Source organism: Tessaracoccus luoxuelianae, assembly GCF_055326245.1.
Map to the genome: position 1 here is coordinate 115,344 of NZ_JBUZNO010000005.1, position 57,671 is coordinate 173,014.

Sequence of the window (57,671 nt, forward strand, 5' to 3'; positions counted from 1 at the left end):
GGAGGCCACCCCGACGGCGGCGCCGCTCACCGCGGCAGAGGCGGAGTCGCTCCAGTCCCTGATGGAGACGACGGTGACCTCGGGCACGGGCCGGTCGCTGCAGGGAGTCATGACGGGCGCGAAGACGGGCACGGCCCAGTGGGGCACGGCTGGGGCGCTCCAGACGAGCGCGTGGATGATCGCCTACAACGACAGGTACGCGGTGGCGTCGTTCGTCGAAGTGGGGGATTCGGGTGGCACCACGGCCGCTCCACTGATCATCTCGTTGTTCCGCTGAGCGTCACCCCTCGTTCACCTGGTGTTCTCCGTCGGCCTTTAGCGTCGCGGCATGACTTCTTCAGCATCGTTGCGCCGCGCCGTGCGTCTCTCGCTCGCCGCCGTCGTGGCCGGGGCCTGCGTCCTGGTCCCCTCCGTCGCCCCCGCCGCCCCGCCGTCGGGGATCACCCTCGACGTGCTCGGCACCTACGCCTCCGGCGGAAAGTGGGACGAGTCGGCCGCCGAAATCGTGGCGTTCGACAAGCTGACCGCCCGCCTGTTCGTGGTCAACGCCGAAGCGGGCACCGTCGACGTGCTTGATGCCTCTGATCCGTCGAACCCGGTGAAGGTTGGGGAGCTGGACACCCCGGGGGCGAACAGTGTCGCGGTGAGCCACGGGCTGGTGGCTGTCGCGGAGGCCGCCGACGAGAAGCATCTGCCGGGCTCGGTGGTCTTCTTCGACGCCCGCACCCTGGTGCAGACCGGCGAGGTCGCGGCCGGCTCGCTGCCCGACATGGTGACGTTCACGCCTAACGGCAAGACGGTGCTGGTGGCCAACGAGGGCGAGCCCGAGGGCTATCTCGACGAGCGACTCGACGATGAGAACAATCTGCTGGAAGCCCAGGTTGACCCGGAGGGGTCAGTGACGGTCATCGACGTGACCCGTGGCGCAGCCCGGGCCACTGCTCGCACGGCGGACTTCTCCGCCTTCACCAAGGAGGCCCTCGTCGCCGAGGGCGTGCGGATTACCGGGCCCCGCGCCACCGCCGCACAGGACCTGGAGCCGGAGTACATCGCCGTCGACAAGTCGGGTCACACCGCCTACGTCACGCTGCAGGAGAACAACGCGATGGCGACCGTGGACATCCGGACCGCCACTGTGACGGACATCGTCCCGCTGGGGCTCAAGGACCACTCCGTGGCCGGTTCTGGGCTCGACGCGTCGGACATGGACGACGCCATCAACATCGCGCCGTGGCCGGTCAAGGGCCTCTACATGCCCGACGCCATCGCTGCGTACACCGCGCAGGGCAAGACCTTCACCATCACGGCCAACGAGGGCGACGCTCGCGAGTACGACGGGTGGGAGGACGAGGCTCGGATCAAGAGCCTTGCGCTGGATCCGACCGCCTTCCCCGACGCCGCCACCCTGCAGGAGGACGAGAACCTCGGCCGCCTTGCCGTCGTCACCGATTCGCCCAACATCGACGGCGTCTACTCCGAGCTGTGGAGCTACGGCGCCCGCTCGATCACCATCCGCGACGCCTCCGGCGCCCTGGTGTGGGATTCGGGCGATGCCCTGGAGCAGATGATGGCCGATTTCGACCCGGGCACCTTCAACGGGGACGTGGACGACGACGGGGTCCTGGGCCTCGACAACCGCTCGGACGCCAAGGGTCCCGAGCCGGAGGGCGTCACCACTGGGCGGATCGGTGGCCGCACGTATGCGTTCGTCGGTCTGGAGCGGGCGAGCGCGATCGTGGTGTTCGACGTCACCAACCCGACCGCCCCCGTCGCTCAGGGCGTGTACCGCAACGCGGGTGACTTCGGCCCCGAGGGCCTGTTGTTCATCCCGGCCTCGGACAGCCCGACGCACTCCCCGCTGCTGGTCGTCGGCAACGAGGTGAGCGGCACGACCACCGTGTGGCAGATCTCCTGACGTCGTCGCGCGCTCGGCCCTTCCCGCGGGGTTGAGCCGGGCGCGCGCGCGAAGCGCCGCGACCGCGTCGAAACCACCCTGCGCCCGCTGCGGAGTCACGCACCAGCGTCGGGCGGGTGGTCCAGGCGCTTGAGTCCGACTACGCACCCGATGATCCCGGCCAGGAACAGGGCCTTCAGCCAGGTGATGCCCTCCGCACCGATGGCAACCGAATACGCGACCGTCAGCACCGTTCCGACGCTGGTCCACACCGCGTACGCCGTCCCAGTCGGGATGTGGCGCATGGCGAAGGCCAGCCCGACGACCGAGGCAACCGTGGCCACCAGGAACACGACAACGGGAACCGGGCGGGTGAAGCCCTCGCTGGCGGACAGGGCGTTGGCCCACACCGCCTCGAGGACGGCGCTGGCCAGAAGCATGGGCCAGGCCCATCGCGCGGTCATGCCAGCACCTTCAAGCCGACGACGCACGTGACGATGCCCACCAGCAGCAGGATCTTGGCGAGGCTCACCGGCTCGACGCGGGTGAACATCGCCCACGCAACTGTCAGCGAGGCGCCGGTGGCGGTCCACACTGCGTACGCGGTGCCGGTGGGAAGCGTGTTGAGCGCGAACCCGAGCCCGACGAGGCTGAGGACGGCCGTCACCGCGAAGATCAGGGTGGGGGTGGGACGGCGCAAGCCGTCGGAGCGGCCGAGGGCGGTTGCCCAGACTGCCTCGAGGACGCCGGAGGCCAGCAGAATGACCCAGTCCATGGACGAATCCTTTCAAGGAATGGCCAGTCTTGTCGTCACCGGGTACTGATCCGTCGTCCGGGGCGGGTCGCCGCGGCCCACGCTAGCACCCAGCGCGGAGACGCCGCCCCATGCGGCCCCCCGCGCCTGCGCTCGGTCTCGACGCCTGCCCTAGTTCTCGACGCCTGCGCTAGATCTCGGCGCCGGGACGGCGCCTGCGCTAGATCTGGCCGCCTGCGCTACAGCTCAGGCGGCGGAAACGAAGGCAGGCGCATGACGGGCACCTGCGCTAGAGGGCAGGCGTCCGCACGGAGGGCAGGCGTCCGCACGGAGGGCAGGCGTCCGCACCGAGGGCAGGCGTCCGCACCGAGGGCAGGCGCCTGCATGAGCGGGTAGGCTAGGAATAGTTGATCTCTCAATCTTTGCGAGGAACCCATGGACATCGACCGGCTCGAATTCGGCATCGACACGTTCGGCGACGTCACCGCCGGCCCCGACGGTGCCCTCCTCCCCCACGATCAGGTGATCCGCAACCTCATCGACGAGGCCGTCCTGGCCGACGAGGTGGGCCTCGACGTCATTGGCATCGGCGAGCACCACCGCGACGACTTCGCCGTCTCAGCCCCCGACATGGTGCTGGCGGGCATCGCCACCCGCACGACCCACCTGAAGCTGGCCACCGCCGTCACCGTCCTCTCCTCTGACGACCCCGTCCGCGTCTTCGAGCGCTTCGCCACCCTCGACGCCCTGAGCGGCGGCCGCGCCGAACTCATCGCCGGCCGTGGCTCGTTCATCGAGTCCTTCCCGCTGTTCGGCTACGACCTCGCCGACTACGAGGCCCTCTTCGAGGAGAAGCTGGCCATGCTCGCTCAGCTCATCCATGGCGGGCGGCAGACCTGGTCGGGTCAGCTCACGCAGAGCCTCGACGACGTGGAACTGTTCCCGCGCCTCGCCACCGCACCGCTCACCACCTGGGTGGCCGTCGGCGGCAGCCCGCAGTCCGTGCTGCGTGCGGCCAACTACGGCCTGCCGCTCATGCTGGCCATCATCGGCGGCTCCGTGGACCGGTTCGCGCCGTTCGCCGACCTGCACCGCCGCGCCCTCGACGAGTTGGGCAAGGAGCCGCAGCCTGTGGGCTGGCACTCCTACGGACACCTCGCCGCCACCGACGATCAGGCCCGCGAGCGCATGTTCAAGCCCTGGCTGGAGCAGACCTCGAAGATCGGGCGCGAGCGCGGGTGGGGCCGGATGACCCGCGCCCACTTCGACGACGAGGCGGAGCACGGCGCCATGGCCGTCGGCTCACCCGAGACGGTGGCGGCCAAGGTCGCCCACGGCTTCCGTACGCTCGGCGCGCAGCGGTTCCAGCTCAAGGTGTCCACCGGGCGCCTGTCCCACGAGGCCATCATGGACACCATCGGCCTGTACGGCACCGAGCTGGTGCCACTGGTGAAGGACATGCTCGCCGGAAGCTGACGGAGCCCGCTGGTAGCGTCGGCGCCATGACCAACCGCGTGAGCACCCCGCTGGACATGGTCGCCGACGCCTACGTCGACACCATCGTCACCCTCAGCCCCATCACCGCCACCGGAATCGGCGCGCCCGGCCACGATCACCAGCTCGACGACTTCTCCCCCGCCGGCCTGGCCGCGCGGGCCGAGGCCACCCGGGCGGCGCTGCGCCTCGCGGAGGCCACGGAGGCCGTCGACGACGTGGACGCCGTGACCGCCGCCGCGATGCGCGAACGCCTCGGGCTGGACCTCGAGCTGTTCGAGGCCGGGGAGGACTACGCCCAGCTCAACAACATCGCCTCCCCGCTCCAGCACATCCGTGACGTCTTCGACCTCATGCCCACCGCCACCACCGACGACTGGGAGATCATCGCCGCGCGCATGGGCGCGGTGCCCGCAGCCGTCGACGGGTACATCGAGTCGCTGCGCCTCGCCGTCGACCAGGGCCCCGCGCCGGCGCTCCGGCAGATGGAGATGGGCATCAGACAGGCCGACGAGCTCGCCGGGGACGGCTCCTTCTGGACCTCCCTGGCGGCCTCCCCGGACGCGTCCGGGCCGCTCGCCGACACGCTGAGCCACAACGCGGACCAGGCCCGCGGCGCCTACGCCCGGCTCGCGGAGAGCCTGCGCGAGCTCGCCCCCCGCGCGCCGCGGGCCGACGCCGTCGGCCGGGAACGCTACGGTCGGCTGTCGCGGCAGTTCCTGGGCGCCACCATCGACCTGGACGAGACCTACGAGTGGGGTCGCGAGGAACTGGCCCGCATCGTCGCGGAGCAGGACGAGGTGGCGCATCAGCTCTACGGTGACGGCACCACCGCCGACGAGGCCATGCGTCTCCTCGACGAGGACGTCACCAGACAGCTCCACGGCACCGACGCCCTCCAGCGCTGGATGCAGCAGACGTCCGACGCGGCCGTCGAGGCCCTGGCCGGAACGCACTTCGACATCGCGGACCCGATCCGCAGGCTGGAGTGCTGCATCGCCCCCACGCAGCACGGCGGCATCTACTACACCGGCCCCACGGACGACTTCTCGCGGCCGGGGCGGATGTGGTGGTCGGTTCCCCCGGGCGTCGAGAGCTTCGGCACCTGGCGCGAGAAGACGACGGTTTACCACGAGGGCGTGCCGGGGCATCACCTTCAGATCGCGCAGGCCGTCTACCGCGCCGGCGAGCTCAACAGGTGGCGCAGGATGATCTGCTGGGTGTCCGGCCACGGCGAGGGCTGGGCCCTGTACGCGGAGCGGCTGATGGAACAGCTCGGCTTCCTCGACGACCCGGGAGACCGGATGGGGATGCTCGACGCCCAGCGGATGCGGGCCGCCCGCGTTGTCCTCGACATCGGCGTCCACCTCGGCAAGCCGGCCCCCGAGGAGTGGGGCGGCGGCACCTGGGACGCGGACAAGGCGTGGCCGTTCCTCAAGGCCAACGTGAACATGGCCGAGGAGTTCGTGCGCTTCGAGTTGGAGCGGTACCTGGGCTGGGCAGGGCAGGCCCCGGCGTACAAGGTGGGGCAGCGGCTGTGGGAGCAGGCCCGCGACGAGGCGGCGGCGCGTGACGGGGCGTCGTTCGACCTGCGAAAGTTCCATAGCCGGGCTCTGGACCTCGGGTCCGTCGGCCTGGACGTGCTGCGGGAGGCGCTGAAAGCTCAGCGCTGACCCGCGGCGCCCGTGAGGAACTCGCGCCACCCGTCGGCCGAGGCCAGGGGGACGCTGATGCCCAGCTCCCGCTGGACGGCGCGGACCGCGGACCTGGTCTGCTCGTCGTAGCGGCCCGACGCCTCGACGTCGCGGCCGAACAGATGCCGCAGCACGCCCTGCACCAGCTCCACCTGGGTCCGCGACCCCTCCCGGAACGACGCGGCCTCGTAGCCGTTGATCCCGTTGTCGATGTGGATGTGGTTGTGGTGCTGCGCGTTGTAGCGGTAGGTCAGCGTGTAGGTGAAGCGGGACGCGACGGAGGCGGCGAGCCGCCAGTAGCCGGGGAGCTCGGCGGGGTCCTCGCCCCAGAGGTCGTAGCGGCAGGACACGCGGCCGCCCTCGTGCACCAGCTCGGCGAAGTCGAAGGCGCGGCCGGCGGCGTGCCAGGAGTCGCACCTGTCGACGAAGGCGCCGTACGTGGATACCTCCCGGAGGGGCCCTAGGCCGCTGACCGAGACCCACTCCGCGGCCCATTCCTCGAGACGCTCGATGAACCGGGGGTCGGCGCGGAACGCCTGCGGGGTGCCGGTGATTTCGTAGCTCAGCGGTGCGCCGCCGAGCGAGGAGAAGGACGTCAGTGAGTCGGGTGTGCGGCACCCGCCGAGGCCGCCGACGTCAGGGATGGGCAGCGACACGGGACCTGAGCAGGCCGCCGCCGGGAGTGCGGCGGCTCCGAGGAGGAAGGCACGGCGTCGCATGCCTTCGATGGTATGCGCGCCTGGCTCGGGTCGGCGTCGGGGTGGGGGTCACCACCCGTTCGAACGGGGCCCCGCGCTACCGGCGGGGCCGTCGCTTAGACAGCGGATGAGGGCACGTCGAGGGTCGACGCCCAGGCGCGCACCGCGCCGAGATCCAGGTTGTCCTGCATCGGCTTCTGCATCGTGTGCAGAAACCATCTCCTCCACCAGCTCACACGCTCGGGAACGAACCGCCCGGCGAACGACTCGCTCGCCTCCGCGCCCAGCCGTTGCGCCATCGAAGCGTTGTAGGCCAGCGACTCGACGCGTTTGGCCGGATCCGCGGCGTTGAGGCAGGCGTTGAACACCGCGACACTCACCTCCCGCAGCGCGCCCTCCTCCGCCGCGACCCACGCCGTCGCCTCCTGATACCAGCTGCCCGCATTGATCCCGCTGCCGAGCACCACCAGCGCCGCGCCGTCGACGGAGGGGCGAGACTTCAGGTCCGCGACGAGGACCTGATGCCCGGTGGATCTCAGGACCGAGCCGACGGCCTCGGCGATGTCGCGTGCGGTGCCCCCGCGGGTCGCGTACGCAACCAGAACCTTGCCCATGGCGCACACGCTAGCCAACGGGGTCCGCCCCGTAGCTCCCGGGGTGGACTAATAAGTCCAAATGTCCGGTGCTAATTGCGGCTTCGGCACTCAGTCGAAGATCGGGTCCGTGGTTCGGGTGCGCTTCAGCTCGAAGAAGCCGGGGTAAGCGGTGACCTTCACGAAGCCGTCGAACAGGTTGCCCGCCTCCTCGCCCTTCGGCGCAGGGGAGATCACGGGCCCGAACAGGCTCATCCCGTTGACGCGGAGCACCGGGGTGCCCACCTCGTCGCCCACCGGATCCATGCCCTCGTGGTGCGAACGGCGGAGGTCGTCGTCGACGGCTTCGGTCTGCGCGATGTCCAGGATGTTGGCATCGGCGCCGACGGCGGCCAGCGCGGCCGCGACGGTCTCCGGCCCCTGCTTCTCACCGCCGGGGTGGAAGCGGGTGCCGAGTTCGGTGTAGAACTCGCGCAGCATGTCCGAGCCGTGGCGCTGCTCGACGAGGAGCGCGGCGCGGGCCGGCATCCAGGCGCGGTCCATGTGCCGACGGTACGCCGGGGGCAGGTCGCGGCGGTGATTGAGGACGGCCAGGCTCATGACGTGGAAGGTGACCTTCACGTCGCGGACCTTCTCCACCTCGAGCATCCAACGCGAGGTCATCCAGGCCCAGGGGCAGATGGGATCGAACCAGAAGTCAACGTCAGTGGTCATGGGCCCATCTCATCACAGTCCGACCCAGGGGCGGGATGGAGACGGCTCAGGCGGATTCCGGCGTCGCATCGAGGGACGCGGGCGATCAGGGATCCCGCGCGGGGGCGCTGAGGCAGGACTACAGTCGGATGCAGGAGCGGACACCGATGTCCGCGGGCTCGAGGAGGTAGTCATGGCCGTCATCACCGTGTCGCGTCAGCTCGGCAGCCAGGGAGGCCGCATCGCGCAGGAACTGGCCCATCAGTTGGGCTACGACTTCGTGGACAAATCGACCATCAACAAGGTCATCCGTCAATACGGCGTCACCCGGCTCGATGCGATCTACGACCACAAGCCCAAGATCTGGGAGCTGTTCAAAGAGGACAGCGCCACGACCATCCAGATGATGAACGAGACCATCGCGGCCTTCGCGGCCCGCGGCAACGTGGTGATCCTGGGCCGGGGCGGATTCCGGGTGCTCCAGGGCATGGCGGACGTGGTGAACGTGCTCGTCAAGGCGCCGGACTCGGTGCGCGCGGGCCGGGTCGCCAAGCGCACGAGCATCGAGCCCGACGAGGCGGCCCGCCTGATCAAGGCCGACGACGAGATCCGCGCCCGGTTCGTTCGTCTGTTCTACAACGTCGACTGGTCTGACGAGTCCAACTTCGACCTCGTCATCGACAGCGACTCCATGTCCGAGCGGGCCGCCATCGCTCAGATCGCGGCGGCAGCAGCCGCCCTCCCGGCCCTCACCGGAGGAGAACGCGCTGCCGCCACCATTCAGGTGGACCCGGTTCTGGCGACGACCGCGGAGGCGGCGTTGTCGCGCAGACCGTCCGGGTCCGATCAGGCTGCCCCCGAGTCCTGAGGCTGATGGTCGCCGCCCAGGCTCCGCTGGGCGAACGCATCCAGCGTCAGGCGGCGGCCCGGACGGCGGCCTCGTCGGCCAACTCGTCCTTGTGCCTGGAGCGCGACACCCACTTGTCGACGATGGCCGCCAGGGCGCCGTCGCCGGTGACGTTCGTGGCGGTGCCGAAGGAGTCGATGGCGATGTAGGCCGCGATCATGAGGCCCACCTGCGCCTCGGTGAACCCGAGCATCGTCGAGAGCAGGCCCGCCGCGGTCATGATCGCGCCGCCGGGCACCCCTGGCGCCGCCACCATCATGACGCCCAACATCATCACGAACCCGATCATCACGCCCACGTTGATCTCGATCCCTGCGAGCATCATCACGGCCAGCGCAAAGCAGGTGATCTTGATGGTGGATCCCGCGAGATGGATGGTGGCGTTGAGCGGGATGGCGAAGGCCGCCACCGGCTGCGACACGCCCATCTTGATCGCCTGGCGCAGCGTGACGGGGATGGTGGCGGCCGAGGACGAGGTGCCGAGCGCCGTGGCGTAGGCCGGCAGCATGGTGACCAGCATCTTGAGCGGATTCCGCCCGGTGATGATCCCCGCGACGGTGTACAGCGCCAGCAGCATCACCCAGGTCAGGATGAACACGAACACCACCACACCCAGGAAGGTGGCGATGACCGTGTACACCTGGCCGCCCTGCGTCATGTTGAGGAAGATGCCGAAGATGTAGAACGGCAGCAGGGGGATGAGGATCTTCTGGATGACCATGTTGATCACCTCGCGGAACTCCTCGAACCCGCGCTGCAGCGCGCCGCCCTCGATCATCGTCAGCGCGACGCCCACGATGAACGCCAACACCAGCGCCGACATGACGCCGAACAGGGGCGGAATCTCCAGCGCGAAGTAGGGGGCGAGCAGCGCCTCGTCGGGGTTGGTGAGCGACGGCGCCCCGCCTTCGGGCAGCACCCGCGGGAGGACGAGCAGTGACGCGCCCAGCCCGATGAGGCCGGCGCTCAGCGTCGACGCGTAGGCCAGGGCGGCGGTCACCGCCAGCCACCGGCCGGCGCCGCGACCCAGCTGGGCGATGGCCGGGGCGATGAGTCCGAGGATGATCAGGGGGATGGCGAAGCCGAGGAACTGGCCGAAGACGCCGTTGAAGGTGACGAAGACGCGCGTCAGCCAGTCGGGGAAGAAGTTCCCGAACAACACGCCCAACGTGATGGCGACGACGATCCGGGGCAGAAGACCGAACGTGAACTTCTTCTTCTGGGCGACGGCTGCAGTGCTCATGCGCGCAAACCTAACCCAGCATCCCTCCACGGGCTACCCGAGGCCCCGCTAACGCAGGAGCCCGCGCGCCACATTCAGGGCCATCGGCAGGTATCCGCCCCCGAACAGGACCACGTGAACCAGCAGCATGTGCAGTTGGTGCAGGGGAATCCGCTGGCGCATGCCCTCCGCCGGCGGGCTGACCTCGCGGTAGCCGTCAAGGATGTCGGAGATCTGCCCGTTCCCGAACAACGCCAACTCCGCCAGGTCCGTCTCTGCGTGTCCTCCGTTGGCACAGGGGTCGATGAGCGTCCCCACCCCGTCGGCCGTCCACACCACGTTGCCGGCCCACAGGTCGCCATGGATGCGCGCCACCTCCCCACAGAGCGCGGGTTGCGGCGAGTCGAACCGCCCCGTCGCCACGGCGTCGCACGCCCGGTGAAGCAGCCGGTTGTCCTCGGCTTCAAGCCCGGCGGCCATCGCGACGTAGGGCCTGAGCCGCCCCTCGGCGTAGTACTCGCCGAACGACCGCCAGGTGGGCACTGCGTCGGCAGGTTCGCCGTCGCCAGATCCGCCGGCTCCAGACCCGGTGGCGCCTCGCCCCACCACCTGGCGCCGGCGGCGTGGGTCAAGGCAAGCCGGCGGCCGAACTCGGCCGCGTGTGCGCGCGTCGGCGTCCCTTCGTCCAGCAGCACCGTCTCCAGCCAGGTCTCCCCCGAGCCGGCGAGTTCGGCGACGGCGGCGCCCCCTCCGGGGGTCGCCTCGGACAGCCAGCGCAGGCTGGCCACCTCGGTGGCGATCGCCCGCCCGGTGCCCGCCTTCCGGAACGTCTTCATCCGAGGCGTGCAACCCAGGCGGCGAGCACGTCCTCGAGCCTTCCGTGGAGGCGCAGGGTGGCGAGGTCGTCGCCGCGGGTGGCGCCGTCGTTGACGATGACGACGTCGTGGCCCCGCTGGGCGGCACGGCGCACGAACCGGAGGCCGCTCATCACCGACAGGCTGGACCCGAGGACGAGCAGCGTCGCGGCCTCGTCGAGCAGCGCCATCGCCTCCCCCACGACGGTGCGGTCCGCATTCTCCCCGAAGAAGACCACGTCGGGTTTCAGCATGCCGCCGCAGAGTGGGCAGTCCGGGTAGAAGAAGTCGTCCGTTCGATCCACTTCGGCGTCCCCGTCGGGGGCGGTGCGGCTGTCGACGGCGAGCGCGTCGAGGCGCTCGGCGAAGCGCGGGTTGAGCGCGAGGAGTTGCTCCTGCATGCCGTCCCGGTCAATCAGGGTGCGGCAGGCGAGGCAGACCACCCGTTCGAGTGCGCCGTGCAGGTCCAGCACCGGCCGCGACCCCGCCGCCTGGTGCAGCCCGTCGACGTTCTGCGTGACCACGCCGGTGAGCGGGGTCAACTCGCCCAGGTCAGCCAGCGCGTGGTGCGCCGCGTTCGGGCGCGCCTGGGCGAACCATCGCCAGCCCACCGTGCTGCGCGCCCAGTAGCGCCGACGGCTGAGGTCCGAGCCCACGAACTCCTGGTAGGTCATCGGCGAGCGGGGCACCGCGTCGCGGCCGCGGTAGTCGGGCAGGCCGGAGGCGGTCGACATGCCGGCGCCGGTGAGGACCATGGTGGGGCGCCCCCGGAAGAGGTCCGCCGCCGCGGCGAGGTCGTCGTCGTGGGAGCGCAGCCCGAAACCGCCCGTGCCGGGCCCCCACGAGGGGGTCGACGGCAGCGCGACGGCGTCCGCGGCGGTGCGAAACCAGCCGCCGACGTCCGGAATCGGGGCACTGTTCATCGGTCTCCTTCCGGACCAAGCCTAGGCCTCTCCAGAGTGGTGCCTGGGGGTCGGTCTACCATCCCCGAACCCCCAGTGAGCAGACACTCATTCGCGGGCGGGGCTGCGGGCACCCTGCGGGTGCCGCCCACCACCGTAGAATCGCCGACGAAACCTGGTGAGAGGGGAACCCATGGCCGGCGGCCTTGCAGCACTACTCGACGACGTGGCGGCCATCGCCCGCGCGGCGGCGGCCTCCGTCGACGACATCGCGGCCGCGGCCGGCAAGGCGTCCACCAAGGCGGTGGGCGTGGTGGTCGACGATGCGGCGGTCACCCCCCGCTATGTCGACGGCTTCACCCCGGACCGCGAACTGCCGGTGATCTGGAAGATCGCCAAGGGATCGATCCGCAACAAGCTGTTGTTCATCCTGCCCGCAATCCTGCTGCTGAGCCAGTTCCTGCCGTGGGCACTGACCCCGCTACTCATGGTGGGCGGCCTCTACCTCTCCTACGAGGGCGCCGAGAAGATCTGGGAGGCGGTCAGCGGCCACTCCAAGGTGAAGGAGGCACCGGTCGCGATCAAGGGCGAGAACCACGAGGACAAGATGGTGGGTGGCGCCATCCGGACCGACTTCATCCTGTCCGCGGAGATCATGGTCATCTCCCTCAACGAGATCGCCGGCGAGGGCTTCTGGATGCGGGCGATCACGCTCGTGGTGGTGGCCTTCGGCATCACCGCGTTGGTCTACGGCGTCGTGGCGCTGATCGTGAAGATGGACGACGTCGGCCTCAGGCTGGCCGCCAACCCGCCCACCAGCCGGCTGGGCGAGGGCTTGGTCAAGGCGATGCCGATCGTCATGAGGGTGCTGTCCACTGTGGGGATCGCGGCGATGCTGTGGGTGGGTGGACACATCCTTCTGGTCGGCATCAACGACCTGGGCTGGCCCGTCATCTACGACTTCGTGCACCACTGGGAGGTGTTGGCGGCCGAGGCGGCGGGCGGCTTCGTCGGCTGGTTGGTCAACACGCTCGCGTCTGCGATCCTCGGCCTCGTGGCCGGCGGGATCGTCGTGGCGATCATGCACCTGATCCCGCGGAAGAAGAAGGTCGCGGCGCACTGACCCTCGCCTCCTGCAGCCTGCTCTCCGGGCAGCGTGGTCTGGTACAGGATGCCCGGGTGCGCGACGGCAGGGCGGGCCTGGGTCGGGTCAGCCCAGGCGGGACGCCAGCTGGGTGATCCCCGGGTTGGGCATCACAGCGCAAGCCCGCCCTGCCGTCCCGCATCCTCGCTGTCGGGCTCAGGCGCTCCGCGGCAGCGGGCCACGCGCGGCGGCTGGCTCAACCGTTTTTTTGGGGGGGCTCTACCCACGACGTAGCCCAACCAGCGTTCGGCGTGGCGGGTCAGCGGTTGGGGCGACCGCCTCCTCCACCCATCCCGCTTCCGGTCGAGGTGCCGGCGGTCACGACCACCGACTGCCCATCCACCGCGACGGTGTACTCCTGGCCGCTGCTGATGCCCTCACCGGAGTAGACGACGTTGGAGAAGTCCTTCTCAGCGGTGAACTCACCAACCATCTCGGAGCCCGAGAGGATCTGGACGGTGGAGCCCGCGGAGCCGGAAACCGTCGCCTGCACCCACCCCTGCGCCGACTCCGCGTCCGGGGTCTCGGCCATCCCGGAGGAGCCGACCGCCAGCAGCGTGCCGCCGCTGATCGTGAACGTGCCGTTGACGTCCAGCGCGCCGTTGCCGTCGTTCAGCGGCCCGTGCACGATGACCGTACCGCCGGTGATCTCGGCGTCTCCGTTGGAGTCGAACCCGTCCCCACCTGCGTCGATGGTGAGCGTTCCGCCGCTGACCAGCGCCGACCCGTCGATGACCCCCATCCCTCCCCCGCCTGGGCCGCCGCCCATCTGCCGGTCCGTGGAGGCGGTGTCGGTGGACGTGGTGGTGTCGGCGGCGGAGACGTTGAGGCCGTCATCCTCCGCGGTCACGTCGATGGTGCCGCCGGTGATCGCGATGTACTGCGCCTCGAGGCCCTCGTAGGACCTGGCCAACGTGACCTCGCCGTCGCCGATGACGAGGCTGAGCTCGGCGTGGATGCCGTCGTCGCCCGCCTCCACCGTGACGGTGCCCCCGGAGATGATCACGTCCGTGGCGGCGTCGAAGCCGTCGGACCCGGAGGTGAGCGCCAGGGTGCCGCCCGAGATGTCGATGAAGCCGGATTCTACCTCGGTGTCATTGGTGGACTTCAGCGCGTCACCACCCGCCTCGACCGTGACGGCGCCGCCCGTGATGGCGAGGTGGTCCTTGCCGCGGATGCCGTCGTCGGCCGCGGTGACCTGGATGCTGCCGCCGACGATGGCCAGGCCGTCGGCAGTGGCGATCCCGTCGAGGCTCCGCCCGGTGACCGTGAGGGAGCCGTCGCCGCCGATGGTCAGGTCCGCCTTGGAATAGAGGGCCGCGGTGGGCGCCTCGTCGGAGGTGCCGGCGTAGCTGGCCGCGTCGGTGAGCGTGCTGCTCGTGCCGTCGGCGAGCACCACCACCGCCTCGCCGGCATCGGCGATGGTGATCGCCGGCCCCGTGTCCGAGGTGATCTCGGCGTCGGAGAGGACGAGCTTCACCTCGTCGTCGGAGGCCGAGTTGACCACCACCTGGCCGTCGAGCGAGCCGGTGAGCACGTAGGTGCCGCCGGCGGTGATGGTGACGGTGTTGCCGTCGATGGTGACGCCCTCGCCGTCGACGGTCGCGGTGCTGCCGCTCAGCGTGATGGTGGTGGCCGACGATGCGTCCCACGTCACGTCGGCGGCGTCCGGCGTGGCGTTGGCGGCCCGGGTGGCGTCCACAGTGAGGGCCGCGCCGTCGACGGTGGTCGCGGTGGTGGTCGTGGTGGTGGCGGAGGTCGTCCCGGCGGCGGCCGTGCTCCCGACGCCGGTGGCGCCGCAGCCCACGAGCAGGGCGCCGACGGCGAGGGAGGACAGGGAGGCGAGGAGTCGCTTGGGGGTCATGGTCATATCTCCTGTGGTGCTTGGTGGGTGTCGGGTTGGGTCGGGTGACGGGGGTGTGACTGGTTGTCAGGTTGCGTTTCTTAGGCTTCGAGGCTCGTCGCTGCGCTCCTCACACCTCAGCCAGCAGAAGGGTGAGCGACCACTTCCCGGGTCACTCGGCGGCGGCCCCACTCCGCTGGCTGAGGTGCCGCGCAGCGGCCTCGAAGCCTACGAAACGTAGGCTGACAAGGTCACGTGTGTTGGGCTTCGAGGGTCGTCGCTGCGCTCCTCACACCTCAGCCGGCGGTGGAGGGTGGTCAGGCGGCGGCGAGTTCGGTGTGGGTCATGAGGCGGTGCCAACGGTTGTGGGGCAACTCGGGGCGGAGCGTCGCCAACCCCGTGGCGTACTTCGACATGGACACGGGCCGGTGCCCGCGACCCCACAGCACCCGGTCCGCCACCGACGCCCCGGCACTGGACTTCGTCTCGACGATCACCAGGCCGTCGGCCGATCGCTCGTGGCCGGTCTGTCGGTCGGACCACGTCAGGTGCGTGTCGAGCGTGGCGCGGGCGGCGCCGTCGGGCATGAGGAACGTGGACCGGGTGTAGGTGACGTCCAGGACGGGCTCCAGTTCCTCGTCGAGCCGGATCCGGTCCCCCCCGAGGGCCTCGGCGACGAACTCGCGGGCGCCTCCGTCGAGGTGGCGGATCGGCTGCTCCCACGCCACCCGGCGCTTGACCGTGCAGCCGCCGCGGCGGGTCTTGACCTCGAGGAACTGCTGGTCCGTGTCCACATATCGGCGGGTGCGCACCTTGAAGCGGTGACGGCGCCTGTGGGCCGTGCCGAGGAAGCAGTCGAGACCCGCGGTGTCGAAGTAGGTGGAGAGGTAGCCGAATCGACGGCGCCCGTCGATCTCGAGGACCCGGGCCTCACGCGGGAGACCGAGGACGAACGCGTCGGCCTCGGCTGAGGTGAGCACGTACTTGCGGTCCACCCGGGTGAGCAGGGCAGCGGTCCGGTTGAGCTCGTCGAGGGAGACCGGTTCGCGGGCGGCGAGGCCGCGGAGCGGGAGTGTCGCGGCGGTCATCGTGCGTCCGCCCAGGCGACGCGGCGCGTGACGGACGGGGTGGTGGAGCGGTAGCGGACGTCGACGGTGGTGGTGTCGTTGACCAGGTCCAGCCGCTGGACGCTGAGGTGCTTGACGGTGCCGCCGAGGCGGTCCTGCAGGTAGCCGATCAGCGTCGCCTCGTCGGTGATGGCGCGGTCCACCACCACCACCTCACGCTTGTGGCCGCGCAGCAGCATCCCGTGGTCCGCGACGAACATGCCGGCGAGGACCACCGCCATCAGACTGAGCGCCATCACGGGCTCGGCCCCGAGGCCGCTGAGCAGGCCGAGCGCCAGGGCGCTGAAGTAGTAGGCGATCTCGTGCTGGGCCAGCTCGTCGGAGCGGAGCCGGATGATCGACAGCACGCCGAAGAGCCCGAGGCCCAGGCCGGCGCCCACCGCGGTGGAGAGCAGGACGGAGCTGACCGCCATGATGCCGATGTTGACGCCGAGGTAGGCCACGACGAGGTCGCGGCGGCCATGGCGGGGGAAGTACAGGCCGAGCGTCAGGATCAGGATGCCGACGATGTTGGCGAGGTACAGGATGGCGGTGGTGGACACAGGGGTTCTCCTCGGTGGCGGTTTCGGTGATGTACCTATTCCGCCAGCCGAGACTGTGGGGTTACTGTGGGCGCCCTGCGCCGCCGCTATGAGTCCGCTCAGCCGTCAGAGCGGGAGGCCCCGGGAACGGAAAAGGTTCGAGGGGTCGTAGAGGCTCTTGACCGACGCCAGCCGTTCGAAGTTCTCCCCGTGTGCACGCCTGACCGCCGACGGGTCGGTGAGGTCGTCGAAGTTGAGGTAGGAGCCCGCGCTCGAGAAGGGCTGCAGGGCCTTCGTCGCGTCGCGCGCCCAACCGATGTTGGCTCGGTCGTCGGCGGGGTCGTCCCAGTTGGATTCCAGCCCGATCATGTACGGCGAGGTCCGGTTGGCGATCGGCGTGCCGTCCGAGGGCACCACCGCGATCGCGCCACCGTTGATCCAGATGTCCAGTGACGTCAGGGGCGAGGGCCGCCGGGCAGCCAGGTCGAGGATCACCTCAGAGGCGTCAGGGGTGAGATCCACCAGGTGCGACGAGCGCCAGTAGTAGCGCCGGCCGCGCGGATAGTCCTCGTCGAAGAACTTCTGCGCCTCCACCCAGGGCACGACGCCGCTCATGTCGGTGAGGACGGTGCCGAGGTCGCGCAGCGGCGCGCAGACGCGCTCCCCATCGTCGACGTCCCCGATGTAGGGGCCGGCGATCCCGACGAACGGCTGTCCCCACAGCTCGCGGGGGAACGGTTCCGCCTCCGGGAAACTCCAACACACAGCGATGGAGCCGAACTCGTCCGGTGCGGACCCCACGAACTCGCGCAGGTTGGCCAGCACCTTCTTCCCCTCGCTCAGCGGGTAGGTCAGGAACGGCAGGTACACGTCAGGGCCGACGGGGTGCGCCTCGTACTCGAGGGCCGTCACCACGCCGAGGTCCCACCCGCCGCCGCAGAGGGCCCAGTACAACTCCGAGTGCTCCTCGATGGACGCGTGGACCAGGCGACCGTCGGCCGTCACGACGTCGGCGCCGGTCACGTTGTCGCAGCTCAGGCCGTGCTTGCGGCGCATCCAGCCGTAGCCGCCACCCAACGTCAGCCCCGCGACCCCTGTCTCGGACACCACGCCCAGCGGCACCGCCAGCCCGTGCTTCTGGGTGGCCGCGTCGACGTCGCCGATCTGCGCCCCGCCCTCGGCGCGCACCAACCGCTGGACGGGGTCCACCCTCACGGCCCGCATCCGCCCCAGATCGATCACCAGGCCGCCGTCGATGACTGAGGAGCCGGCCACGTGGTGGCCTCCGCTGCGCACGGAGATCCCCAGGTCGTGAGACCTGGCGAACCTGACCGCCTCGACGACGTCGTCCGTCCCTTGGCAGCTCACGATGGCCGCGGGCCTCTTGTCGATGGTGCCGTTCCACACGCGGCGTGCGGTGTCGTACTGGTCGTCCGCGGCTGAGAGCACCGAGCCGTGGACGCCGGCCGCGAGCTGAAGGAGAGCGTCCCTGTCCATCTCCGGAGTGTGCCTGCTCGCCCGCCGAAATCCGACGCTGACGAGGGCGATCACTGGCGGCGCACGCCTCACCAGCGACGACGCTGCGGCGTTCGGCTCGCCGCACCCCTTTATGGGCGGTCCCGGCCGGTCTCGGCCCCTTGGAGTCTGGCCGCGATGACGGCGGCCTCAGTGCGCGAGCCGACGCCGAGCTTGCGCAAGATGGCGGACACATGGACGCTGGCAGTCTTGTCGCTGATGAACAGGCGCCTCCCGATCTCGCGGTTGGTGAGGCCCTCAGCCACCAGGTGGAGGACCTGCCGCTCGCGGTCCGTGAGATGCGCAGGGGCTTGGGTGGAGTGGGGCACCTCCGCCAACAGATGCGCCCGGCTTCTCAGCTCGGTGACCTTCCGCAGGGTCAGCAGGTCATGGATCCGCCCCGACAGGTGCGCCGCCTGGTCCAGCGTCTCCTCGGCCGCCAGCCGGTCGCCCGACATGATCTGTACCTCACCGAGCCGGAAGAGGGCATCCGAGTGGTACTGGATCGGGACCCGTCCCCGCTCCGCGGCGGCCACGGCCTCGCGCCAGGCGACGACGTCGGTGCCCGCGCCGTCGGCGCCCCCCAGCCGGGCCTCCAGGAGGGCGCGCCAGTCGGCCACCACCTCCCACAGGGCGAGGCTGTCGAGGGTGGAGCGGAGCCGCTGCTCGGCGGCGGCGAAGGGATACCCCTCGCCGGAAAGGATGCCGTCGGCATGGGCGCTTCGCAGAGAGGCCATCACCTCCGCGCCGAGCACCGTGAGCCTCAGGGCAGCGCGGCTTGCCACCGACCGATGACCGTCCCACAGGCACTCGACCTGCTCCCAGGCGCCCGGCAGATCATCGACGGCGAGCGCCACCGCGCCCACCGCCCGCGCGACCGTCAGCCTGCCGGTTGCGCTGCGGCGAGCGCCGTCGATCGCCTGGGCGTGCTGCCGCATCAGGTCCCGGGCCTGGCCGGCCCGGTCCCGGAGGCGCAGGATGTCCATCTGGGCCAACCTGCAGTAGCCGCCGGCGAAGGTCCACGGCCCCAACCCGATCAGTTCCTGCCCCATCCGCTCGGCGGCGGGCAGGTCCCCCAGATCGAGGTGGACGTTCATCACGTGCAGCGAGATGGCGCTCCCCCAGCTGCGCTGCCGCCACGTCTCGCGCGCCAACGTCAACGCGGCAAGGCCTTCCTCGAGCGCTTCACGATGCCGTCCGACGAGGCGCAGCAGGTCCAGCCGCAGGCCGGAGGCGCGCAGGAAGGCATCGGGGTCCGCGTTCATGGCCTGTACCTCGGCCAGGCCCTCGAGGGCGCCGTCGACATCGCCGGAGTATCCGCGGATCGAGGAGATCGAGGTGAGTGCGCGTGCGAACTCGGCCCGAGCCTTCCCCTTGACGCGGTCTGATGCGTCACCCTCCATCAGCACTCTCGCACCCTCCAGCGCCTCCTGGAGCCTGCCCCATCCGACCTCCGGGTCGCCGTAGAAGGCCTGGGCGATCCCGAGCCCACAGGTCACCCGGACGCGCGCCAACCGGTCCAGGTCGTCGCCGTCCGGCGGCAGCTCCGCGTACGCGGCCTCGGCCAGCTCGCAGATCCCGGGCTGCCCCAGGCCTTGGGCGAAGATCGTCTGCTCATGCAGGAGCAGCGCGCGACTGCGGTGATCGTCGGCCGCGCACCGCGCCAGCTCACGCTGCAGAAGCGCCAGCGACCGCGGGTCCGCGGTCTCCATGAACAGGGCCGCAACGTCCAGGACGAAGTCGGTGCGGGTGCAACCCGCGACCGTCGGCGCGTCGGGCACCGCGGACCACAGCTCCAGCGCCTGCTCGCCGAACGAGGCTGCGCTCACCAGCGCCCCCGTCGCCCTGGCCTCGCGGGTGGCCCGGTGCAGGGCCTGGAAGGCGCGCGGCCAGTTGCGGACCTTGGTCCAGTGGTGGGCGATCTGGGCGGCGCTCCCGGCCCCGCCGGCCCTCTCCAACTCCTCCGCGTACCGGGCGTGGAAGCGTGCGCTCTCCCCCGGCAACAGTTCGCCCTCGATCGCCTCCTGGCTGAGCGCGTGGCGGAAGGCGTAGCTGGTGTCCCGCGCGGAGAGGATGTGCGCCTCAACCGCCTCCCGCAGCGCGGCCTCCAACTCAGACGGGTCGCCGTCATGGACTGCCTCGACGAGGTCGTGCGGCACGGACACCCCGCCTGCCGCCAGCATCCGCAACACGGCCTGGGTGGGCCGGCCGACCCCGTGGTAGCGGGCGAGCACCACATCGCGCAGGGACTCCGGGAGGGCGTGGCCGTCGAGGGCGACGAGCTCCTCCACCAGGAACGGGACGCCGTCGCTTCTTCGCGACAGGCTGGCAACATCGACGCCGTGGTCCGGGCCGCGGAGGTGGGCCACCTGCGCCTCAATTTCCTCCCGGGAGAGCCGTCGGAGGTCGATGCGGAACACGTGCCGCATCCGCTCCAGCTCGACCAGGAACGGCCGCAGCGGATCGGTCCTGCCCACCTCGTCGGTCCGGTAGCTGAGGGCGAGCATGAGGCGGCCGCCCCGGAATCGCCCCATCACGGCGCGCAGCAGGTCGAGGGTCGCGGCGTCGGCCCACTGCAGGTCCTCAAGCACCACCAGGACCGGGGTGATCCTGGACAGGCCGACGAGGAGGTCGCGGACGGCCTCGTGGAGCTGCTCGCGGTCTGCGCGCTCTGTTTCGCCGCCGTCCAATTCCGGGACGAGGGCGGCCAATGTGGCGAGACGGACGGGTCCCGCCACCGCGCTGACAGTATCGGCGCTGAAGGCCGCGACCAGGTCCCGCAGCGCCTCGCGCACGGGCTCGAACGGGGTGGCGAACCGGCCCATGCCCACGCAGTGCCCCACCGCGACGGCAATGTCGGACCCCAAGCCGGCGGCGAAATCACGCAGCAGCCTGGTCTTCCCGATGCCTGCCTCACCGGCGATGATCACGCCCCTCGGCACGTTGCCGAGTGAGGCGCGGAACAGGTCGCGCAGATGAGCCAGCTCCCAGTCCCTGCCGACGATGACAGGGCTGACCGTGGCGTCAGTCATTCCTCATGGTGACATACGGACCGACCGCCACCAAGGGTCAGGAAAGCGGGGCCGCTGACGGGTCCTCAGGCGCCCAGTGGCGCATGACGCCTGGGGATGTGGAAACCCTTGAGCAGATCGGACAGGCCCTCCCAGAGGGACCAGTGATGGTTCGGGTCGCTGGGCGTCAGTCCGCCGCGTTCGGCGATGATCCGACGACGTTCAGCGTCCAAGGCGACGTCTGCGGCGCGGTCGCGGTAGACCGACGACGCGAGGTTGATCTCGAGCTGTGACATGGCTGCCTTTCCTCTGGCTCTCCCCCCATGGGGCCATGGGTCAACACTCCGCTCTAAGGGGGGTGGCCGGCATCGGGCAGGTGCCTTAGTTCCGCTGCTTGGGCGGCCCGATCCTGCGGCCTGAGGCATCCGGAGTCGACGGGGGCTGGCGCCGTGACCAATGTTTGTATAAGCTTTGTTCAACGTTAGTCTCTGAGGAAGGGCGAACCATGCTCCGCAACGATCGAATCCGGCAAGTCGTCATCACCGCCAGCGCGGTCTTCATGATCATCGGAACCCTCTTCGGCATCGGGGTGATCGGCACCCGCGTCGAGGAGGCCGCCGGCGGCAGCCTGTCCGCCACCGCGACACTCGTCGCCCCCGCGGTCAACGCGTTCTCGATCTGGTCGGTCATCTACGCCGGACTCATCGCCTACGTGGTCTGGCAGTGGCTGCCGGCCAACACCACCAGCGCCCGCGCCCGCTCCATCGGCTGGCTGGCCGCGGCGTCGATGGTGCTCAACGCCTCTTGGCTCCTGGTCACGCAGGTGGGCTGGCTGTGGGCGAGTGTCGCGGTGATCGTCGCCCTCGCGCTGGTGCTCGGCGAGCTGGTCCGACGGCTGACCGCGCTCCCCGCCGACGCCGACCGCCCCGCCACGACGTGGGCCGAGCGCTTCATCGTCGACGGCACCTTCGGGCTGTACCTCGGCTGGGTGTCGGTGGCCACCGTCGCCAACATCACCGCGACCCTCGTAGATTCCGGCGTCAACCCGGCGGCTCCCGTCTCGGAGTACCTGGCTGTCGCGGTGCTGGCGGTGGCCGCTGCGCTGGGCGTCATACTTGCGAAGGCGTTCGGCGGCCGGTTCGGCGTGGCCGCCGCCATGGCCTGGGGCCTGGGCTGGATCGCTGTGGGACGCCTCACCGACGCGCCGGCGTCCACGCTCACCGGGGTGGCGGCTGCGGTCGCGGCGGCTGTGATTGTCGCGGCGGCGGTGGCCGTCCGGCTGCGCACGTCGTCGCCCGTCAGGTCCCGGGCAGCCCAGGCGACCGCCTGACCCGACCACGTCGGCTGTGGCGCGGGAGCGAAGCGACGAGCCCGCACCGCGGGCTGAGGTGCGAGGAGCGCAGCGACGAGCCTCGAAGCCTAAGAAACGTACCTAGTCAGCTCACGTTTCAAAGGCTTCGAGGCCGCTTCGCGGCACCTCAGCCAGCAGGGAAAGCAACACGCAGCACCTCCCGCTGGCTGAGGAGCGAGGAGCGCAGCGACGAGCCTCGAAGCCTAAGAAACGTACCTAGTCAGCTCACGTTTCAAAGGCTTCGAGGCCGCCACGCGGCACCTCAGCCAGCGGGAGTGGCGACCGGGGGTAGGTCCTTCACCGCGGGACCCTCGAGCAAGGCCCCGTCGGCCGCGAACCTGGAGCCGTGCAGCGGACAGTCCCATGACCTCTCCGCATCGTTCCACCGCACCACCCCACCCAGGTGGGTGCACACGCCAGACACCCGGCAGGTCACACCGCCGACCGTCGACACCGCCTCAGGGAGGCCCCGCGAACCCCGGCCGACGACGCCCTCCCCCTCCGAGGGGGGCCCGTCGGGGAGGGCGCGCAGCTCAGCTTGGACCCAGTCCTGCGCGAGGGTCGCGGCCACCTTGAGGTTGGGCGCGACGGCGCTGACCACAGCCTTGGGCTTGGGTCGCCGCGACAGTAGCGTCTCCGCCCACGCCATGGATCCGTCGAGGATCTGCGCGCTGAGGCTGAGCGCCGCCGCGACCCCGTTGGTCATGCCCCACTTGTTGTAGCCCGTGGCGACGAAGATCTTCCCGCCACCTCGGGGCATGGGCCCAACGAACGGCACGCGGTCCACGGCCTGGTAGTCCTGCGCGGACCAGGCGTGCAGGGGTTCTGCGCCGGGGAAGTTCTCCTGCGCCCACCGTCGGAGATCCGCGACGGCCTCCGCCTCGGAGTCGGTGCGGCCCACGACGTGCCCGTTGCCGCCCACCATGAGCAGCTCGCCGTCGTCGACGGGGACCGTGCGGAGTGATCTCGACGGACTGTCCGCGCTCAGATACATGCCCTGCGGGATGGCGCCAGGCACGCGGTAGGTGGTGGCGTAGGAACGCATCGGGGCGAGCTTGGCGAAGTAGCCGCCGCGGTCCAGGATGGGGCTGCCGGTGGCGAGGATGAGCCGGTCGGCGGTGAGGGTGCCGCGCGTGGTGGTGACGGTGACGATGCGGCCCGGGTCCGCGTCGGTGACCCGGGCATCCTCGACGAGCACGCCCCCGTGCGCGGCGAGCTCGGCCAGGAGGACGTCGAGGACCAGCAGCGGGTGGATCTGCACCTGGTCCGCCAGAGAGATGGCTCCGGCCACCTTGAACGGCAGCTCGGTGTCGACGGTCCACTCGGCCTCGAGGCCCGACGCGCGGCAGGCGTCGTGTTCGGCGCGCAGGCCCATCACGGCGTCGTCGCCCGCCACGTAGGTGTAGGCGGTCCTGCGCTGGTACGCCACGCCGCGATCCTCGAGCAGCCGAACCAGCCACGCCTGCCCCTCCCTGTTGCCCTCGACGTAGGCGCGGAGCACGTCGTCGGACTGGTGGGACCGGAGGTCGGAGAGGACGGTGCCCTGAAGCAGCGACACCTTCGCGGTGGTGTTTCCGGTGGCGACGGCGCCCACTGATCGCGCCTCGATGACGACGACGCGCTGGCCGGACCTGGCCAGCAGCGCCGCGACGGTGAGGCCCGTGATCCCGGCACCGGCGATGACGGTGTCCAGGTGTGCGCCCTCCGGGAATGGGCCCGACGGCGCGCTCAGGGTGGGGTGGGTGACGAACCAGACTGACTTCATGGTCTCCATGCCCCATCATCGCCCCGGCCGGGTCGTGGCCCCGGCCGGTTGGCGAAATCAGGTCCGGATTCCGCCCCTTCCCCGCGGCTCCGTCCGGCCGTTAGGGTGAGCCATGAGCGAGCGTGCCCCCGTCGAGCGGGTCGATGCAGTGGTAGTGGGATCAGGCTTCGGGGGGTCCGTGACGGCCTTTCGGCTGGCCGAAGCGGGACACGCGACGGTCCTTTTGGAGCGCGGCCGCCCATATCCACCAGGAAGTTTCGCGCGGAATCCGCACGAGATGAGCCGTGCCTTCTGGGAGCCGAAGGACGAGCTGTTCGGCCTGTTCGACATCAAGTCCTTCCGCAAGCTGGAGGCGGTGGTCTCCAGCGGCCTGGGCGGCGGTTCTCTGATCTACGCCAACGTGCTGCTGCGCAAGGACGAGAAGTGGTTCGTGGCCGACTCGCCGCTCCCCGGCGGCGGCTACGAGCACTGGCCGATCAGCCGCGCGGACCTGGAGCCGCACTACGACGCGGTGGAGGCGATGCTGACCCCCGTCCCGTCGCCCTACCCGGACCTGCCGAAGACGAGGGCTTTGCGCGAGGCCGCGGAGTCGTTGGGGCTGGACGTGATCCACCCTCCCCTGGCCATCTCCTTCTCCGCGACCCCGCACGGGGCGCCCGCGATGAAGCAGATCATCGCGCCCCCGGAGTACGGGAACCTGCACGACACCACCCGCCTCACCTGCCGGCTCTGCGGCGAGTGCGACATCGGCTGCAACGAGGGCGCCAAGAACACCCTGGACCACACGTACCTCTCGGCCGCGGTCCACCACGGCGCCGACATCCGCCCCCACTGCGAGGTCTCGGGCATCGTCCCGCTGAGCGGCGGCGGCTACTCCGTGCGCTACACCGAGTACGGCGACCCGCTGGAGGACAACGGCCACCGCACGCGCACCACCCGCACCCTCCATGGCGACCGGCTGTTTCTGGCCGCCGGTGCGCTGGGCACCACCACCCTCCTGCTGCGCAACCGGGTGAACCTCCCTGGCCTGAGCCGGGCGTTGGGGTCGCGGTTCTCGGGCAACGGCGATCTCCTCACCTTCGCGATGGGCGCCCGGGTGGACACCGAGTCCGGGAACCCTCGGCTCATCGACGGCAGCCACGGTCCAGTGATCACCACGTCGATCCGCGTGCCCGACGCTCTGGACGGAGACCCGCAGCACCACCGCGGGTACTACGTGCAGGAGGCCGGGTTCCCCGAGTTCGCCAACTGGCTGATCGAGACCGCCCAGGTGACGTCGTCGCTCCAGCGGGCGGCGAAGGTGGCGCGCGAGATCCTGCTGCACCGCCTTCGGGGGCAGAACGAATCGACCATCTCGGCGGAGGTCGCTGGGCTGGTCGGTCAGGGCCGCCTGGGCTCGAGCTCGCTGCCGATGCTGGGAATGGGCCGGGACGTCGCGGACGGACGCGTGGTCCTGAGGGACGGCCAGATCGATGTCGACTGGTGCAGCGCGACGTCGATGCGCTACTTCACCGCCATGCGCGAGACCATGCGGGCGATGTCGGACAAGCTGAACGCCGACTTCCACGACAACCCGCTGTGGTGGACGAAGCGCGTCGTGACTGTGCACCCGCTCGGGGGCGCGCCGATGGGCCGCTCGCCCCATGACGGGCTGGTCGACGCGCATGGTGAGGTGTTCGGCTACCCCGGTCTCTTCATCGTCGACGGCGCGGCGATGCCCGGCCCGGTGGGCCCGAATCCGGCGCTCACCATCGCCGCGAACGCGGACCGGATCGTGGAGCGGGTGCTGGAATCGGCGCCTGCAGGACGCCGGTCGGACGAGAACGACGACGACCTGCCGGGATCCGCGCCGGCCGCTCTCCTCGACGGCGACACCGTCGAGTTCACCGAGCAGATGAAAGGCTTCCTGGCGCTCGGCGAGACGGATCCCGTCGTCGGCTGGAAGCGGGCGCGGCTGGTGAATCAGCGGTTCATGTTCGAGCTGACCATCACCGTCCCCGACGTGGAACGGTTCCTCGCCGACGACCTGCACCCCGGGACCGCGTCGGGGTACGTGCGCTGCGAGGAGTTGGGCGGGAAGCTTCCTGTGGAGCGGGGCTTCTTCAACCTGTTCGTCGCCACGGAGTTCGCCGCCACGCGGGAGATGCGCTACCGGCTGTGGTTCCGTGACCTCGCCGGTGCGCCGGTGACGATGTACGGCTTCAAGACCGTGCGCAACGACCCGGGGTTGGACATCTGGAAGGACACCTCCACCCTGTACATCACGCTGCTCAAGGGGCATGTGCCGCCCGGCGGCGACGGGCCGGTCCTCGGCGCCGGGCTCCTCCGCATCCTGCCGCGCGACTTCGCCCGCCAACTCACCACGTTCCGCGCGGACGGCCGGACCCCGCTGCGCTCGTTGGGCAGGTTCGGGACCCACTTCGCGCGCACCTTGACCGATACCTACGGGCCCGTTCGCAAGGAGGACCGATGAGCACCCCGGTACAGATCCGGCCCACCACCCGCGCCGACCATCGGGTCACCCACCACGTGATCGCCGCGCGCGACGGGCACCCGATCACCCTGCTGCGGATCCGCGGCAGGCATGAGCCGACGCGGGAGCCGGTGATTCTGGTGCACGGCGCGGGGGTCCGTGGGGAGATCTTCCGGCCCCCGGTGCCGCGGACGTTCGTCGACGCGCTGATCGACGACGGGTGGGACGTGTGGCTGCTCAACTGGCGGGCGTCGATCGACCTCGATCCGGTTGCCTGGACCCTCGACGATGCCGCCGCGTGGGACCATCCGGCCGCCGTCGAGTACGTGGCCGAGGCGACCGGGTCACCGACCATGAAGGCGGTCATCCACTGCCAGGGGTCCACCTCGTTCGCCATGGCCGCCGCGGCGGGGCTGCTTCCTCAGGTGACCACGATCGTCTCCAACGCGGTGTCGTTCCACCCCGTGATCCCGCCGGTGTCGGTGTTCAAGATCCGTCGGCTTCGGCCTCTCCTCCAGCCGCTCAGCCCGTACCTGAACCCGGCCTGGGGCGACGAGCCGGACTCGCTGTTCGCGCGCGCCACCAGGGCGGCGGTGAACCTGACGCACCGCGAGTGCGACAACTCCGTGTGCCGGCAGGTGAGCTTCACCTACGGCGCGGGCAGGCCTGCGCTGTGGTCGCACGCCAACCTGGATGCTGACACGCACGAGTGGATCCGCGGCGAGTTCGGGAAGGTGCCGATGAGCTTCTTTGCGCAGATGGACGCCTCGGTCCGCGCGGGGCACCTGGTGTCGGTGTCGCGGAGGGAAGGGCTCCCGGACGACTACGGAGTGAGCGCGCCCCAGACCGCCGCCCGGTGGGTGCTCTACGCCGGGCGCAACAACCGCTGCTTCCTGCCCGAGAGCCAGGAGCGCACTCATCGGTGGCTGGAGGGGGTGGAGCCGGGGCGGCATGCGCTGCGCGTGGTGCCCGGGTACGGTCACCTGGACATTTTTCTTGGCCGCGACGCGGCGCGAGACGTGTTCCCGGGGATGCTGGCCGAGTTGGCCCGCTGACCCCCACCGCTGGTTGAGGCGCTGCGCGGCACCTCAGCCAGCGGGCCAGCCGGCTGACACGGACACGCTCAGGCCGCGAGCAACCTGACCAGCACTCGCCGGTAGCCGCCGCGCAGCACCCGCGCCGCCGTCGGCTGGAGGAAGCCCGGCAGCCACGGGAGATGGACGGTCTGCTCCCATCGGACCGCGCTCCCGCCGGCCGACGGCGTGGCGGTGACCTGCACGACACCGCGGATGACGCGACCCCGCTTTACGATGGTCGCCGCCGCGTCGGGCGCGAAGGTGAGTGCCTCGATGCGCATGTGGTCATCGAAGCCGAACCGGCCCACGCCGGTGCGGCCGACGAACCGCGACCCCACCGTCAACTCGTCCGCCGAAACCGCCGGGGTCACCCTGGTCAGCGGGATGAGGCGGTCATGGGCGCGGAGGTCGAGGAGGCGGCGCAGGGCCTGGTCGGACGGGCATGCGGCCGGGAGTTCGACGGTGAAGTGGGCCCGGATCATCGCCCAATCCTAGGCGGCCCCGGGCCGGGCGAGATCCGGTCTGCAACTTGCTATCCATAGAGCGGTTTCTGCGTATATACACACAAGCCGCTCTCTGGATAGCAAGTTGCAGACAGCTTCGGGCCAGCGCCCAGGGGTATCGTGAGGAGATGAGGTTTGCTTGATGTTCTGCCGTGTATCTGCCGTTGTCGGCGCCGTTTGCATCGCGCTCGGCGTCTCAGGCTGCGCCCCCGCGCTGCCCTCACCCTCGCCGACGACGAGCCGGTCGGCGACGTCGACGGCCGCACCCACCCCGGATGCCACCCAGTCGGCAAACCCCGCAGCTTCACCGTCGCTGCTCGACTTCACCACGCAGACCGTTCTCCTCCCCGAATTCCACGAGCTCGCGCCGCCCTGGGAGGAGCTGTTCACGCTCCCCTACGGCGACGGCGAGGACCGGCTCGGCACCTCCCCCGGCGGCGAGGGCCTCGAATGGGGCCCCAGCTACGGCACGCAGCTGCCCGACGGCACCTGGTGGTTCCTCGACACCGCCAACTTCCGCCTGGCCCACTTCGACGAGGGCGGCTCGTACCTCGGCGACGCCCCCCTCCCCGAGGAGCACCTCGCCCAGGGAGAGTTTCTTCAATGGCAGTCCCCGCAGGCGCTGGCCGACGGCACCGTCGTGCTGCAGAGCACCACCCCCGACCGCCCCGGGATGCTGAGGCTGGCCCCGGACGGCACGTTCTCCCGGGTGGAGCTGGACCGGTTCCCGGGGCTCAAAGGCACCGACGGCACCAGCCTCTTCGGCTTCGACGAGGATGGCCGCCCCGTCGTGGTGGACCCGGCAGATGGCTTGCTCGCGCAGGTGGATTCCTTCGTCGGGCAGGGTGGGCTGAGCTATTTCGTCGAGGCGGAGCCAGGGAGCGTCTCGGTCCAGCTCGGTGACCTGGCGCTGCCCATCCCGCTTGAGGCGGCGGACCACCCCGACGCCCTGGTGTATCCCTCGATCGAGGCGGCCACGGGCACCGACGGAGTTCTCACGCTCCTGGTGAGCGGGATCGCGGAGGTGGAGACCGGCGTGGCGGTTGACGCCTCAGCCGTGCTGCGCATCGACGCGGCGGGGGCGGGCACCGTCGAGCCCGTTCCCATGCTCACCAGCGAGGCCGACCCGGGCGACGGCGCCCGTCTGGGCATCCGGCTCGGGGATGATCGCCCGTGGCTGATGGCTGTCGACGCGGACGCCCTCCGGGTCTACCGCCGTGGGTGAGGAGTGGGCCGCGGGTCTGGCCGCGGAGCTCGACGCCGAGCTTCGCGCGCGGGCGGTCCCCGAGCGCGCCGCGGGCGAGAAGGCCTACCTCAAAAGCGAGTTGACGCACTACGGGGCATCGATGCCGGCGATGCGCGCCGCTGTCCGCGCGGCCATGGCGGGGGTCACGCTGGGCCACGACGAGTTGGTCGCGCTCGTCGAGGCGCTGTGGGCCGAGCCGGTGCATGAGCGTCGCGCGGCCTCCGTCGACCTTCTGGAGACACACCGCGGGCTCCTGGGGGTGGCGGATGCCGACCTGCTCGAGCGGCTGCTGCGGGAGTCGCGGACCTGGGCGCTGGTGGACTCGTTAGCCGGCTCCGTCGTCGGCCCGGTCTCCGACGGCGACCCGTTATGGGGTCCCGTCCTGGACGGATGGGCCTCCGACGACGACTTCTGGATCAGGCGTTCGGCGCTCCTCGCCCACCTGATCCCGCTGCGCACCGGGGGCGGGGACTGGGCGCGCTTCGCCCGCTACGCCGACGCCATGCTGGAGGAGAAGGAGTTCTTCATCCGCAAGGCGATCGGGTGGATCCTCCGCGACACCGCCCGACGGCGGCCGGAGTATGTCTTCGACTGGCTGCTGCCGCGCGCGGGCAGAGCGTCGGGAGTGACGATCCGAGAGGCGGTCAAGTACCTCGCGCCGGAGCAGCGGGAAGCCGTTCTGGCCGCCCGCTGATCCGAACGTTCAGGCTGGTGGTGGCGGGGGCGGAGTCGGTGGTGGCGGGGGCGGGGCCTCGTCGGTGGGCCAGCCGTCGTCCCACGTGGGCGGCAACGGCATCAGCCGTGGACCGTCCTGCTCGTACGGGCCCTGGTCCAGGCGGAACGGTGGGTACTCGTCGGTCATGAGGAGGGAGTAGGCCGTGACACGCAGCTGCCATCGGTTGAACCCCATGACCACGCGGTAGACCTGCTGCGGGTAGGTGCCGGAGACCAGCACGATGATGAGCGCGATCAGGACCAGGATCGGCACGAGGCCCGGCCAGTTGGTGTCCGTGGTGACCTGCCCGGCCTCGTCGTTGTGGGGGCGGGTGAAGCCGAAGAGGATGGCCAGGATGATGTAGTGCGGGATGGCCAGCAGCCACCACTTCACCAGGACCAACCCGCGGGAGAGCCGCTCGGGGTAGCGAACGTCCAGCCGGGCGGGGTAGTCGGGCACGTCGGCGAGCGTGAACGGCGGATATCGGTCCGTGGCGCCGACGCTGTAGAGGTAATACGCCAGGCGCCAGCCCCAGCGCATGACGCCGACGAGGTAGTCGAACGCCCCGCGCGGGTACCGGCCGGTGATGAGGATCGCGAGCAGCGCCCAGAACCAGGCGAACACCGCCCCGATCGCGAGGAAGGCGAGCGCGATGTAGTGAGGGAAGGCCAGGAGCCACTTCACCAGCCAGAGCGCTCGCGACACGTCGGGTCGCTCAGCGCCTTCGACGGTGACAGGGGAATCGGGACCGCGGAACGTATCCATGTCCATGGCCGAATCGTCCCAGATGTGGGCGTCCGGCGACGGAACGGTGATGAGACGCACAACAGCGCGGGTGCCCTCGGCAGTGCCACCCATCAGCGGGCTGAGGAGCGAGGAGCGCAGCGACGACCCCACCCCCGCGGGCTGAGGAGCGAGGAGCGCAGCGACGAGCCCACTCCCGCGGGCTGAGGAGCGAGGAACGCAGCGACGAGCCTCGAAGCCTCAGAAACGTGAGCTGACAAGGTCACCTTCTCGAGGCTTCGAGGCCGCTGCGCGGCACCTCAGCCAGCGGGTGGGCGGCCGCTGCGCGGCACCTCAGCCAGCGGGTGGGCGTGGGATCCGACGCCGGACGTCGGCCACCGTGGATGGGCCCGGCTCCCACGCCGCGACCCACGGCAGGTCGTCGGCGATGTGCAGGACCCCGTCCTCCAGCCCCGCGTGGTGCCCGTCGAGCACACGGCGGGCCAGGTGACGGTCGCTGCGGTCCGAGTTGTGCCACAGCGCGCCGAACAGGGCATCCACCCGAATCCTGGCCTGCTCGCAGAACGCCCCGGCCAGCTCCACGCCCTCGGGGTTGCTGTCCCGCTCGGCGGTGGCGCGCACGCAGGAGGCCGACATGGCGAACAGCTCCGCGCCGATGTCGACGATCCGGCCCAGGTAGGCCTGACGATGCTCCAACCTGCCCTGCCAGCGCGCCATCCCGGCGAAGATGGCCCGGGCCAGGCGCCTGGCGGCGCGCTCCACATAGCGAAGATGCTCGGCCAGCGGGCCGTGCTCCCGGTACGCCCCAGGCACGGTGCCAGCACCGACGGCGAGCATCGGCAGCCACCTGGCGTAGAAGCCCGACGCCCGCGCCACAGCCTCCGCCCGCGCACGTGTCGTCGCCTCGGGATCGATGATCTCGCCGGCCACCTCGAGGTGGACGTCAACGGCCTCGCGGGCGATGAGGAGGTGCATGATCTCGGTAGAGCCCTCGAAGATCCGGTTGATCCGCATGTCGCGCAGGAGCTGCTCGACTTCGGCCGGGCGCTCGCCCCGGGCGGCCAGCGACTCTGCCGTTTCGTATCCTCGCCCGCCGCGGATCTGGACCAGGTCGTCGACGATCCGCCACCCCATCTCGGAGGCGTAGAGCTTGACCAGGGCTGCCTCGATGCGGATGTCGTTGGCGTCGTCGTCGGCCAGCATGCCGGCCAGGTCCAGCATCGACTCCATGCCGTAGGTGGTGGCCGCGATGAACGCGATCCGGGTGGCGATGGCCTCATGGTCGCCCACGCGCCGCCCCCATTGGACCCGCTCCCCGGCCCAGCCGCGCGCGACGTGCAGCGACCACTTCGCCGCGCCGACGCACATCGCGGGCAGCGACAACCTGCCGGTGTTGAGGGTGGCCAGGGCGATCTTCAGCCCCTTGCCGACGCTGCCCAGGACGTTGGCGGCAGGCACGCGCACCTGATGGAACCGAATGAGCGCGTTCTCGATCCCGCGGAGGCCGACGAACGCGTTGCGGCGCTCGACGGTGATGCCGGACGAGTCCGCCTCGACGATGAACGCCGTGATGCCGCCCTTACTCCCGGGGGTGGCCGGGACGCGGGCCAGCACGACGAACAGGCTGGCGATGGTGCCGTTGGTGGCCCACAGCTTGAGCCCGTCGAGGACGTAGAAGTCGCCGTCGGGAGTGGCCGTGGTGGCAAGGCGGGCGGGATCCGATCCGACGTCGGGCTCGGTCAGCAGGAACGCGGAGACCTCACCGGCGGCCACCCTCGGAAGATACTGGTCCTTCTGGGCGGTGGTGCCGAACATCTTGACCGGCTGCGGCACGCCGATGGACTGGTGGGCCGAGAGTGTCGCGGAGACCGCGGGGTTGGCCGACCCGATCAGCGTGAGCGCCTTGTTGAAGTAGTACTGGCTGAGGCCCTGGCCGCCGTACGACTCGGGGACCTTCATCCCGAAGGCCCCGATGTCGGCGAGCTCCGCGAAGGTCTCGTCGGGGATGCTGGCCTCGCGTTCGATGCGGGCGCCGTCGATCCGGCGGCACACCTCCTCGACCCGCGTGAGGTAGCTCTCACCCTTGGCCTTGGCCGCCGGGCTGGGCGTAGGCCAGGGCTCGATGAGATCGAGCCGCAGTCTGCCGAGGAAGAGCTCCTTGCCGAAGCTGGGCTTCGTCCACTCGGTCTGTCGTGCCGCCTCCGCAACCGTGCGGGCCTCGCGGGCGCTGGGACCTTGGGTGGGCGTGGATGTGGGGTGAGTTGTGGTGCTCATGATGCCCTCCAGGAACGCATCCCACGATACTCCAGGGCGGTCGTTCCTGCGGTTGGCACTGCTACCCCCAGCGAGATGGCCTCCTCCGCGGCACCTCAGCCAACGGGATGGGCGGGGAGTGGCTCCGGGGGTGCGTCGAAGAAGCGGGTGTCGCGGGCGAAGGCGCGGAAGAACGCGAAGATGAAGCCCATCCGCTCCTCGTAACACTCCCAGGTGGTGGCCGAGCTGCCGGCCACGTCGACCGTCAGCGCATGCTCGAAGCGTTCGGCCAGGTCACACAGGTCCGCGTGCGCGAGGTGATCGAGCACCTCCGGGTAGCGGAGCCCGCCCAGGTACGACGGCGGGGGTACGTCGCGGCACACATCGATCGGCCCGTCAGGGGTGTAGACGTCGACGAAGCGGGTCACGATCCGCCCGAAGAGCCCGCCCAGCGGCATGGCCTCGTCGATCAGCGAGTCAGCGATCCACTGCTCGTGCGCGGCCACCCGCACGTTACCCAGCAGCATCAGCTCCGCGACGGCCCGGTCCGCCTCGTCGTCGAGTCCCTCCTTCGCCGCCAGAGCCCGCAGCTCGAGGGCCGACTGGTACGCGGCCAATGCTGCGGCCAACTCGGGAGCCTCGTCGAAGAGCGGATCCGCGACGGCGACCTCGAGCGCCAGGCGGGTGGGCCCACCCGCCCGCGCCACCTCGTCGAGCCAGCGGACGAAGCGGGGCGCGACGTCGGCGATGATCGTCCGGTTGCCCTCAGCGACCGCGGCCGAGGTGCCGGGGTCGAGGCCGAACGGCAGCGCGTCGCGACGGATCACCCGGCCGGCGGACGCGCTCGCCCAGGCGCCGAACGCGAGCCAGTTAACGTCAGAACGGCCGACGAGCTCGGCGACGGAGAGGGCGAGGTCGCGGTAGCAGGCGGTGATGGCTACGTTGCGCATCACCGGATCTGTGAGCGCGACCACCTCGGCGACCGCCAGCTGCGACGGATAAGGCATGGTTCATGCTAGGCGGGGGGACGTGGCCGCCGCCAGCGCACCTCGACCTGCCGCTCCCTCGCCAACTTCTCGATCAGGTAGCTGACCTCCTGGTTGGCGTAGCGGTCGTGGGAGTCGCGGACGTCCGAGCGGCCGCCAAACAGCGCGTCTGCCTCGTCGAACAGCAGCACCTGGCCGGCGCGCTCCGCCGCGTCGAACACCTCGGCCAGATTCTTCTCCGTCTCGCCGATGTAGCGCGAGACCACGCGCGACAGGTCGACGGTACGCACAGTCTGCGCGTCGATGCGCCTGCGTCCTACGAGACCGAACGGCTGGGTATCGCCGTCCGCGGGCTCTCCTGGCGCCTGGGTCTGCAGCGTGAGGCGGTGGACGTCGAACTCGGCGGGCCTCACCGTCGCGATGAACACCTCGAGGATCAGCCGTCCCGCCTCCACATCCGCCTGGGTCATGGTCTGGCCCAGTCCGCACCGTGCCCCGTAGGCATGCTCCGGCTTGGTGCCCTGCAGCGCGCCCTGGCGCCAGAGGTCGAAGAGGAAGTTCTCCACCGTCGTCCGCACCTGCACCCAGAGGGGCACGTCGTTGGGCTCGAACACCACGAAACCCAACCCCGCGGCGATGGAGGCAAGGACGTGGTCGGTGAGCCGGCGGACCGACAGGTACCGCTTGGGTGGCTCGATGCTCTGGGCGCCGGCAAGGGTGCGCGCCCCCCACACCAGGCGGCCCCGGCCGGGGAACTCACGGAGGGCATTGACGCCCTCCTGGGTCAGCAGCTCGCCCGCCTCCTCGCCTAGCGCCTCGGTGAACCCATCGATGCCGTGCAGCGCGATGTTGGCGGGGGCCTTCCAGACCCCGCGCTCGGCGTCGGATCGGGAGATGGCGCCCGCGACGGCTCCCGAGGGCGGGACCTGCACCCCGCCGACGACGAGCCATGGGTGATAGGCGGCTGCTCGCTCACGGTATGGTCCCGTCTGCTGCACCGTCGCCCTGGCAACGGCGTCGAAAGGGCCTGCGGGGAGGTCGAGCAGCAGCACGGAGCGGTGGGCCGCGCAGAAGGTGAGCGCGGCGGTCACGTGTTGGTGATGGGCGGCCGTGAGCCCGGGGATCGCGAGGACGGTCACGCCGGAGTCTTCGAGGGCGTTGAGGCCCGAGGCGCCGTCGACGGGCACGAGTTGCTCCGGGGCGGGCCCTGCCGCCCGGACGACGATCGCGCTGGTGCCCCCGTTGGCGAAGAACAGGTCGACGGCGTGACCCAGTGGCTGGTCGGCCCCGAGGGTGGGCCCGAAGGTCGCGTGATACTCGCCCGGGGCGGTGACCGTGACCGGCGTGTCCACCGGCCCCTGGGCGCAGGCGCCCACGAAGCCCGTCACCGAGGTGGGCAGCGGCTGAATGGCGGTGCCGGCGGGGATTTCCTCGATGTAGGGCATCTGTCCACTGTGGCTGACGGACCAGCGCCTGGCAAGACCATGTCGACCGCTCACTGAGGGCCTGGCCTCTCGCCGGGTTGGCTCGCACCGCGCCAATCGGTCCACCGCTCGGCGCGACCGCGACAAGCAAGGTGCCGTGACGAGACGCCCGCGCGGCTCACGTTCCTCCAGGACTGCCTCCGAGTCCCCTGAGGGCTCGACATGCGTCCTGGAGGAACAACAGCCGCACAGCCATCACTCGACCAACGCCGCGCCCCCCACAACTCGTCGGAGGGCGCCGTCCTCAGACGGCGCCCTCCGGTCAAGGGCGATGTGTGGATCACCGCGACAGTGGGTACGTCACAGGCATGAGTGATCACGATGACAACCCCCGAGCCGTGAGGGCGCGCTATCCCGACGACGAGGATCCGACCGAGCGCGACGAGACGCCCGGGGAACGCCTCGACAGACAGTGGAACGAACTGCTCCAGGAGCTGAGGGTCACGCAGACGGGCCTCCAACTCCTCTCGGGCTTCCTGTTGACGCTGCCGTTCCAGAACCGCTTCGCCGACCTGTCGCCCACCCTGCTGACGGTGTTCCTGCTAGCAGTCGCGACGGCGACGCTGGCCACGGCGCTCGTGGTCGGTCCGGTCGTGCTGCACCGGCACCTGTTCCAGGAGCATCGCAAGGACACCATCGTGGCCGCGGGGCATGTGATGGCGAAGATCGGCCTGGGACTGCTCGCGGTCACCATCGTGGCGGTGTCGTGGCTGACGTTCGGCTTCGTCCTCGGCGACCAGTGGGGCCTGGTGGGCGCGGGTGCCGCCGTCGTGGTGTTCCTCGGCCTGTGGATCATCCTCCCTCTCATCCTCAGGTCGCGCCGGGACGCATGACGGCAGTCGCTTGAGGGTTCAGCCTCCAGGGGAGGGCGACGGCGAGGGGGAGCCGATGCTTCCCCTCGCGAGCGCGCAGGTGTTGCCGGTGAGGGTGGGTGCGGCGGTGTCGGTGACCACGATCCCGTAGTCAACGTCCTTGCACACCACCGAGGCCAGAGCCCCCGTCGCTGTGCCTCCGACGATCACGGCGGCCCGGCTGGAGCCGGAGATGGTGGCGCCGTCGACGATGGGGGCCGCGGATCCCTCAACCTGAAGGCCCACCTCGCCACCGTCGATGGTGAGATCCATCAGCGTTGGGCGAGCCGCTTCGGCCACCGCGACCCCGACCTTGTTGGCGTCGAAGGCCGCCGTCGTCACCGACCCGTCAGCGTCGCCGAGGAAGCACAGGCCGCATTCGCCGTTGCCGGTGAAGGTGGTCGAGGTGATGCTGACCCGGTGCGTGCCCGCGACGGCGAGGCCGGCCCAGCCGTTGTCGCGGAACACCACGTCTGTGGCCTCCATCGAGGTGCGGCGGTCCGTGGCCAGGTCCTCGCCGACAAGCATCACACCGGCACCGCCGCCCGTGTCGTCTGGCCGGCCGCCGGAGATCTCGAGTTGGTCGAGGACGAGGGTCGCGGTGCCGCCTGCGACGACGCCGGAGCCTGGGACGGTGGTGTCGCGGGCGAGGCTCATCGACTCCAGGGCCACCGGCTCCGCCGTCGCCACCAGCACCGCGGCCTCCGGGGCGCTGGAGTTCAGCGTGGTGACGCCGGCTCCCTTCCCCTCAAGGGTGATGGCGCTGAGCAGCACCAGCGGGCCGGTGAGGTCCCACTCCCCCTCGCTGAGGAGCAGGGTTGAACCTGAGGGCGCCTCGGCGAGGGCCTCGTGAAGGTCGTCGTCGGGGAAGATGGCCCGGCGGACCGGAAGCTCGGGGATCCGCCCGTCGAGTCCCGCGACAAGCCGGGCGCGCACCGCCTCGGCCAGAGGGGTCATCGCACGGACCTCGTCGATGCCCTCGTCGACGTCCTGCCTCATCTGCTGGGCGGCGCAGTTGAGGTCTTCGACGGCGTCGCGCACCTCCTCGAGGGCATCCTGGATCTTGGTGGAGTCACCGTCGACGACAGAAGCGGGAGTGGCGGATTCGCTGGCTGTGGGTGTCGCGGTGGACTGCGGGCCCATGGCCTGCTCGTAGGAGTCGACCACGCCTTGGAGGGCCGCGCCGACGGTCGCGGCCAGGTCGCGGCATTGGGACTCGGGCCAGGCCGACGGCGAGGCCGAGGGACTGGGCGAGGGCGTGGGGGTCGCGGCGGGGTTCGCGGAGCAGCCCATGAGGGCAGTGGACGCGACGATCGACGTCACGAGTCCCACAACGGCCTTCATGCGGCCACGCTACAGCCAGTGATGCGTGATGGCGCCGGTTACGACCCTTCGAGACGGACCACGCCGCTTCGCGGGCGGCCCTCCTCAGGGAGCGAAAAGAGACCGACCACGCCGCTCCGCCGACGCTACTTCTTCTTGGGCGGCTTGGTCGGCTCAGGGACCGGCTCGGGCTCCGGGTCCGCCGGGACGGGATCGGTCGGCTCGGGGTCCGCCGGGACGGGATCGGTCGGCTCGGGGTCCGCCGGGACGGGATCGGTCGGCTCGGGGTCCGCCGGGACGGGATCGGTCGGCTCGGGGTCCGCCGGGACGGGATCGGTCGGCTCCGGGTCCGCCGGGACGGGATCGGTCGGCTCCGGATCCGCCGGGACAGGATCCTCCGGGACAGGGTCGGACGGAGCGGGGACCGGATCTGCGACGAGCATGGCATCCGGCGGACTCCACCCGTCGGTGCGGATCTGCACAGACTGGTAGGAGGCCGAGCCCGCGTTGACGATCAGGCCCACCCGGCCGTCGGCCAATGCCGAGTTGTACGCCCGCGACCTGACGAACGCTCCGTTGAGCACCAGCGACACCGACGCGCCCTTGATGGTGACCAGCATCGTGTACGACGTCCCGGCCACGAGCGTCCAGGCGACGACCTCGTCGACGGCCAGGCGCCCGTGCACCACGTGGCCGAAGACAACCAGCCGCGCCGCGACGTCAAGGACGATGAACTTGAACTCGTCGACGCTGTAGAAGTCGTACACGATCCCCGCGACGGCGCCGGCGCCGAGGGTGAGCCTCGCGGTGATCTCCAGGTACGAGTTGGCCTCGAGGGTGTCGCCGAGATCCAGTAGCGTGACCGCCGGCGCCGTCGGCGTGCCGGAGGCGGTGAGCGCGCCGTCGCTCGCCGTCCAGGTGCCCTGCTCCACGTCGTCGGCCAGGCCTGCGCCGTCGTCAAACTCCTCGGTGACGTCCAGCGTGATCTGCGGCGGCAGCACGGCCACCGAGATGTTGTCGAACTTGCCGCGCGCCTGGTTCGACCCGACTCCCACGAAGCCCTTGTTCAGCCCCACCGCGACGCCGTCGATGATCCGCGGCGCGAACGTGTACGTGAACGCCACCGTGCCGCCCAACAGCACCGTGACCGTGGTTCCGTTGACGGCCACGAGCATCGTGTACCAGGTGTTGTACTTCACGCCGCCCGGGATGAAGCTCTGCACGTCGACGATCCAGCCGGCGGCGGTGCGGCGGCCCATGACCAGCTTGTTGGTGGACTGGTCGACGCCGGCGAACTTGAAGTCATCGGGGGCGAAGTAGTCGAAGATGACGTACGCGTTGGCCTTCCAGCCGCCGGTGGGCTTGGTGAGGTAGACCTGTGCGTGGATCTCGTAGTAGATCGGCAAGTACTGGTCGATGTAGTACACCGCCACCGCGTCGCCGCTGGTCGACGTCGCGGTCACGTTGAGCGTGCCACCGGAGGCCACGAAGACTCCGGAGTCGGCGAAGAAGGCTTGGGCCGTGGCGTCGTTGAAGTCGGCCGCGCGAAGGACGTCGCGCTTGCCGCCGGGCACGTTGCCGGGCTGGGGGTCGCGCGGGCCGCCGGTCTGCTCCTGCCAGAAGTCGTCCTGCTGGACGATGAGGCCGATCTCGCCGAACGGCTCGCCGTTGCGCGCGGCGCTCATCTGCCCGGCCAGCTGGGCGACGGTGAAGTCGGCGCCCTGGGCGGCGGACAGCTGGTAGAGGAAGTCGTACAGCCCCGGAGGCACCTGACGGCTGACCGTGCCGAGGCCGAACGGCGCGAACGGCACCAGGTAGCTGTTGAACTCGCCCACCCAGTCGATCAGGCGGTCGCCGCCGGTGTTGCCGATGAGCACGTCGAGCCCGGCGCCACCGACCGCGCGGTCCTCGTACGTGGTGTGCGTGTCGGGAGCGTCGTTGAGGCCGCCGTTGGTGGTGAGCACGTCGTCGGCGTTGAGGAGGTCGTTGCCCCAGCCGCCCCACAGGGTGTCGCGACCGGTGCCGCCGACGAGCCAGTCGTTGCCGTGATCGCCGAAGATGACGTCGCTGCCATCAGTGAAGTAGCCGCCACCGACCGCACGCCCGTCGAGGTGGCTGAAGTTGAGGAACCACTCGCCGCTGCCCACGAGGATCTTCCTCATGGGTGCGTACTCGTCGTAGAGCTCGAACATGGCGGTGGTGGTGTCGAAGCCGAGGAGCTGGCCGTCGTTGAACGGACGGTAGAAGTCGCTGCGGACCCCGCCGACACCGTAGCCCTCTACCAGCGCCTCGGCGCCGGAGATGGCGTCGTCGCCGGAGCCGCCGTGGATGAAGTCGTCGTCCCAGCCGCCGAAGATGACGTCGTTGGCGTGGTCGATCTCGTTCAGCGGGTTCGCCCAGTCGCCGTCGGCGGCGAACGGGGTGAGGTCGACTGTCTTGTTGAGCTGGTCGGTCGGGTGCAGGATCGCGGTCTGCACCTTGCCGGGGGTGTAGATGGTGCTCTGCTCGGTGGCGGAGATGCCGTTGAGGGGCTCGGCGGTGCCGTTGCGGGCTGTGAAGATGCGGCCGTCGTCGCCGAGGATGCCGTCGATGCCGGTGCCGCCGGAGATCCAGTCGTGGCCCCAGCCGCCGATCAGGTCGTCGTCGCCGGCGTCGCCGAAGATGAAGTCGTCGCCCGCGCCGGTGTAGACGGTGTCGTCGCTGGACTCGCCGTGGACCTCGTCGTCGCCGAAGATGTCGCTGGTGAGCGCTGCGGGCAGGATGTCCGGGCCGCCAGGGGTGTAGTCCAGCAGGTCGACGGCGCGCGGGATGAGCCGCTCGTTCGCGACGGCGCTGTACCTGTCGTAGGCGAACGTCAGGTATCCGCTGCCGGCGGTGCCGTTGATGCCCACGAGCCGGTGGATGTTGCCGTTGTCGCCGACGATGGTGTCGGAGTCGCGGCCGTGGCCGACGGGACCCTCGACGGTGACCCAGTCTTCGTCGTCGCTGACATCGTCGTTGTTGCGTCCGATGCGGGTGCCCGCGCCACCGACGATGAAGTCGGCAGCGTCCGGTCGACGGTCGGGCGTGGTCAGCGAGAAGAGGCTGGAGCTGCCACCGATGATGTCGTCACGGCCGAGGTTGCCGAAGATGGTGTCGGCGCCGCCGCCGCCCTCGATGTAGTCGTCGCCGTCGGTGCTCGCCTCGAACGACGGGTTGAGAACCAAGAAGCCGTTGGCGTCGCGGGCGGCGGAGACGTCCTCGCCGCCGGTCAGTGCGATGTCGATGGACCCGTCGCCCTGGATGACGTCGTCGCCCAGAGCACCGAAGATGATGTCGTCATGCGCGCCGCCCGCAATGTAGTCGTCGCCGAAGCGGTCTGCAGCAGACCCGGTTGCCGCGCTTTCGGTGTCGGCGTCGTGGTCGAGCAGGGTGATCCGGAAGTCGCTCCAGGCGGTCGGTCCCGCGGGGTCGTTCTGCCAGCTGCCGGTGACCTGGGAGGCGCCGGCCGTGTTGCCACCGACGACGGAGTAGATCGTCGTCCCGATGAGCACCTGGAACCGCGGGTTGGTGTGGTTGCCGAAGCTTCCGGAGCGGTCGAGCGACACGTTGTCGCCGAAGATGAGGTCACGCTGGGTGCCGCCGTCGATGCGGTCGTTTGCCGTGCCGCCGATGAGGATGTCCTCGCCGGCCTCGCCGCGGATGGTGTCGGCACCGCCGAGGTCGTTGGCGTTGACCGTGATGGTCACCACGACGAGGTTGCCCTCGCGCACCGCCAGGTCCATGAACCCGTGGTCGCCGACGGCGACGTCGTGGTTCGCGCCGACGGAGATGTCATCGCCCGTGGCGCCGCCGAGAACGAGGTCGAGGCCGGAGCCGGAGGTGATGGTGTCCACGCCACCGATCGTCGGGTTGGTGGTCTCGAGGGTGCCTGTGGTCAGCGGCAGGGTGCCCCAATTCGGGGTGGCGACAGCCAGCGAAGCGGTGAACCGGCCGTTGTCGCCCAGCACCACGTTGACGCCGTCGGAGACGGTGATCGTGTCGGCCCCGGGGCCGCCGATGACCAGGTCGTCGCCGATTCCGGAGATGATCGTGTCGTCGCCGCCGACGGCAGGGTCGGTCGACCACACGCGGTCGAAGTCTGCGGGATCGATGTCGTCGCCCGCCGAGGAGTCGGTGTAGGTGCGACCGGCGTCGGCGGCGGTCCAGTCGATGAACCCATGATCACCGAAGACGTAATTGATCCCGTCCCCGACCTGCAGGTCGTCGCCCGCAGCGCCGCCCAGGACGAGGTCATTCCCCGCACCCGAGGTCACCGTGTCCACGCCACCAATGTCTGCGTCCAGGGTCTCCACCAGCCCAAGCGTGATCGGCACACCCCACTCGACCCCATCGGTCGCCGCGGCCGTGATCCGACCGTTGTCACCGATCACAATGTTGTTGCCCTCGGACGCGGTGATCCCGTCGGCGCCCAGTCCGCCGACCACCACGTCGTGGCCGAGGCCGCTGATGACGGTGTCGTCGCCGCCGAGGTCCGTGGCCAGGGACCAGATGCGGTCGATGTCGGTGACGTCGGTGTCGAGCGACACCCAGTCGATGAAGCCGTGGTCGCCGAAGACGATGCCGCCGGCGTCGGGGCTGCCCGCCGTCTCGCCGCGGTTGGTCGTGATGTGGTCGCCCGCAGCGCCGCCGAGCACCAGGTCCCACCCGATGCCGGTGGTGATGGTGTCGGTTCCGCCGATGGTCGGGTCGACCGTGGTCACGAGCCCGAGCGGGCGGATGGCGCCGTCGGTGAAGTCGTCCACGCCGCCGTTGCCGGACTGCGCCACGACCACTCCCGCCGCGTCGACCCACTGGACGAGGCCGCGGTCGCCGACGATGATGTCGCCGCCGGTGCCTCCGTGGAGGGCGTCGTTGCCGATGCCGCCGAAGACGACCAGCGGGAGGGTGGATCCCGTGCCGACGACGGTGTCGTCGTCGGTTACGCCGGCGGGCAGGATGGCGCCGGAGGCGGGCATCTCGAAGCTCTGGGTGGAGGTGCGGGTGACCTCGACGACGACGTGTGCGGTCGAGCCGTCGCGCTGGTTCGGCGTGGCGAACGTGAGCCGCGTGTCTGTGGCGGATAGCTCGCTCTCGGCGATTTCGCTGGCGGCCAGGAGCCGGCCGTTGACCCAGACGCGGTAGCCGACGACGTCGGAGTCGTTCATCAGATCGAACGAGCCGGTGCTCTGAACCGTCCACGACGTCAGGTGCAGCGTCACGACGACGGAGCCGCCGGGCACCAGCGAGTCGAACAGTCCGATGAGATCGAGGCGCGAGCTGACGGTGTAGCGGCTCAGCGGGATGGTGGTGGTGCCGTTGACCACGACGGAGACCACGCGGTCGGCCGCGGCCGGCTCGTCGCCGTCGTCGAGGTCTGCGGTCAGGTCGAGCAGGTTGTCGTTCTGACCCTGCGTGTTGAGGACGAAGAACCCGTCCTGGCCCGCGGTCAGGTTGACCGTCACGTGGTCGTTGCCGAGGCCGGTGTTGAGCCAGGTGGTGGTGCGCACGCCCGCGCGCTCGTGGGTGCCGTCGATGACGACGCGGTCGGCGAACCCGGAGGTCCAGATGCGGATGCCGTCGGCGAAGGTGCCGGTGGAGCCGGCGGCTGCGCGCCAGGAGATGCCGGCCGGGGCGAGGCCGACGACGAAGATCTCGCCGAGGGCGGCCAGGGCGGCGTCGCGGGTCTGCGCGGCGGCGACGACGTCGGTGATGAGGACCGGGGTGGCGACGGTGCCGTCGCCGGCGCCCGCGTCCTCGTCGCTCAGCAGCAGGGTGTGGCGGCCGGCGCCGAGGTCGAGGTTGAGGGTGCCGTCGATGTCGTCGAGGTGCCCGGCGAGGAACTGCGGCTTGTCGTTGATGCCGACGTCGGCGCGCGACGAGATGTACACGCGGTCGTCGCCGGTGCCGAACGAGACGTTCGTGACGGGGAGGGTGCCGCGGACGTTCAACACGTCGTCGCCGGCGCCGAGCTGCAGGTTGAGGGTCTCGAGACCGACGTAGCGGATGCCGGCACGGGAGTCGAGGTCGGTGGCCACCGCGCCGTCACCGAGCGCGGACAGCAGGATCGTGATGGGCTCCGGCGTGGTCTCGTCGTCGTCCGCGAGGCCCTCGTTGACCTCGCCGCGGAAGCCGATGACGTAGGTGCCGCCGACCAGCCAGACGTAGACGCTGTCGCTGCACCGCGTGTCGTTCTCCTCGCCGCAGCTCATCGACACGCCGTCGTCGGCGCCGGAGGTGGTCGGGAACAGGAGCTTCTGGAGGGCGAACCGAACATCCTCGGCGGAGGTCCCGACGGCGAACCTCAGCGCGCCGATGCCCGCGGCGTCGTCGCCCTGGAGCTGCGACAACATGATCGTGAAGTGGGTGGCGCCGGCCTGCGGGGTCACCGAGTACAGCCGGTCGAGCGGGCGACCCACCTCGTCGAGGCCGGTGCGCGGGGTCATGTCGAGACCGGTGACGGTGTCCTGGGTGAGCCAGCCGAGGTTGTCCTCGGACTCGCCGTCGTCACGAAGCGTCGCAACGTCCTGCCCTGTGCCGCCGTCGAGGACCAGCAGCGCCGCCAGCAGGTCGAGCAGGCTGGTCTCGCTGCCGATGATGAACTCGTCGTCGTCCGTGCGGCCGAACGCCAGGGCTTCGGGGCCGCCCACGAGCCTGGTGTGGCCGTCGATGGTGCGGACGGTGACGGCGTCGTCCCCGAGGCCGGCGTCGATCGTCGTGGTGCCGGCATGTGTGCTGTGGACGGTGAAGGTGTCGTCGCCATAGCCGAGGAGGATCGTGAGGTCCTCGAACAGTTCGTACCGGATGCCACCGAGCACCGGGCGCCCGGCGAGTGAGTAGTCCTCGGCCATCCCGAGGCCCGTGATGCGGGTCGAGGTGAGCTCGCCGACATCGTTGGCCGGGGAGTCCTCGTTGTGGACGACGAGGGAGTCGATCTGTGCGGACTCGATCGCGTCGGCCGTGCTCGCCGTGACGGGCAGCGGGTTGCCGGAGCTCTCACCGGGCATGGTGATCGGCAGGTAGTCGTCGATGTCGAGGTACTCGTTGTCGTCCTGGTCGCCGGAGACGAACAGCGGACCCTGGACGAGGTGCGTGCGGCGTGCGGAGTCCGCGAACTCCTGGACGAGGTGGCCGTCGGCGATCAGGTCGTCGATCGCGCGGATCTCGACGTGCTGCACCATCCACCAGTTGGTGTCGTCGAAGGTCAGCACGAGGTTGCCGTCGACATCGAGGCTCTGGCCGGCGCCGAGGATGAACTCGAGCTGGATCTCGAGGCAGCCGTCGCTGGTGTCGCAGTCGCTGCCGTAGGTGTACGAGCGGATGGGGCTCACCCGGATGGTGATGGTCTCCCCCGCGGCCGGCGCGGTGGTGAGGCGCACGGTGTAGGTGGCCGACGTGCCGAACTGGCCACCGGCGGCACCCTCGACCAGGCGGATGGGGCCGCCGTCGGGGCTGATGACGACGCCGGGGGTGTCGCCGTCGTGGACGAGCACGCCGACGCGCGGGACCGTGACACCGAGGAGCTCGGCGACGTAGATCTCGGTGACGCCGAGAGTGAAGGTGTCGGAGGTCCAGGGGTCGGTCACCGTGATGGTGGTGGCGGTGTTCCAGGCGATGGTGCGGTACGTGCCCGGGCCGTCGAGGCCGACGAGGCGCAGCAGGGCGCCGGCCAGTCCACCGTCGGCCGTCGGCAGCGCGACTCCGGTCACCGTGATGGTGGTGAGGTCCGCAGAGATGGCCGTGGTCGTGCCGACCAGCGAATCGGTCGTGGCGGGCGCCGAGTAGCCGAGGATCACGAAGGCATCGCCGACGGAGGGGGCGACGTCCCACTCGCCCTCGACCTCGATGAAGGAGCCGGTGTTGTCCCAGATGAGGCGCGTCTGGCCCGCGCCCGCGCCGCTCGTGATCAGGACGGTGAAGCCCTTGAGCGCTCCGGCGGGCAGGCCCGAGGCGAAGCCGAACTCGGTGGGAACGCCGCCGGGCGCGGAGATGGCGCCGTTGATCGCGTCCCTCGAGGTGAGCCGAGTGGTGATCGTCTCGATGTGCTGGCCCTCGACGACGCCGTCGTCCTCGGCGCGCACCTTGAGCACGCGGTCGCTCGCCCAGTCGGGGGGCGTGAAGGTCAGGATGAGGACGCTGACCCACGTCGTGCCGTCGAGGGAGATCTGGAGGCCGTCGGGTGCGGTGACCTCGACGGTGGCGTTCGCCAGGGGCTGTCGGGTGAGCCGCACGGTGTAGTCGACCGTGGTGCCGCCGACGGCCCCGACGGGCTCGACGACGCTGACGCCGCCGTCGGGCTCGATGACCGCAACGTCGGGTGTCTCGTCGTCGAGGACCCGGACGAAGGTGGTCACGACCGGGGCGCCCTCGTAGTTCCCGCCGGCGACGATGGCGTCGATCGGGTGGGAGCGCTCGCCCTCGGCGGCGATGTCGTCGGTGGCGCGGACCCGGACCGTCTGCTGGACGGCGAAGTCGGCAACCGTGAACGTCAGCGTGACGGAGGTGGCCCACTCGGTGCCCGTCCAGAACTCCAGCGCGCGGTCGCGGCTCGGGGACAACGGGTTGACCGGGGGCCCCGACAGCGTGACCGTGACGTCGACGGTGGGCTGGTAGGTCAGGCGGACGGTGAGCTGGCCCTCGGTGCCGTCCTCGGGGATCACCAGCTGGCCGGCCACGGGTGCCACCACGACGATGGGCTCGTCGTTGTCCATGATCTCGGCGGCGATGCCGTCGACGGGGATGCCCTCCAGGGCGCTGCCGGCCACGGTGCTCTCCACCGAGTGCCGGATGAGGCCGGTGTGGCCGAGCAGGTCGTCGGCCTGGACGGCGGGGGCCTGGCTGCCCACCTCGACGCGGTCGGAGCCCTGGCCGCCGAACAGCGACAGCTCCACCTCGGGGTTGGTCGAGAGCACATGGAAGACGTCGTCGCCCTCCGTGCCGTAGACGGACACCCGCTCGACGTTGACGTAGCGCACGACGCGACCGGCCCCGTAGATGCCGTCGGCGGTGATGACGTACACATCCGCGAACTCGGTGCCGATGACGATGAGCGTGTCGAAGCCGGAGCCGCCGTCGATGTTGACCGGCGCGTTGGCGGCGTACTGGATGAAGTTGCGGCCCTCGCCCGCGTCGAGGGCGGTCAGCTCGGACTCGTCGACGAAGGAGCGCACGATGAAGGTGTCGTCGCCGGCCTCGCCGTACAGGTTGAGCGTGGCGACGTTCCGGAAGACCTCGAAGATGTCGTCGCCGGAGCCGCCGTGGACGTGCGCAGTGTAGGACACGCCGTTGGTGAGCCAGCCGCGCGTCGAGTCGAAGAAGTAGTCGCCGAAGTCCGGGTCGCCCTCGGAGGTCGGCATGGCGAAGTCCGCGAAGCCGAGGGCGGCCTGGACGCTGCCGGGTGCCGGGGTGGCGACCATGTAGTCGGTGTACAGCTGGCCGAAGCGGAAGATGTCGCTGCCGGTGCCGCCGAGAACGGTGAGGATCGACGAGGTGTCGTCGAAGGCGAGGGCGTCGTCGCCGCCACGGGCGTCGACCACGACGCCACCGGTCATCGTGGGACCGTAGGTCACGACCTCGGCGTCCCGGAACAGGCCCGAGACCTTGTTCGACATCTGCGCGATCATGCCGCGGCGGAACAGGAAGGTGTCGTCGCCAGCGGAGCCGCCCACGGCGAGGACGTTGGTGCCGCCGATCTGGTCCAGGACGTCGATGCGGCTGTTGCCCACGCCGAACAGCTCGATGACGAAGGTGTCGGAGTCGGCGCCGCCGTCCAGGGTGAGCCGCTGGCCCTCGATGTGGTTGACGCGCTCGCCGAGCGGGCCGAGCGGACCCGGGACGGGGTTGAGGAGCAACCAGTCGTTGCCGGCCTGGCCCTCGACGGTGGTGGCGCCGGCCAGCGACTCGATGGCGATCCGGTCGTCGCCGTCGGCGGCGTGCACCACTGTGGTCGCGGCGTGGGTGGAGTCGATGTTGAGCACGTCGTCTCCCGCCCCGAGGGTGAGGTCCAGCAGTTCGAAGTCGAGGTAGTCCACCGTCCCGTCGGTCATGGCGAGGACGCCGGTGGTGACGCTGCCCGTTCCCGTGAGGTCGTGGCCGGTGACGGGGACGATGCCGAGGGTCGCGAGCCGGCCGTCGGCTCCGGCGAGGTCTCCGGCCCAGGCGACGGTCCAGCGGTCGCCGGCCTTGGTGACGAGCACGTTGCCGACGCCGACGAGCGCCTCGAGGAGCTCCTGCATGCGCGCGGCCGAGGTGTCGAAGAGCAGCTGGCCGGTGGTGCCGTACCCGGTGACGGCGAGCGCGAAGCGTCCATCGTTGGCGCCGGTGACGGTGACGACCTGCACGAGGCTGGGCGTCGGGGCGCCGCCGGTCATGCCGAGGCCGGAGACACTGGTGCCGGTGACGACGCCGATGCGGTCGAGCGCGGTGGCCGCGTCGTCGAGGTAGAGGGTGTCCGAGCCGGTCCCGCCGGTGATGCCGAGCGGGGCGGTGATGCCCGTCAGCTCGCCGCCGATGCCGGTGAGCGTCGACGAGATGCGCACGACGTCGTCCTGGGCGCCGGTGTCGATCGAGGTGGTCCCGGCCACGCTGCGCACGACGACCAGGTCGGCGCCGTCGTTGGTGGTGAGCGCGGTGCTGCCGGTGTGGGTGCTGTGGATGGTGAAGGTGTCGGCCCCGGAACCGAGGTCGATGGTGAGGAACTCGACGCCGGTGTAGTTGATGCCGACGCCCATGCCGAGGCCGGTGATCCAGTCGAAGGTGAGCTCGCCCGTGTTGTCCGCGGTGTCACCCGTGTCGTCGATCGCCAGCAGGTCGTTGCCGGTGATGGCGGCGGGTCCGGTGCCGCCGATGACGGTGAGCTTGGCGTCGACGGCGTCGACGGTGCCGCCGATGTTGGTCCAGAGCGTGGCGGTGGTGCCGGTGCCGGCGGCGTTGGAGCCGACGGCGATGCGGTCGGTGTGCTCGCCGGTGGCGATGCGGGTCTCCACCTGGAGGGCCCGGACCGCGATCCGGTCGCCACCGGTCAGGGTGTTGATCTCGACCAGTTCGACGCCTCCGTGGGTGATCGTCCCCAGCACGGTCATGGCGCCGCCGGCCGTGAACGAGACGCGCTGGATCTGGTTGGCCTGCGTACCGATGGGCGGGGAGGCGACGACGTCGAGGATGAGGTCGTCGGGCGCCGTGGTGCCCTGGACGACGAGGCGGTCGGAGCCGGCGGTGTCGACGACGTGGACGGCGATGCCGGTGGAGCGGGTCAGCTCGACGCGGACGAGGTCGTTGCCGGGGCCGGCGTCGAGGTAGGCGGTGCCGGTCCATGCGTCTGCGGTCAGCACGTAACCGGCGACGGTGACGGTGCCGTCGGCGTCGCCGATGAGCATCGTCGTGGCCCGGTCGCCCGTGGAGGTGAGGCGCGCGATGGCGAAGATGTCGAGCAGGTCCTCGGCCACGGAGCCGACGCCGAAGTTGAGGCCGACGGCCAGGCCGACGACGAACAGGTTGTCGTAGAGGCCGAAGTCCACGCCCTCGAACGACTCGACCAGCGTGTTGGTGCCGCCGTCATCGAAGAAGGTGTCGCGGCCGAGCCCGCCGGTGACGGTGTCGTCGCCGCCACCGAGGTAGAAGGTGTCGTCGAACCTGGAGCCGATGAGCGTGTCGTTGCCGTCGGCGACAACGGCAGTGTCATCGTCGCCGTCGAGGACGAGCGCGAGCTGATCGAGGGACACGAGGGACGCGTCAATGGTGTCGTCGCCACCGCGGCCGCGGACGAAGAGCCGGTCACCCTGGGCACGCACGCCGCCGATGATCGAGACGGTGTAGCCGTTCGGCGCCTCGCGCGTGACGGTGGTCGCGGTCCCGGCGGTGCCGAGTCTGAAGGTGTCGGCGCCGGAGTTGCCGAGGATGGTAACCACGTCGGTGCCGCCGGTGCCGAGCGTGATCCCGATGGTCAGGATGCCGGACGCGTTGCCGGTGATGTCGTCGAGTGTGATCTGGTCGGATCCCGCTCCGGCGTCCACGAGGAGGTTCTCGATGCCCGAGGAGTCCTTCGTGAGACCACCGAGCGTGTGCGTGAGGATGCCCACCGGGCTGGCGGTGGAGGGCTTGCTGACCAGGTAGTTGTCTGCGCTGCCAGTGAGGACGACGCTGAGCGTGTCGGTGCCGGTGCCGCCCACCACCGGGACGGCCTCGGTGCTGGTGAAGATCGAGGAGGTGGCGACGATGGTGTCGTTGCCGGCACCGCCGTTGTAGAGCGCGGCCGAGCCCTCGAGGGTGTCGTCGTCGCCCTCGCCGTACAGCTTCGCGTCGGGGGCGTTGCCGACGAGCAGATCGTTGCCGTCGCCGCCGTAGAAGCGAACGTCGCCGGTGCCCGTGTGCCGAATGGTGTCGGCGCCGCCGCCGCCGTGGACCACCGCGGAGGCCGCGTTGGTGACGGTGATGGTGTCGTCGTTGTCGCCGCCGCAAAGGACGCTACCCGCGAAGGAGGCGGGGGCGGCCGGGGTGTAGACGGCGCACAGCGACGCGTCGCCCGCCAGCGTGCCCGACGGGAGGGCGGGCGAGCCGTGCAGGACGATCGTGTCGTTGGCGGCGCCGCCGTCGAGGATGACGGGGATCTGGACGCTGGGGTCGACCGTGACCGAGTCGACACCGCTGCCGAAATAGCCGTAGACGCGCGCGACATGCTGGTAGGTCTTCTCGTAGCCGAACGCGGAGACCTTGATCGTGGCGCGTCCGCTGCCGTCCAGGGCGCCGAGCTGCTCGATGAGGACGGTCTCGTTCTCCACGGTGCCGGCCACGTTGCGGGCGGTGCGCTGCGGCAGCGCGCCGACGTTGAGGAACAGTTGGGTGTCGGTGGGCGTCCAGGCGCGCAGGTTGCGGTACGTGCCGGACGTGCCCGCGTCGGCGCCGTAGTCCGTGCGGCCGTTGCTGGCCAGGTACGGCACGACCGGGAAGGTCACGGTGCCGATGGTGAACGTGTCGCTGCGGGAGTACCAGGTGCCGAGCACCTTGAACCGCACGGTGATCCGGAACTTCAGCGGCACGTTGCCGTTGATGTCGGCGTCGCGGGAGTCCGCGCTGACCGACAGCTCCAACCCCACCCCGAGGGAGATCTCGAAGATCTTGAAGTCGAAGTACACCTCGACGCTCGCCGAGCCGCCGATGAACATCGTGTAGTAGGTGATGCCCCAGGCGTCCACGTGCTTGAGGAAGGACACCTCGAGCGAGAAGCTTCCCCGGATGCCCATGAAGCTGCCGCCGAGTTGCATGCGGCCGGAGAGCTTCAGGCTGAAGTCGCCCTCGGAGCTGAGGAAGATGTCGCCGCTGAGGTTGAACCCGAAGAAGCTGAGACTCGCGTATGCCTTGAGGTACCAGTCGCCGGCTTGGAAGTCGGCATCGGGGCGCGCCCGCCCGACCTCGATCGTGAAGCCCGCGTTGAAGCTGAACAGCTTGAGCAGGGTCACGGAACCGGTGAGCTCCATCTTGAAGCCACGCTCGACGCCCTCGCGCACGCCGGGGGTGGTGTTGATCGACAGCGTGCCGGAGGCGCTCAGGCTGAAGATGAAGGCGTCGGCGGACACACCGACCGCGACCTTCATGACGATGCCGTCGCTGTACACGCCGGCCACGCCGTCGGCCATGAACTTGAGGCCGGCGAGGTCGAACGCGACGCCGAACTTCATGACGAAGGCGCCGCCGCCGATGCGGATCTCGGCGTAGCCGCTGCCCTTCGCGAAGCCGAGGGTGATGGAGCCGTCGAGGCGCAGCAGGAAGCCCGGCTTGACTGTGGTGCTGCCGAGCACGAAGTCGCCACCGGTCGTGTTGAGCTCCAAGAGTGCGGACACATTGAACCCGAGCCCGACGGAGCCGCCGAACCCCGCCCCGAGGCGGATGTCGATGCGGGCGACAAGGCCCTTGTTCGTGATGGAGAAGCCGGAGTCGGTGATGTAGACCGCGCCGAGGTACTGCAGCGAGGCCGACCCGTTGACGACCAGCGTGATGCCGCTGGTGGCCAGAGAGAACACGACGTGGCCGTCGATGTCGAGGACGTTGCTGACGATGAGGTGGCCGCCGAACTCGAGGCGGAAGCCGGCCACGATGTTGATGGTCTGGTTCGTGACGACGAGGTTGCCGAAGCCGTCGCGCTGGAAGCCGTTGAACACCTGGCGGCTGTTGACCTCGCGCGTGTCGAGCGCGAACGACTGGATGGTCTGCGTCGACGTGAAGGTGTTGATCTCCAGCAGGAACTGCCCGTTGAGGCTGACGCCCGGGATGCTGTTCGCGCCGAGGGTGAGCTGGACGCGCCCGACGACACCGGTCCGAGCACCGACGTACACGGCCAGGTAGATGCTGCCCGTGAGCGCGCCGAGGTACGGGATGGTGGTGCCGACGATGCCGGTCACCTCGAGGCGGGCGGTCGATCCGCTGCCGGCCGCGGTGATGCCCAGCATGCCGGTGAGCGTGAAGGCGCCACCGATGGTCAGCTCGGCCTCGATCACGGCCTTGATGTAGATCTCCGGGGCGGCGTCGGGGATCGGGGCACCGTCGAGTCCGGGTGCCGAAGCGGGGATGACGAACGTGGGCGACTGGCCCGGCAGCAGCAGCGGCAGGAACGCCGTCGGAACCGTGAAGGACTGCTCGACGAGCGTGGTGTTGAAGATCACCGACACCGACCCGGAGGCCGAGAACAGGGAGCCGACGTTCGGCAGGCCGATGCCCACGCCGGTGGACACGCGAATGCTGCCCGCCACGCCGGGGATCTCACCCGTGACGGGGTCGAGCACGGTGGAGATCATCAGCACGCCGGTGACCGAGCCGTACTCCAGCCGCGCGGAGCCCGATCCGAAGGACAGGGTGCCGGTGAGGAACAGGTCCATCGACGGTGTGGGCGGGTTGAGCGAGATGTTGAGATACACGCCGCCCTGGACCCGCATCAGTTCGTTGCCGCCGGGAGCGACGATGAGCTGTCCGACGATCTGGAAGCCGAAGCTGAACGGCTGCAGCACGAAGGTCTCGGTGAGGTCGGTGCCGCCGGGGCCGACGCCCTTGAGGGTCAGCGTCTCGGTCTTGACCTCGTTGGTGAGGTTGATGCGCAGCTGCGCCGAGCCGGAGAGGTAGAGGCCGTACTGCTCGAGAGCCTCGAAGTTGGTCTCGATGGACGCAACGCCCCACAGCTGCGGCACGGGGTACATCGGGTTGGTGCTCTCGTCGCCGATGACCAGCACGAATCGGCCGGCGGTGGCTCCGATGGTGCCGAGGCCGTAGACCTGGATCTGGCCTTGGAAGGTGAGGATGAACGAGGCGCGAGCGAAGTCGATCTCGAGGATGACCTCGGCAGTGATGTGCAGCAGCGGCTCGGGCAGGGCGTCGGCCAGCTGAAGCATGATGCCGCCGGACAGCTCGATGAAGAACGACGTGCCCTGCTCGATGACGCGCACGGACTGCGTGCCGCCGGTCGGCAGGTTGCCCGCCGAATCCGCCCAGGCACCGGCCGCGAACGTGTAGGTGAGGGTGCCGGCGGTGAGCGAGATCGGGCTGGCCGACGTGTACGCGTAGTAGGCGACGCCGCGGCCGTCCGGCGATCCGTCGGGCACGAACCCGACGCCCACGAAGGTGAGGCCGACGAGGCCGGCACCGGTCAGGGTGAAGTCCGTCGCACCGAGCGTGGAGACGTTGACGGTGGTGCCGAAGGTCGGGGTGAGGTTGACCGACAGCCAGATGCGCTTGGCGAGCGCATCGGCGGTGGGCGCCTCGGCCGACGGCGCGGTGTGGTCAACGGCGGAGAAGAGGACGCCGTCGATGTTGGACCACGAGAAGTCGATGTACGCGACGGTCAGCGTGCCCGAGGTGTAGCCGGAGAAGAAGTAGCGGTAGGTCGTCCCGCTGACGAGGACCGGTGCGCCGATGACGGTGAGGTCGCCCGCGGCGTCGCTGAGCCTGATCTCGGGGTCCGCGTCGAGGATCGACGTCGGGTCGATGGCCTTGCCGCCGAAGGGGCCGAACGTGATGTCGATCCACCCGCGACCCTTCAGCTCGGCGGAGTACTCGACCTTGTCGACGACGGACCCGGCGCCGGGGTTGGTGATCGACGTGGTGGGCGAGGCCACATACAGCGTCTCCGTCTCGGCCGCGTTGAGGTTGCCGGTCAGATCGGCGAAGCGGCCGGACAGGAAGGTGATGGTGTACGTGCCGGCGGCAAGGGTCGCGGTGAAGCTGTAGCGGTAGACGTTGGAGGTGCCGACGCGGACCGGGGCACCGAGGGCGATGAGCGCGCCGTCGGGTCCACGGAACTCGATCTCGTCGCCACTGATGGTGGTGTGGTCGAGGTCGGAACCCGAGGTGCCGCGGAAGCGGATCTCGAGGTACTTGAGCTGGTTGAGGAGGTCGCGGCCGATCGTCGCCCCTGCGAGGGGTACGGTGGCGGACTCGTCGACGTCGGTGGTGGCGGGGTTGTCGGGGATGTTGCGGACGACGTCACCCGTTGCCCCGACGACCTGGAAGGCCTTGGCGAAGAGGGTGCCGACAGGCGGCGGGCCGCGGCCCGAGGTGTCGGTGACGTTGTGCAGATCGAACGTGATGACGACCGCCCCGGCGACGAAGGTTCCCGACAGCAGGTACCGCCAGGTGGTTCCCCCCATGAACACCGCCTGGAGGATCTGGATTCCGGTGCCGGTGCCGGCGCCGGTGAGGGTGAACTCGTCGAGGTCGATCGACGAGTGGGTGATGTCGAACGGCACGCCACCCACGACGGGGTTGACGGACGGGATGTAGGTGACGTCGAGGTAGCTCTGAGTGCGGCTGGACACGCGGGCCACCACGGGAGTCGAGTCGGTGCCGAACGTCACGGCAACGGGGACGCCTGCCTGGGTCCCGGTATCGGGGGCCGCGCCTCCGTAGGTGCTGCCGGTGGACGTCAGCAGTGTCCAGGCGCCCGTCGCCGTAACGACGACGGCGTCACCGGCGGCGATCGGCGTGCCGAAGGTGTAGCGCACCCAGAGGATGCCGTCGACCAGCGCGAGGATCTGGAAGCCGGTGATGGCGACCGTGGAGCCGTTGACGGTGAGTGTGATGTCGTTGATGCCGATGCTGGACTGGTCGATGCTCAGGCCGGTGGGAGCCGTGAGCGGCACGTCGACGAAGGTGCGGGCCGGTGCGGTGAACGTGCTGCCGGGCAGATCGGCGGTCGTGGCGGCGAGGAGCGGGAGGCTGAGGGCGTTGAGCTGCACCGTGCTCGATCCTGCGGCCGCCGTGGTGTCGCGGAAGACGTGCACCGGGATCAGGAGGGTGCTGCCGGCGACCGAGATGGAGCTCGAGGTGTCGGCCACGACGGTCCACCCGGCGGTGCCTGCGGTGAATGTGAGGCCGCTGAGGAAGGCGAGGCTTTCGACGGAGGCCTCATCGAGGCTGTATCCGGCCGGGATGGACGGCAGGGTCACGGTGAGGGTGGTGCTGACGGTGCCGGCACCGATCGCCAGATTGATGGTCGGGGTGGCGGACAGCGCCGCGGTGGCAAGCAGGTAGGACCAGCTGCCGGCGATCGCGGTGAGCGTCACCGACAAGCCTGCGTCGTATTGGCCGGTCAGCCAGTAGCGGAACCGCAGCACCGTGCTGGGCACGCCGGAGGTGAGCTGGACGGGAGCGCGGGTGGCGTCGAGTTGGACGCTGCCGAGGCCCTCGCCGTAGAGCTCGAACTCGGCGGCCAGATCGAGGATGGACGCGAGGTCGAGGGTCACGCCGGACGCCGTTGGCTTGGTGAAGTCGACGTCGATGAAGCCACGCGGGGTGATCGCGACGACGCCCGCCTGCGTACCCGCGGTCACCGAACCGACATAGCCGATCGGCGCGGAGGTGAGGGCGGCGGTCAGGGCCGCGCCTCCGACCGCGGTCACCTGGACTGGGATGCGGAACTCGCCCGGCGCGCCGGTGGCGGTGATGGGGGCGGTGAGGTCGCGCTCGATGTCCCACCCGGAGCCGGCGAAGGAGAGTCCGGCGAGCCGGTTGATGACGGAGTCGGGGTCGACGGTGAAGCCGGCCGGGATGCCGTACTGGCCGCCCGCCGGGAACACGACGGCGACGCTGCCGGCGCCGGGTTCCTCGGGCGCGTCGGTGACGATGAGCGGGGCCGTGACGGTGAACAGATACGACCACGAGCCGGCCAGGAAGGTCACTGTGACGCCGCCCGAGGGGGCGAACCGGCCGCTGAGCCAGTAGCGGTAGGTCATCGTCGTCGAGGTGGTCGTCACCAGCGCGGGCGCGAATGCGCCTTCGAGCTTGACGGTGCCCAGGCCGGCCCCGCCGAGCGCGAACTCGGGCGCGAGGTCGGTGATCGACGCGGGGTCGATGGTGAAGAACGTCGGCTTCGTGAAAGTCACGTCGATCCAGCCGCGGCCGTTGAGCACGTTGATGTCGATGGACGCCCCTGGCGTGGGGTTGGACACGGTCGCGGTGGTGCCGACGACCGTGAAGGTCAGGGTGGTTGCCGCGTTGCCGGCGCCAGGGGTCGTGCCGGAGTCGGTCGTGATCGAGGCGTTCTTCACGACGTCGGCGGCGAATGTCAGCGTCCAGGTGCCCATGGCGAAGTCGCCTGAGCCGACCGCGTAGCGGAACCGGGTGATCCCCAGTGCCCGGAGGGCGGCGACCTTGAGCTGCTCGTCCGTCATGCCGTCGGTCTTGGGGAGCACGTCGACTCGGGTGCTGCCATTCATGTAGTACGCGCCCGTGTCGTCGACGAGCATGGTGATCGCGAGGAACTCGATGCCGGTGTCCGTGGTGACCGCAAGAATCGGCACGGGCGCGACGATGGTGCGGGCGGCCCCGGGACCGGTCAGGGTGAAGTCGCCACTCTGGCCGAGGATGGTGCTGAGGTCGAGGCTGGCGCCGGGCGGCGGCGTGAAGACGACGTCGACGTACTTGGTGCCGGCCTGGTTGATGACCGTGTTCTGCACGCTTCCGCCGTTGGCCGACGGGGACCCGAGCGTGACGACGGGCGCGGTCGCGGTCGCCGTCGGGTCGGGCAGGTCGGCCACGTCGAAGGTGACCTCCTGACCGGAGGAGTTCTTGAAGCCCATCTTGAGCTTGCCGTAGAGGGTGAGCAGGCGCACCTGGTCCGGGATGTCGGCGAGGAACAGGATCGTGACGCTACCGGTGGCCACCTTCGACAGGTCGGCGTAGAGCCGGCCGCTGATGGAGATGTTGTCGGCGGCGAAGTTGAGCTTGCCGATGATGAGGATCTTGCCGTCGGTGGAGATCTTGACGATCACCTGGCCGTTGAACACGGCCTGCGAGGTGTAGATCGAGTAGATCTTGGCGGAGCCGGTGATGACCATGGGTGAGGTGAACGCGGCCGCGAACCCGCTCCTGCTCGGATCCGCCGCGATGGCCTTGACCTGGTTCGCGACCTGCGTCTGCAGCTGGGCCAGCCACTGGTCCGCCGTCAGGGACGTCGGCAGCTGGAACCCCGAGGAGCGCAGCGCGAACGGGTCGTCGATGGTCGGGAGCGTGGTAAAGAACTCGACGCCGCCGAAGAAGTCGTTGATCGCCAGGCCGGAGTTGGGTTCGAGCAGGATCCCGCCCGGCACGTTGGCCGACAGGAACACCTGCAGCGGCCCGAGTTCGGACAGACCCAGGCGGATGCCGAAGCCGGCGAGCCCTGCGATGGAGATGGTGCCCTCGAGCCCGAAGTACAGCACGCGACGCGCCACCGGGGTGGTGGTGTCGAACACGCCGATGATGTTGTACAGCGAATCGAGCTTGAGGATGCCGCCCACGAGGCTGGCGGAGACCTCGCCGCCGAACATCTTGCCCTTGACGCTCACGCCGAGCGCGTCGATGCCGATGATCGGGAACTTGCCCTCAGCCAGGAGCGACGGCTGGATCCGGATGCCCTGGATGGCGCCGGTGATCTGCAGGCCGCTGAGACCCTGGATTCCGGTCACGCTGGCCGACAGGATGAGCACGAAGTCTCCGGGGGCGTTCTCGACGTCGTCCCACTGGATGCCGATCGCGTCGATCCGGACGGGCAGGAACG

At 70.1% G+C, this 57,671-nt stretch carries 34 protein-coding genes and 1 riboswitch (2 of these 35 cut by a window edge); of the genes, 12 read left to right on the plus strand and 22 right to left on the minus strand.

The annotated features are described in order from the left end of the window. Both ACZK39_RS09065 and ACZK39_RS09070 read left to right on the plus strand, forming a co-directional pair. On the plus strand, positions 1-277 hold the end of the coding sequence (locus tag ACZK39_RS09065; RefSeq protein WP_459055489.1) for a penicillin-binding transpeptidase domain-containing protein. It extends 1,631 nt beyond the left edge of the window; the window shows 277 of its 1,908 coding nt (coding positions 1,632-1,908); its start codon lies beyond the left edge, outside the window; it ends in the stop codon at positions 275-277. A gap of 51 nt (positions 278-328) precedes the next feature. Next, entirely contained in the window at positions 329-1,915 is a 1,587-nt protein-coding gene (locus ACZK39_RS09070; RefSeq protein WP_459055490.1) for a choice-of-anchor I family protein, read from the plus strand. A 95-nt stretch (positions 1,916-2,010) separates the two neighbouring features. On the opposite strand, the gene ACZK39_RS09075 is transcribed toward ACZK39_RS09070, so the two are convergent. Both ACZK39_RS09075 and ACZK39_RS09080 read right to left on the minus strand, forming a co-directional pair. Beyond that, positions 2,011-2,358: a DMT family transporter gene (locus ACZK39_RS09075; RefSeq protein ID WP_459055491.1), complete on the minus strand. Its 348-nt coding sequence runs from the start codon at positions 2,356-2,358 to the stop codon at positions 2,011-2,013. Next, a complete protein-coding gene (locus ACZK39_RS09080; protein ID WP_182781305.1) occupies positions 2,355-2,669 on the minus strand; it encodes a DMT family transporter in 315 nt (104 codons plus the stop codon). The genes ACZK39_RS09075 and ACZK39_RS09080 overlap by 4 nt, the downstream gene beginning before the upstream one ends. A gap of 18 nt (positions 2,670-2,687) precedes the next feature. Continuing rightward, positions 2,688-2,753: riboswitch (guanidine-III (ykkC-III) riboswitch) on the minus strand. A gap of 330 nt (positions 2,754-3,083) precedes the next feature. Here ACZK39_RS09080 and ACZK39_RS09085 point away from each other — a divergent pair. After that, on the plus strand, positions 3,084-4,124 hold the full coding sequence (locus tag ACZK39_RS09085) for an LLM class flavin-dependent oxidoreductase (RefSeq protein WP_182781304.1): 1,041 nt from the start codon (positions 3,084-3,086) through the stop codon (positions 4,122-4,124). Between the two features lie 26 nt (positions 4,125-4,150). Next, positions 4,151-5,815: a DUF885 domain-containing protein gene (locus tag ACZK39_RS09090; RefSeq protein ID WP_459055492.1), complete on the plus strand. Its 1,665-nt coding sequence runs from the start codon at positions 4,151-4,153 to the stop codon at positions 5,813-5,815. Here the strand turns inward: ACZK39_RS09090 and ACZK39_RS09095 are convergent. From ACZK39_RS09095 to ACZK39_RS09105, 3 genes are all read right to left on the minus strand, one after another. After that, positions 5,806-6,555 carry an extensin family protein gene (locus tag ACZK39_RS09095; protein WP_182798955.1) on the minus strand — a complete coding sequence of 250 codons (750 nt, stop codon included), beginning with the start codon at positions 6,553-6,555 and terminating at the stop codon, positions 5,806-5,808. The two genes, ACZK39_RS09090 and ACZK39_RS09095, sit on opposite strands and share 10 nt — an antisense overlap. 95 nt (positions 6,556-6,650) lie before the next feature. Further along, positions 6,651-7,148: a flavodoxin domain-containing protein gene (locus ACZK39_RS09100; RefSeq protein WP_182798956.1), complete on the minus strand. Its 498-nt coding sequence runs from the start codon at positions 7,146-7,148 to the stop codon at positions 6,651-6,653. A 90-nt stretch (positions 7,149-7,238) separates the two neighbouring features. Further along, complete coding sequence (locus ACZK39_RS09105) at positions 7,239-7,841, minus strand: mycothiol-dependent nitroreductase Rv2466c family protein (RefSeq protein WP_463613105.1); 603 nt, start codon at positions 7,839-7,841, stop codon at positions 7,239-7,241. Positions 7,842-8,013: 172 nt separating this feature from the next. On the opposite strand from ACZK39_RS09105, the gene ACZK39_RS09110 reads away from it, so the two are divergent. Beyond that, positions 8,014-8,688 carry a cytidylate kinase-like family protein gene (locus tag ACZK39_RS09110; protein ID WP_182798958.1) on the plus strand — a complete coding sequence of 225 codons (675 nt, stop codon included), beginning with the start codon at positions 8,014-8,016 and terminating at the stop codon, positions 8,686-8,688. A 46-nt stretch (positions 8,689-8,734) separates the two neighbouring features. On the opposite strand, the gene ACZK39_RS09115 is transcribed toward ACZK39_RS09110, so the two are convergent. The 3 genes from ACZK39_RS09115 to ACZK39_RS09125 all read right to left on the minus strand — a co-directional run bounded on the left by ACZK39_RS09115 (position 8,735) and on the right by ACZK39_RS09125 (position 11,726). Next, a complete protein-coding gene (locus ACZK39_RS09115) occupies positions 8,735-9,970 on the minus strand; it encodes a dicarboxylate/amino acid:cation symporter (RefSeq protein ID WP_182781298.1) in 1,236 nt (411 codons plus the stop codon). Between the two features lie 48 nt (positions 9,971-10,018). Next, positions 10,019-10,492 carry a fructosamine kinase family protein gene (locus ACZK39_RS09120; protein WP_463613106.1) on the minus strand — a complete coding sequence of 158 codons (474 nt, stop codon included), beginning with the start codon at positions 10,490-10,492 and terminating at the stop codon, positions 10,019-10,021. Between the two features lie 289 nt (positions 10,493-10,781). Then, entirely contained in the window at positions 10,782-11,726 is a 945-nt protein-coding gene (locus tag ACZK39_RS09125) for an NAD-dependent protein deacetylase (RefSeq protein ID WP_463613107.1), read from the minus strand. Positions 11,727-11,898: 172 nt separating this feature from the next. Between ACZK39_RS09125 and ACZK39_RS09130 the strand changes: the two genes are divergently transcribed. Next, positions 11,899-12,828 carry a DUF808 domain-containing protein gene (locus tag ACZK39_RS09130; protein ID WP_463613108.1) on the plus strand — a complete coding sequence of 310 codons (930 nt, stop codon included), beginning with the start codon at positions 11,899-11,901 and terminating at the stop codon, positions 12,826-12,828. A 280-nt stretch (positions 12,829-13,108) separates the two neighbouring features. Here the strand turns inward: ACZK39_RS09130 and ACZK39_RS09135 are convergent, their stop codons facing one another. The 6 genes from ACZK39_RS09135 to ACZK39_RS09160 all read right to left on the minus strand — a co-directional run bounded on the left by ACZK39_RS09135 (position 13,109) and on the right by ACZK39_RS09160 (position 21,162). Then, the gene (locus ACZK39_RS09135) at positions 13,109-14,713 is read right to left on the minus strand and encodes a carbohydrate-binding domain-containing protein (RefSeq protein ID WP_459055497.1); all 1,605 of its coding nucleotides are present in this window, start codon (positions 14,711-14,713) and stop codon (positions 13,109-13,111) included. A 296-nt stretch (positions 14,714-15,009) separates the two neighbouring features. Next, positions 15,010-15,780, minus strand: a complete 771-nt coding sequence (locus tag ACZK39_RS09140; RefSeq protein WP_459055498.1) for a polyphosphate polymerase domain-containing protein — start codon at positions 15,778-15,780, stop codon at positions 15,010-15,012. Continuing rightward, positions 15,777-16,361, minus strand: coding sequence for a DUF4956 domain-containing protein (locus ACZK39_RS09145; RefSeq protein ID WP_182800193.1), 585 nt, complete (start codon positions 16,359-16,361; stop codon positions 15,777-15,779). The genes ACZK39_RS09140 and ACZK39_RS09145 overlap by 4 nt, the downstream gene beginning before the upstream one ends. A 105-nt stretch (positions 16,362-16,466) precedes the next feature. Next, positions 16,467-17,837, minus strand: a complete 1,371-nt coding sequence (locus ACZK39_RS09150; RefSeq protein ID WP_459055499.1) for an FAD-binding oxidoreductase — start codon at positions 17,835-17,837, stop codon at positions 16,467-16,469. Between the two features lie 110 nt (positions 17,838-17,947). Further along, positions 17,948-20,887 (minus strand): helix-turn-helix transcriptional regulator, encoded by a 2,940-nt coding sequence (locus ACZK39_RS09155; protein WP_459055500.1) that lies wholly within the window; start codon positions 20,885-20,887, stop codon positions 17,948-17,950. Positions 20,888-20,952: 65 nt separating this feature from the next. Continuing rightward, on the minus strand, positions 20,953-21,162 hold the full coding sequence (locus tag ACZK39_RS09160; RefSeq protein ID WP_182800196.1) for a hypothetical protein: 210 nt from the start codon (positions 21,160-21,162) through the stop codon (positions 20,953-20,955). 209 nt (positions 21,163-21,371) lie between these two features. Here ACZK39_RS09160 and ACZK39_RS09165 point away from each other — a divergent pair, with 209 nt between their 5' ends. Beyond that, complete coding sequence (locus tag ACZK39_RS09165) at positions 21,372-22,196, plus strand: TspO-related membrane protein (protein ID WP_459055501.1); 825 nt, start codon at positions 21,372-21,374, stop codon at positions 22,194-22,196. Positions 22,197-22,479: 283 nt separating this feature from the next. Here ACZK39_RS09165 and ACZK39_RS09170 read toward each other — a convergent pair whose 3' ends face one another. Further along, positions 22,480-23,991 carry an FAD-dependent oxidoreductase gene (locus ACZK39_RS09170; protein ID WP_459055502.1) on the minus strand — a complete coding sequence of 504 codons (1,512 nt, stop codon included), beginning with the start codon at positions 23,989-23,991 and terminating at the stop codon, positions 22,480-22,482. A gap of 268 nt (positions 23,992-24,259) precedes the next feature. On the opposite strand from ACZK39_RS09170, the gene ACZK39_RS09175 reads away from it, so the two are divergent. Both ACZK39_RS09175 and ACZK39_RS09180 read left to right on the plus strand, forming a co-directional pair. Continuing rightward, positions 24,260-26,455, plus strand: a complete 2,196-nt coding sequence (locus ACZK39_RS09175; RefSeq protein WP_459055503.1) for a GMC oxidoreductase — start codon at positions 24,260-24,262, stop codon at positions 26,453-26,455. After that, positions 26,452-27,510, plus strand: coding sequence for an alpha/beta fold hydrolase (locus ACZK39_RS09180; RefSeq protein WP_459055504.1), 1,059 nt, complete (start codon positions 26,452-26,454; stop codon positions 27,508-27,510). The genes ACZK39_RS09175 and ACZK39_RS09180 overlap by 4 nt, the downstream gene beginning before the upstream one ends. 68 nt (positions 27,511-27,578) lie before the next feature. On the opposite strand, the gene ACZK39_RS09185 is transcribed toward ACZK39_RS09180, so the two are convergent. After that, the gene (locus ACZK39_RS09185) at positions 27,579-28,013 is read right to left on the minus strand and encodes an SRPBCC family protein (RefSeq protein ID WP_459055505.1); all 435 of its coding nucleotides are present in this window, start codon (positions 28,011-28,013) and stop codon (positions 27,579-27,581) included. Between the two features lie 163 nt (positions 28,014-28,176). Between ACZK39_RS09185 and ACZK39_RS09190 the strand changes: the two genes are divergently transcribed. Then, on the plus strand, positions 28,177-29,259 hold the full coding sequence (locus ACZK39_RS09190) for a DUF7485 domain-containing protein (protein ID WP_459055506.1): 1,083 nt from the start codon (positions 28,177-28,179) through the stop codon (positions 29,257-29,259). Further along, on the plus strand, positions 29,252-29,974 hold the full coding sequence (locus tag ACZK39_RS09195; protein WP_459055507.1) for a DNA alkylation repair protein: 723 nt from the start codon (positions 29,252-29,254) through the stop codon (positions 29,972-29,974). Before ACZK39_RS09190 ends, ACZK39_RS09195 begins: the two co-directional genes overlap by 8 nt. Positions 29,975-29,983: 9 nt before the next feature. On the opposite strand, the gene ACZK39_RS09200 is transcribed toward ACZK39_RS09195, so the two are convergent. From ACZK39_RS09200 to ACZK39_RS09215, 4 genes are all read right to left on the minus strand, one after another. Beyond that, positions 29,984-30,892: a DUF4389 domain-containing protein gene (locus tag ACZK39_RS09200; RefSeq protein ID WP_463613109.1), complete on the minus strand. Its 909-nt coding sequence runs from the start codon at positions 30,890-30,892 to the stop codon at positions 29,984-29,986. A 180-nt stretch (positions 30,893-31,072) separates the two neighbouring features. Next, the gene (locus ACZK39_RS09205) at positions 31,073-33,013 is read right to left on the minus strand and encodes an acyl-CoA dehydrogenase family protein (protein WP_463613110.1); all 1,941 of its coding nucleotides are present in this window, start codon (positions 33,011-33,013) and stop codon (positions 31,073-31,075) included. A 95-nt stretch (positions 33,014-33,108) separates the two neighbouring features. Further along, positions 33,109-33,999 (minus strand): hypothetical protein, encoded by an 891-nt coding sequence (locus ACZK39_RS09210; RefSeq protein WP_463613111.1) that lies wholly within the window; start codon positions 33,997-33,999, stop codon positions 33,109-33,111. An 8-nt stretch (positions 34,000-34,007) separates the two neighbouring features. Continuing rightward, positions 34,008-35,423: a phage tail sheath family protein gene (locus ACZK39_RS09215; RefSeq protein ID WP_459055511.1), complete on the minus strand. Its 1,416-nt coding sequence runs from the start codon at positions 35,421-35,423 to the stop codon at positions 34,008-34,010. Between the two features lie 347 nt (positions 35,424-35,770). On the opposite strand from ACZK39_RS09215, the gene ACZK39_RS09220 reads away from it, so the two are divergent. Further along, positions 35,771-36,295, plus strand: coding sequence for a DUF6328 family protein (locus tag ACZK39_RS09220; RefSeq protein WP_459055512.1), 525 nt, complete (start codon positions 35,771-35,773; stop codon positions 36,293-36,295). Positions 36,296-36,313: 18 nt separating this feature from the next. Here the strand turns inward: ACZK39_RS09220 and ACZK39_RS09225 are convergent, their stop codons facing one another. Then, positions 36,314-37,657 (minus strand): right-handed parallel beta-helix repeat-containing protein, encoded by a 1,344-nt coding sequence (locus ACZK39_RS09225; RefSeq protein ID WP_459055513.1) that lies wholly within the window; start codon positions 37,655-37,657, stop codon positions 36,314-36,316. 125 nt (positions 37,658-37,782) lie between these two features. Continuing rightward, positions 37,783-57,671: the 3' portion of a hypothetical protein gene (locus ACZK39_RS09230; RefSeq protein WP_463613112.1), read on the minus strand. The gene runs 18,595 nt beyond the window's last position; 19,889 of the gene's 38,484 nt are visible here — the last part of the coding sequence; its start codon lies off the right edge, out of view — the gene reads right to left on this strand; its stop codon occupies positions 37,783-37,785.

Bases quoted from the DNA above. Each gene is read 5' to 3' on its own strand.
- ACZK39_RS09080 (WP_182781305.1), bottom strand. From the start codon at position 2,669: ATGGACTGGGTCATTCTGCTGGCCTCCGGCGTCCTCGAGGCAGTCTGG.
- ACZK39_RS09225 (WP_459055513.1), bottom strand. From the start codon at position 37,657: ATGAAGGCCGTTGTGGGACTCGTGACGTCGATCGTCGCGTCCACTGCC.
- ACZK39_RS09155 (WP_459055500.1), bottom strand. From the start codon at position 20,887: ATGACTGACGCCACGGTCAGCCCTGTCATCGTCGGCAGGGACTGGGAG.
- ACZK39_RS09095 (WP_182798955.1), bottom strand. From the start codon at position 6,555: ATGCGACGCCGTGCCTTCCTCCTCGGAGCCGCCGCACTCCCGGCGGCG.
- ACZK39_RS09190 (WP_459055506.1), top strand. From the start codon at position 28,177: ATGTTCTGCCGTGTATCTGCCGTTGTCGGCGCCGTTTGCATCGCGCTC.
- ACZK39_RS09110 (WP_182798958.1), top strand. From the start codon at position 8,014: ATGGCCGTCATCACCGTGTCGCGTCAGCTCGGCAGCCAGGGAGGCCGC.
- ACZK39_RS09090 (WP_459055492.1), top strand. From the start codon at position 4,151: ATGACCAACCGCGTGAGCACCCCGCTGGACATGGTCGCCGACGCCTAC.
- ACZK39_RS09085 (WP_182781304.1), top strand. From the start codon at position 3,084: ATGGACATCGACCGGCTCGAATTCGGCATCGACACGTTCGGCGACGTC.
- ACZK39_RS09165 (WP_459055501.1), top strand. From the start codon at position 21,372: ATGCTCCGCAACGATCGAATCCGGCAAGTCGTCATCACCGCCAGCGCG.
- ACZK39_RS09210 (WP_463613111.1), bottom strand. From the start codon at position 33,999: ATGCCTTATCCGTCGCAGCTGGCGGTCGCCGAGGTGGTCGCGCTCACA.
- ACZK39_RS09185 (WP_459055505.1), bottom strand. From the start codon at position 28,013: ATGATCCGGGCCCACTTCACCGTCGAACTCCCGGCCGCATGCCCGTCC.
- ACZK39_RS09170 (WP_459055502.1), bottom strand. From the start codon at position 23,991: ATGGAGACCATGAAGTCAGTCTGGTTCGTCACCCACCCCACCCTGAGC.
- ACZK39_RS09070 (WP_459055490.1), top strand. From the start codon at position 329: ATGACTTCTTCAGCATCGTTGCGCCGCGCCGTGCGTCTCTCGCTCGCC.
- ACZK39_RS09175 (WP_459055503.1), top strand. From the start codon at position 24,260: ATGAGCCGTGCCTTCTGGGAGCCGAAGGACGAGCTGTTCGGCCTGTTC.
- ACZK39_RS09100 (WP_182798956.1), bottom strand. From the start codon at position 7,148: ATGGGCAAGGTTCTGGTTGCGTACGCGACCCGCGGGGGCACCGCACGC.
- ACZK39_RS09130 (WP_463613108.1), top strand. From the start codon at position 11,899: ATGGCCGGCGGCCTTGCAGCACTACTCGACGACGTGGCGGCCATCGCC.
- ACZK39_RS09205 (WP_463613110.1), bottom strand. From the start codon at position 33,013: ATGAGCACCACAACTCACCCCACATCCACGCCCACCCAAGGTCCCAGC.
- ACZK39_RS09115 (WP_182781298.1), bottom strand. From the start codon at position 9,970: ATGAGCACTGCAGCCGTCGCCCAGAAGAAGAAGTTCACGTTCGGTCTT.
- ACZK39_RS09150 (WP_459055499.1), bottom strand. From the start codon at position 17,837: ATGGACAGGGACGCTCTCCTTCAGCTCGCGGCCGGCGTCCACGGCTCG.
- ACZK39_RS09180 (WP_459055504.1), top strand. From the start codon at position 26,452: ATGAGCACCCCGGTACAGATCCGGCCCACCACCCGCGCCGACCATCGG.
- ACZK39_RS09075 (WP_459055491.1), bottom strand. From the start codon at position 2,358: ATGACCGCGCGATGGGCCTGGCCCATGCTTCTGGCCAGCGCCGTCCTC.
- ACZK39_RS09220 (WP_459055512.1), top strand. From the start codon at position 35,771: ATGAGTGATCACGATGACAACCCCCGAGCCGTGAGGGCGCGCTATCCC.
- ACZK39_RS09215 (WP_459055511.1), bottom strand. From the start codon at position 35,423: ATGCCCTACATCGAGGAAATCCCCGCCGGCACCGCCATTCAGCCGCTG.
- ACZK39_RS09125 (WP_463613107.1), bottom strand. From the start codon at position 11,726: ATGAACAGTGCCCCGATTCCGGACGTCGGCGGCTGGTTTCGCACCGCC.
- ACZK39_RS09140 (WP_459055498.1), bottom strand. From the start codon at position 15,780: ATGACCGCCGCGACACTCCCGCTCCGCGGCCTCGCCGCCCGCGAACCG.
- ACZK39_RS09135 (WP_459055497.1), bottom strand. From the start codon at position 14,713: ATGACCCCCAAGCGACTCCTCGCCTCCCTGTCCTCCCTCGCCGTCGGC.
- ACZK39_RS09160 (WP_182800196.1), bottom strand. From the start codon at position 21,162: ATGTCACAGCTCGAGATCAACCTCGCGTCGTCGGTCTACCGCGACCGC.
- ACZK39_RS09105 (WP_463613105.1), bottom strand. From the start codon at position 7,841: ATGACCACTGACGTTGACTTCTGGTTCGATCCCATCTGCCCCTGGGCC.